At 71.3% G+C, this 55119-nt stretch carries 54 protein-coding genes, 2 tRNA genes and 1 other RNA gene (2 of these 57 cut by a window edge); 24 read left to right on the top strand and 33 right to left on the bottom strand.

What is annotated here, in order from left to right; genetic code table 11:
* The 6 genes from ilvC to otsA form a co-directional block, all read right to left on the bottom strand.
* A protein-coding gene (ilvC, locus tag AB0230_RS10975) for a ketol-acid reductoisomerase (RefSeq protein WP_315995465.1) crosses the window boundary here: on the bottom strand, positions 1–21 show its start. The gene continues 1005 nt to the left of window position 1, outside the view; 21 of the gene's 1026 nt are visible here — the first part of the coding sequence; its start codon is at positions 19–21; the stop codon falls past the left edge of the window.
* A 169-nt stretch (positions 22–190) separates the two neighbouring features.
* The gene (ilvN, locus tag AB0230_RS10970) at positions 191–700 is read right to left on the bottom strand and encodes an acetolactate synthase small subunit (protein WP_315995464.1); all 510 of its coding nucleotides are present in this window, start codon (positions 698–700) and stop codon (positions 191–193) included.
* 1 nt (position 701) lies between these two features.
* The gene (locus tag AB0230_RS10965; RefSeq protein ID WP_366375732.1) at positions 702–2510 is read right to left on the bottom strand and encodes an acetolactate synthase large subunit; all 1809 of its coding nucleotides are present in this window, start codon (positions 2508–2510) and stop codon (positions 702–704) included.
* A gap of 44 nt (positions 2511–2554) precedes the next feature.
* Entirely contained in the window at positions 2555–4273 is a 1719-nt protein-coding gene (gene ilvD / locus AB0230_RS10960) for a dihydroxy-acid dehydratase (RefSeq protein ID WP_315995462.1), read from the bottom strand.
* 88 nt (positions 4274–4361) lie between these two features.
* Positions 4362–5141 carry a trehalose-phosphatase gene (otsB, locus tag AB0230_RS10955; RefSeq protein ID WP_366375730.1) on the bottom strand — a complete coding sequence of 260 codons (780 nt, stop codon included), beginning with the start codon at positions 5139–5141 and terminating at the stop codon, positions 4362–4364.
* Positions 5142–5190: 49 nt separating this feature from the next.
* On the bottom strand, positions 5191–6678 hold the full coding sequence (gene otsA / locus AB0230_RS10950) for an alpha,alpha-trehalose-phosphate synthase (UDP-forming) (RefSeq protein ID WP_363392019.1): 1488 nt from the start codon (positions 6676–6678) through the stop codon (positions 5191–5193).
* Between the two features lie 150 nt (positions 6679–6828).
* Between otsA and AB0230_RS10945 the strand changes: the two genes are divergently transcribed.
* Positions 6829–7083, top strand: a complete 255-nt coding sequence (locus AB0230_RS10945) for a hypothetical protein (RefSeq protein WP_315995459.1) — start codon at positions 6829–6831, stop codon at positions 7081–7083.
* A 62-nt stretch (positions 7084–7145) separates the two neighbouring features.
* Here AB0230_RS10945 and AB0230_RS10940 read toward each other — a convergent pair whose 3' ends face one another.
* The 3 genes from AB0230_RS10940 to AB0230_RS10930 all read right to left on the bottom strand — a co-directional run bounded on the left by AB0230_RS10940 (position 7146) and on the right by AB0230_RS10930 (position 9901).
* Positions 7146–8333 carry an acetyl-CoA C-acetyltransferase gene (locus tag AB0230_RS10940; protein ID WP_366375727.1) on the bottom strand — a complete coding sequence of 396 codons (1188 nt, stop codon included), beginning with the start codon at positions 8331–8333 and terminating at the stop codon, positions 7146–7148.
* Positions 8330–9007, bottom strand: a complete 678-nt coding sequence (locus AB0230_RS10935; protein WP_366375725.1) for a CoA transferase subunit B — start codon at positions 9005–9007, stop codon at positions 8330–8332. The genes AB0230_RS10940 and AB0230_RS10935 overlap by 4 nt, the downstream gene beginning before the upstream one ends.
* 120 nt (positions 9008–9127) lie before the next feature.
* Complete coding sequence (locus AB0230_RS10930) at positions 9128–9901, bottom strand: CoA transferase subunit A (RefSeq protein ID WP_315995456.1); 774 nt, start codon at positions 9899–9901, stop codon at positions 9128–9130.
* 172 nt (positions 9902–10073) lie between these two features.
* On the opposite strand from AB0230_RS10930, the gene AB0230_RS10925 reads away from it, so the two are divergent.
* From AB0230_RS10925 to AB0230_RS10915, 3 genes are all read left to right on the top strand, one after another.
* Positions 10074–10856, top strand: a complete 783-nt coding sequence (locus AB0230_RS10925; RefSeq protein WP_363579308.1) for an IclR family transcriptional regulator — start codon at positions 10074–10076, stop codon at positions 10854–10856.
* Positions 10857–10967: 111 nt separating this feature from the next.
* Positions 10968–11486, top strand: coding sequence for a MarR family transcriptional regulator (locus AB0230_RS10920; protein WP_315995455.1), 519 nt, complete (start codon positions 10968–10970; stop codon positions 11484–11486).
* The gene (locus AB0230_RS10915; protein WP_363579310.1) at positions 11483–12730 is read left to right on the top strand and encodes an MFS transporter; all 1248 of its coding nucleotides are present in this window, start codon (positions 11483–11485) and stop codon (positions 12728–12730) included. Before AB0230_RS10920 ends, AB0230_RS10915 begins: the two co-directional genes overlap by 4 nt.
* A 5-nt stretch (positions 12731–12735) precedes the next feature.
* Here the strand turns inward: AB0230_RS10915 and AB0230_RS10910 are convergent, their stop codons facing one another.
* Positions 12736–13626 (bottom strand): alpha/beta hydrolase, encoded by an 891-nt coding sequence (locus tag AB0230_RS10910; protein ID WP_366375722.1) that lies wholly within the window; start codon positions 13624–13626, stop codon positions 12736–12738.
* A 213-nt stretch (positions 13627–13839) separates the two neighbouring features.
* On the opposite strand from AB0230_RS10910, the gene AB0230_RS10905 reads away from it, so the two are divergent.
* Positions 13840–14166 (top strand): hypothetical protein, encoded by a 327-nt coding sequence (locus tag AB0230_RS10905; RefSeq protein ID WP_363579314.1) that lies wholly within the window; start codon positions 13840–13842, stop codon positions 14164–14166.
* Positions 14167–14180: 14 nt separating this feature from the next.
* On the opposite strand, the gene AB0230_RS10900 is transcribed toward AB0230_RS10905, so the two are convergent.
* Together AB0230_RS10900 and AB0230_RS10895 are read right to left on the bottom strand one after the other, a co-directional pair.
* Positions 14181–14765 (bottom strand): NUDIX hydrolase, encoded by a 585-nt coding sequence (locus tag AB0230_RS10900; RefSeq protein ID WP_363579316.1) that lies wholly within the window; start codon positions 14763–14765, stop codon positions 14181–14183.
* A 111-nt stretch (positions 14766–14876) separates the two neighbouring features.
* Positions 14877–14952: transfer RNA gene (locus AB0230_RS10895), tRNA-Lys, on the bottom strand.
* A gap of 103 nt (positions 14953–15055) precedes the next feature.
* On the opposite strand from AB0230_RS10895, the gene AB0230_RS10890 reads away from it, so the two are divergent.
* Positions 15056–15883: an inositol monophosphatase family protein gene (locus AB0230_RS10890; RefSeq protein ID WP_366375720.1), complete on the top strand. Its 828-nt coding sequence runs from the start codon at positions 15056–15058 to the stop codon at positions 15881–15883.
* On the top strand, positions 15883–16497 hold the full coding sequence (locus tag AB0230_RS10885) for a hypothetical protein (protein WP_366375718.1): 615 nt from the start codon (positions 15883–15885) through the stop codon (positions 16495–16497). Before AB0230_RS10890 ends, AB0230_RS10885 begins: the two co-directional genes overlap by 1 nt.
* 37 nt (positions 16498–16534) lie before the next feature.
* Here AB0230_RS10885 and AB0230_RS10880 read toward each other — a convergent pair whose 3' ends face one another.
* Positions 16535–16831, bottom strand: a complete 297-nt coding sequence (locus tag AB0230_RS10880) for a hypothetical protein (protein WP_315995448.1) — start codon at positions 16829–16831, stop codon at positions 16535–16537.
* 100 nt (positions 16832–16931) lie between these two features.
* Here AB0230_RS10880 and AB0230_RS10875 point away from each other — a divergent pair, with 100 nt between their 5' ends.
* Entirely contained in the window at positions 16932–17471 is a 540-nt protein-coding gene (locus AB0230_RS10875) for a YaeQ family protein (RefSeq protein WP_366375716.1), read from the top strand.
* A gap of 166 nt (positions 17472–17637) precedes the next feature.
* On the opposite strand, the gene ssrA is transcribed toward AB0230_RS10875, so the two are convergent.
* Positions 17638–18007: a transfer-messenger RNA gene (gene ssrA / locus AB0230_RS10870) on the bottom strand.
* A gap of 249 nt (positions 18008–18256) precedes the next feature.
* On the opposite strand from ssrA, the gene AB0230_RS10865 reads away from it, so the two are divergent.
* Positions 18257–18913, top strand: a complete 657-nt coding sequence (locus AB0230_RS10865) for an SIMPL domain-containing protein (RefSeq protein ID WP_366375714.1) — start codon at positions 18257–18259, stop codon at positions 18911–18913.
* A 6-nt stretch (positions 18914–18919) separates the two neighbouring features.
* Here the strand turns inward: AB0230_RS10865 and smpB are convergent, their stop codons facing one another.
* From smpB to prfB, 4 genes are all read right to left on the bottom strand, one after another.
* The gene (smpB, locus tag AB0230_RS10860) at positions 18920–19396 is read right to left on the bottom strand and encodes an SsrA-binding protein SmpB (RefSeq protein WP_076676126.1); all 477 of its coding nucleotides are present in this window, start codon (positions 19394–19396) and stop codon (positions 18920–18922) included.
* Positions 19397–19472: 76 nt separating this feature from the next.
* Entirely contained in the window at positions 19473–20390 is a 918-nt protein-coding gene (gene ftsX, locus AB0230_RS10855; protein ID WP_315995445.1) for a permease-like cell division protein FtsX, read from the bottom strand.
* The gene (gene ftsE, locus AB0230_RS10850; RefSeq protein WP_363579324.1) at positions 20387–21412 is read right to left on the bottom strand and encodes a cell division ATP-binding protein FtsE; all 1026 of its coding nucleotides are present in this window, start codon (positions 21410–21412) and stop codon (positions 20387–20389) included. The genes ftsX and ftsE overlap by 4 nt, the downstream gene beginning before the upstream one ends.
* A gap of 124 nt (positions 21413–21536) precedes the next feature.
* Positions 21537–22649: a peptide chain release factor 2 gene (gene prfB / locus AB0230_RS10845; RefSeq protein ID WP_316004619.1), complete on the bottom strand. Its 1113-nt coding sequence runs from the start codon at positions 22647–22649 to the stop codon at positions 21537–21539.
* 71 nt (positions 22650–22720) lie between these two features.
* Between prfB and AB0230_RS10840 the strand changes: the two genes are divergently transcribed.
* The 3 genes from AB0230_RS10840 (at position 22721) to AB0230_RS10830 (ending at position 26682) form a co-directional block, all read left to right on the top strand.
* Entirely contained in the window at positions 22721–23953 is a 1233-nt protein-coding gene (locus tag AB0230_RS10840) for an MFS transporter (RefSeq protein WP_363579403.1), read from the top strand.
* A 117-nt stretch (positions 23954–24070) separates the two neighbouring features.
* Positions 24071–24709, top strand: a complete 639-nt coding sequence (locus tag AB0230_RS10835) for a DUF1275 family protein (protein ID WP_315995443.1) — start codon at positions 24071–24073, stop codon at positions 24707–24709.
* A 188-nt stretch (positions 24710–24897) separates the two neighbouring features.
* Positions 24898–26682: a M20/M25/M40 family metallo-hydrolase gene (locus AB0230_RS10830; protein WP_366375710.1), complete on the top strand. Its 1785-nt coding sequence runs from the start codon at positions 24898–24900 to the stop codon at positions 26680–26682.
* A gap of 61 nt (positions 26683–26743) precedes the next feature.
* On the opposite strand, the gene AB0230_RS10825 is transcribed toward AB0230_RS10830, so the two are convergent.
* On the bottom strand, positions 26744–27769 hold the full coding sequence (locus AB0230_RS10825; protein ID WP_315995441.1) for an NADPH:quinone reductase: 1026 nt from the start codon (positions 27767–27769) through the stop codon (positions 26744–26746).
* Between the two features lie 148 nt (positions 27770–27917).
* On the opposite strand from AB0230_RS10825, the gene AB0230_RS10820 reads away from it, so the two are divergent.
* A tRNA-Leu gene (locus AB0230_RS10820) sits at positions 27918–27999 on the top strand.
* A 51-nt stretch (positions 28000–28050) separates the two neighbouring features.
* Positions 28051–28797 carry a VTT domain-containing protein gene (locus AB0230_RS10815; RefSeq protein ID WP_366376231.1) on the top strand — a complete coding sequence of 249 codons (747 nt, stop codon included), beginning with the start codon at positions 28051–28053 and terminating at the stop codon, positions 28795–28797.
* Positions 28798–28853: 56 nt separating this feature from the next.
* Here AB0230_RS10815 and AB0230_RS10810 read toward each other — a convergent pair whose 3' ends face one another.
* The gene (locus AB0230_RS10810) at positions 28854–29705 is read right to left on the bottom strand and encodes a Ku protein (protein WP_315995440.1); all 852 of its coding nucleotides are present in this window, start codon (positions 29703–29705) and stop codon (positions 28854–28856) included.
* 185 nt (positions 29706–29890) lie between these two features.
* On the opposite strand from AB0230_RS10810, the gene AB0230_RS10805 reads away from it, so the two are divergent.
* Entirely contained in the window at positions 29891–32341 is a 2451-nt protein-coding gene (locus AB0230_RS10805) for an ATP-dependent DNA ligase (RefSeq protein WP_366375707.1), read from the top strand.
* Between the two features lie 56 nt (positions 32342–32397).
* Here AB0230_RS10805 and AB0230_RS10800 read toward each other — a convergent pair whose 3' ends face one another.
* The 4 genes from AB0230_RS10800 to murI form a co-directional block, all read right to left on the bottom strand.
* Positions 32398–33315: a cation diffusion facilitator family transporter gene (locus tag AB0230_RS10800; protein WP_366375705.1), complete on the bottom strand. Its 918-nt coding sequence runs from the start codon at positions 33313–33315 to the stop codon at positions 32398–32400.
* An 82-nt stretch (positions 33316–33397) separates the two neighbouring features.
* Positions 33398–33994, bottom strand: coding sequence for an RdgB/HAM1 family non-canonical purine NTP pyrophosphatase (rdgB, locus tag AB0230_RS10795; RefSeq protein WP_366375703.1), 597 nt, complete (start codon positions 33992–33994; stop codon positions 33398–33400).
* A 1-nt stretch (position 33995) separates the two neighbouring features.
* Positions 33996–34721, bottom strand: coding sequence for a ribonuclease PH (gene rph, locus AB0230_RS10790; RefSeq protein WP_363392057.1), 726 nt, complete (start codon positions 34719–34721; stop codon positions 33996–33998).
* Between the two features lie 34 nt (positions 34722–34755).
* Positions 34756–35574 (bottom strand): glutamate racemase, encoded by an 819-nt coding sequence (gene murI, locus AB0230_RS10785; protein ID WP_315995431.1) that lies wholly within the window; start codon positions 35572–35574, stop codon positions 34756–34758.
* A 121-nt stretch (positions 35575–35695) separates the two neighbouring features.
* Here murI and AB0230_RS10780 point away from each other — a divergent pair, with 121 nt between their 5' ends.
* A complete protein-coding gene (locus AB0230_RS10780) occupies positions 35696–37021 on the top strand; it encodes a nicotinate phosphoribosyltransferase (protein ID WP_315995430.1) in 1326 nt (441 codons plus the stop codon).
* An 835-nt stretch (positions 37022–37856) separates the two neighbouring features.
* Here AB0230_RS10780 and AB0230_RS10775 read toward each other — a convergent pair.
* From AB0230_RS10775 to AB0230_RS10765, 3 genes are read right to left on the bottom strand one after another with little or no spacing between them, the layout of a single operon-like run.
* Positions 37857–38123, bottom strand: coding sequence for a DUF3039 domain-containing protein (locus tag AB0230_RS10775; protein WP_136585370.1), 267 nt, complete (start codon positions 38121–38123; stop codon positions 37857–37859).
* A gap of 51 nt (positions 38124–38174) precedes the next feature.
* Positions 38175–39701, bottom strand: coding sequence for a hypothetical protein (locus AB0230_RS10770; RefSeq protein ID WP_366375700.1), 1527 nt, complete (start codon positions 39699–39701; stop codon positions 38175–38177).
* Positions 39702–39712: 11 nt separating this feature from the next.
* Positions 39713–41704 carry an ATP-binding cassette domain-containing protein gene (locus AB0230_RS10765; protein ID WP_366375698.1) on the bottom strand — a complete coding sequence of 664 codons (1992 nt, stop codon included), beginning with the start codon at positions 41702–41704 and terminating at the stop codon, positions 39713–39715.
* 19 nt (positions 41705–41723) lie between these two features.
* Here AB0230_RS10765 and AB0230_RS10760 point away from each other — a divergent pair, with 19 nt between their 5' ends.
* The 4 genes from AB0230_RS10760 (at position 41724) to AB0230_RS10745 (ending at position 45611) form a co-directional block, all read left to right on the top strand.
* Entirely contained in the window at positions 41724–42377 is a 654-nt protein-coding gene (locus AB0230_RS10760; RefSeq protein WP_366375696.1) for a hypothetical protein, read from the top strand.
* Between the two features lie 25 nt (positions 42378–42402).
* Positions 42403–43095: a phosphocholine cytidylyltransferase family protein gene (locus AB0230_RS10755; protein WP_366375694.1), complete on the top strand. Its 693-nt coding sequence runs from the start codon at positions 42403–42405 to the stop codon at positions 43093–43095.
* A gap of 99 nt (positions 43096–43194) precedes the next feature.
* Positions 43195–44142, top strand: coding sequence for a hypothetical protein (locus tag AB0230_RS10750; protein WP_366375692.1), 948 nt, complete (start codon positions 43195–43197; stop codon positions 44140–44142).
* Between the two features lie 104 nt (positions 44143–44246).
* The gene (locus tag AB0230_RS10745) at positions 44247–45611 is read left to right on the top strand and encodes an aminoglycoside phosphotransferase (protein ID WP_363392071.1); all 1365 of its coding nucleotides are present in this window, start codon (positions 44247–44249) and stop codon (positions 45609–45611) included.
* An 80-nt stretch (positions 45612–45691) separates the two neighbouring features.
* On the opposite strand, the gene AB0230_RS10740 is transcribed toward AB0230_RS10745, so the two are convergent.
* Complete coding sequence (locus tag AB0230_RS10740; RefSeq protein ID WP_363579355.1) at positions 45692–46921, bottom strand: CDP-glycerol glycerophosphotransferase family protein; 1230 nt, start codon at positions 46919–46921, stop codon at positions 45692–45694.
* 42 nt (positions 46922–46963) lie between these two features.
* Here AB0230_RS10740 and AB0230_RS10735 point away from each other — a divergent pair, with 42 nt between their 5' ends.
* The gene (locus tag AB0230_RS10735) at positions 46964–48046 is read left to right on the top strand and encodes a glycosyltransferase family 2 protein (RefSeq protein WP_366375690.1); all 1083 of its coding nucleotides are present in this window, start codon (positions 46964–46966) and stop codon (positions 48044–48046) included.
* Between the two features lie 75 nt (positions 48047–48121).
* On the opposite strand, the gene AB0230_RS10730 is transcribed toward AB0230_RS10735, so the two are convergent.
* Positions 48122–48628: a MarR family transcriptional regulator gene (locus AB0230_RS10730; protein WP_315995421.1), complete on the bottom strand. Its 507-nt coding sequence runs from the start codon at positions 48626–48628 to the stop codon at positions 48122–48124.
* A 151-nt stretch (positions 48629–48779) separates the two neighbouring features.
* Here AB0230_RS10730 and AB0230_RS10725 point away from each other — a divergent pair, with 151 nt between their 5' ends.
* Positions 48780–48941: a hypothetical protein gene (locus AB0230_RS10725; protein ID WP_363579357.1), complete on the top strand. Its 162-nt coding sequence runs from the start codon at positions 48780–48782 to the stop codon at positions 48939–48941.
* Between the two features lie 26 nt (positions 48942–48967).
* Positions 48968–49309: a hypothetical protein gene (locus AB0230_RS10720; RefSeq protein WP_363579359.1), complete on the top strand. Its 342-nt coding sequence runs from the start codon at positions 48968–48970 to the stop codon at positions 49307–49309.
* Between the two features lie 18 nt (positions 49310–49327).
* On the opposite strand, the gene AB0230_RS10715 is transcribed toward AB0230_RS10720, so the two are convergent.
* Genes AB0230_RS10715 through AB0230_RS10705 form a run of 3 tightly spaced genes read right to left on the bottom strand, consistent with a single transcriptional unit; the run spans position 49328 to position 53677 of the window.
* Positions 49328–50788 (bottom strand): CDP-glycerol glycerophosphotransferase family protein, encoded by a 1461-nt coding sequence (locus AB0230_RS10715; protein ID WP_366375687.1) that lies wholly within the window; start codon positions 50786–50788, stop codon positions 49328–49330.
* Positions 50785–52035, bottom strand: a complete 1251-nt coding sequence (locus AB0230_RS10710) for a CDP-glycerol glycerophosphotransferase family protein (RefSeq protein ID WP_315995417.1) — start codon at positions 52033–52035, stop codon at positions 50785–50787. Before AB0230_RS10710 ends, AB0230_RS10715 begins: the two co-directional genes overlap by 4 nt.
* Before the next feature lie 40 nt (positions 52036–52075).
* Positions 52076–53677, bottom strand: a complete 1602-nt coding sequence (locus AB0230_RS10705; protein WP_366375685.1) for a trypsin-like peptidase domain-containing protein — start codon at positions 53675–53677, stop codon at positions 52076–52078.
* Between the two features lie 200 nt (positions 53678–53877).
* On the opposite strand from AB0230_RS10705, the gene AB0230_RS10700 reads away from it, so the two are divergent.
* Positions 53878–55083 carry an aminotransferase class I/II-fold pyridoxal phosphate-dependent enzyme gene (locus tag AB0230_RS10700; RefSeq protein WP_366375683.1) on the top strand — a complete coding sequence of 402 codons (1206 nt, stop codon included), beginning with the start codon at positions 53878–53880 and terminating at the stop codon, positions 55081–55083.
* A 6-nt stretch (positions 55084–55089) separates the two neighbouring features.
* Here the strand turns inward: AB0230_RS10700 and AB0230_RS10695 are convergent, their stop codons facing one another.
* Positions 55090–55119: the 3' end of a nuclear transport factor 2 family protein gene (locus tag AB0230_RS10695; protein ID WP_363579369.1), read on the bottom strand. Its footprint extends 393 nt past the window's final position; 30 of the gene's 423 nt are visible here — the last part of the coding sequence; its start codon lies beyond the right edge, outside the window; the stop codon is at positions 55090–55092.

Genomic DNA, 55119 nt, shown 5'->3' with positions numbered 1-55119 from the left:
GTCGTAGAAGATCTCTGCCATGAGGATGTTTCTCCTTGAGTCAGGTCCCTGAGCTTGTCGAAGGGACCGGGGGTTGTGGGACGTATGAAGTTCGGATGTCGGACCCCTCGACAGGGTCGAGGACCGACGGGATTCGGAGAGTCGGACCCTTCGACAGGCTCAGGACCGCCCGGCTCGGGGACCGACGGGGTCAGCCGCGGAGGACGCGCTCGGTGATGCTCTTGCCGCCACGACCGACGGCGAGAAGGCCCGACTGTGCGAGCTCCTTCACGCCGAAGGGCTCGATGGCCTTGAGGAACGCACCGACCTTGCCCGAGTCGCCCGTGATCTCGATCACGATGGCATCGGGTGCGTAGTCGACGACCGAGGCGCGGAAGAGGTTCACGACCTCGAGCACGTTCGAGCGGCTGGCGTTGTCGGCGCGCACCTTGACGAGGACGTGCTCGCGCTGGACGGATGCCGCGGGGTCGAGCTCCACGATCTTGATGACGTTGATCAGCTTGTTGAGCTGCTTCGTCACCTGCTCGAGCGGCAGGCCCTCGACGTCGACCACGACCGTGATGCGCGAGAGACCCGGCACCTCGGTCACGCCGACGGCGAGCGATTCGATGTTGAAGCCGCGGCGGGCGAAGAGCCCGGCGACGCGGGTCAGCAGACCCGGCTTGTCCTCGACGAGGAGGCTCAGAACGTGACGAGACATCTCAGTCCTCCTGCTCGTTGAAGGCGGGCGAGTGATCGCGCGCGTACTGGACGTAGCTGTTGCTGACGCCCTGCGGGACCATCGGCCACACCATGGCATCCGCACTCACGACGAAGTCGATCACGACGGGGCGGTCGTTCGTGTCCAGCGCGAGCTGGATCGCGGCGTCGATCTCGTCTTCCTTCTCGACGCGGATCGCGAGGCACCCGTACGCCTCGGCGAGCTTGACGAAGTCGGGGATGCGACGCGTGCCGTGGCCCGTGTTGAGGTCGGTGTTGGAGTGGCGGCCGTCGAAGAACAGCGTCTGCCACTGGCGCACCATGCCGAGGGAGGAGTTGTTGATGATCGCGACCTTGATCGGGATGTCGTTGATGACGCAGGTCGCGAGCTCCTGGTTGGTCATCTGGAAGCAGCCGTCACCGTCGATCGCCCACACGGCGCGATCGGGCTGGGCCACCTTGGCGCCCATGGCCGCGGGGACCGCGTAGCCCATGGTGCCGGCGCCGCCGGAGTTGAGCCACGCGTTCGGACGCTCGTACTTGATGAACTGCGCCGCCCACATCTGGTGCTGGCCGACGCCCGAGGCGTAGACGCCCTCGGGTCCGGTCATCTCGCCGATGCGCTGGATGACATGCTGCGGCGACAGGAGGCCGTCGGTGGTGGGCGTGTAGCCCAGCGGGAACTCCTCGCGGAGGCCGTTCAGGTAGGTCCACCACTCGCTGTAGTCGTGCGGGTGCTCGGCGTCGGCGGCGCGGAACGCGGCGTCCAGGTCGACGAGGACCTCTTTCAGGTCACCCACGATCGGCACGTCGGCCGTGCGGATCTTGGAGATCTCGGCGGGGTCGATGTCGACGTGCACCACCTGGGCGTTCGGCGCGAACAGCGACGCCTTGCCCGTGACGCGGTCGTCGAAGCGGGCGCCGAGCGAGACGATGAGGTCGCTCTCCTGCAGGGCGAGGACGGCGGGGACGGTGCCGTGCATGCCGGGCATGCCCAGATGCTGCTCGTGGGAGTCGGGGAACGCGCCGCGCGCCATGAGCGTGGTGACGACGGGGGCGCCCGTCGCCTCGGCGAGCACCTTCAGCTCCGCCGCCGCGTTGGCGCGGATCGCACCGCCGCCCACGTACAGCACGGGCTTGTGCGCGGTGGCGAGCAGGTGGGCCGCGGCCTGGATCTGCTTGCCGTGCGCCTTGGTGACCGGGCGGTAGCCGGGCAGGTCGATCTTGGGCGGCCAGACGAACGGCGCCTCGGCCTGCTGGGCGTCCTTCGTGATGTCGACGAGCACCGGACCGGGACGACCGGTCGAGGCGATCTCGAAGGCCGCCGCGATCGCGCCGGGGATCTCCTCGGCGGTCTTCACCAGGAACGAGTGCTTCGTGATCGGCATCGTGATGCCCACGATGTCGGCCTCCTGGAAGGCATCCGTACCCATGAGGGTGGAGAACACCTGCCCGGTGATGCACACGAGCGGCACCGAGTCCATGTAGGCGTCGGCGATCGCGGTGACGAGGTTGGTCGCGCCGGGGCCCGACGTCGCGATCGCGACGCCGACCTTGCCCGAGGCCGCGGCGTAGCCCTCGGCCGCGTGACCGGCGCCCTGCTCGTGACGGACGAGGATGTGGCGGACGTGCTCGTCGTCCATGAGCGGGTCGTAGACGGGCATGATCGCTCCGCCCGGCAGGCCGAACACATCGGTGACGCCGAGCAGGTCGAGCGAGCGGACGACCGCCTGTGCACCCGTCATCACGGGCGCCGGGGCGGTGCGGGCGGGGGGCCGGGGCACGGCCACCGTAGGGGAATCGATGGACATGGGAGTACCTCGAGAACCGTAAGAAGGTGAGAAGGGGACGGCCGTCAGCCCGTGACCGCGCCCTCCGCGGCGGAGTGCACGAGCTTGGAGTACTTGGCCAGAACGCCACGGGTATAGCGCGGGGGAAGCGGTTCCCAGCCATCACGGCGGGAACTCAGCTCGGCGTCATCGACGATCAAGTCGAGAGTGCGAGCGGCGATATCGACCCGTATCAGATCACCATCGCGCACGAAGGCGATGGGACCTGCGTCCACCGCTTCGGGAGCTATGTGGCCGATGCACAGTCCGGTTGTGCCGCCTGAGAATCGACCGTCCGTCAAGAGTAGTACATCTTTTCCGAGCCCCGCGCCCTTGATGGCCGCCGTGATGGCGAGCATCTCACGCATGCCCGGGCCGCCCTTGGGGCCCTCGTAGCGGATGACGACCACGTCGCCGGCGGCGATCTCGCCGGCCTCGAGGGCGTCCATCGCGCCGCGCTCACGCTCGAACACGCGGGCGGGACCCTCGAACACGTTGCCGTCGAAGCCGGCCGACTTCACCACCGCGCCTTCGGGGGCCATCGAGCCGTGCAGGATCGTGATGCCGCCGGTGGCGTGGATCGGGTCGTCGAACGAGTGGATGACCTTGCCGTCGACCGGGTCGGGGTTCAGGTCGGCGAGGTTCTCGGCGAGCGTCTTGCCCGTGACGGTGAGCGCGTCGCCGTGCAGCAGACCCTCGTCGAGCATCGCCTTCATGATCACGGGGATGCCGCCGTGGCGGTCGACGTCGTTCATGACGTACTGCCCGAACGGCTTCATGTCGGCCACGTGCGGGGTGCGGTCGCCGATGCGGTTGAAGTCGTGGAGGTTCAGCTCGACCTCGGCCTCGTTCGCGATCGCGAGCAGGTGCAGCACGACGTTGGTCGAACCGCCGAGCGCCATGGCGAGGGCGATGGCGTTCTCGAACGCCTCCTTGGTGAGGATGTCGCGCGTGGTGATCCCCTGACGGAGCAGATTGACGACGGCCTCGCCCGAGCGGTGGGCGAAGTAGTCGCGGCGACGGTCGGCGGAGGGCGGGGCGGCCGAACCGGGGAGGCTCAGTCCGAGCGCCTCGGCGACGGAGGCCATGGTGTTGGCGGTGTACATGCCACCGCACGCACCCTCGCCCGGGGCGATCGCGCACTCGATGCGCTTGAGGTCGGCCTCGCTCATCTTGCCCGCGAGACACGCGCCCACGGCCTCGAACGAGTCGATGATCGTGACGTCCTTCTCGGTGCCGTCGCTGAGCTTCACCCAGCCCGGGGCGATGGAGCCGGCGTAGAGGAAGACGCTCGACAGGTCGAGACGGGCGGATGCCATGAGCATGCCCGGGATCGACTTGTCGCAGCCCGCGAGGAGCACGGAGCCGTCGAGGCGCTCGGCCATCATGACGGTCTCGACGCTGTCGGCGATGACCTCTCGCGAGACGAGCGAGAAGTGCATGCCCTCGTGGCCCATGGAGATGCCATCGGAGACGGAGATGGTGCCGAACTGCAGGGGGTAACCGCCGCCGGCGTGGACGCCTTCTTTGGCGCCCTGCGCGAGCCGGTCGAGGCTGAGGTTGCAGGGGGTGATCTCGTTCCAGCTCGACGCGATGCCGATCTGGGGCTTGTCCCAGTCCTCGTCGCCCATACCGACCGCGCGGAGCATTCCGCGCGACGTGGTGGCTTCGATGCCGTCGGTGACGACGCGACTGCGGGGCTTGATGTCGAACTCGCCGGTGTTCGGATTCTGCGGTGCGGGCATTCTCGAAGTCTATTGCGAGCGGCACGCGCGCGACGCCGCCCGGGCGGTGAACGGTGGATTCATCGTCGAGGGCCGCTGCCCCCGGCGCTCACCCCGCGTGCGCGCTCCGCAATCGGGCGATCCGCTCGAGGACCGCCACGAAGGCCGCGATGTCGTCGACCCGCAGCGTCGCCGCCGTCTCTCCCCCGCCGACGCGCACGCCGAGGTCGCCCGCCCCCAGCGATAGCAGGGCGTCCTCGTCGGTGACGTCGTCGCCGGCGAAGAGCACCGCCGTGGCGCTCACGCGCTCGCGCAGGTGCGCGACGGCCGAGTCCTTGCCCTCGTGCCGGAACGAGAACTCGAGAATGTCGTGTCCGGTGCGCCGTCGCCACGACGGCGCTCGGGCGGCCAGGACGGCGTCGGTCGCCTCCCGCGCGGCGCGGGCGGCATCGGCATCCGCCGTCCGGGTGTGCAGTCCGAGCCCGAACTGCTTGGGCTCGACCCGTGCTCCGGGGAACGCGGCGACGGCGTCGCGGACCTCGGCGGTGAGGCGGTCGCGCAGCGCGCGGTCGTCGGCGTCGTCGTCCGCTTCGACGGCACCGGAGCCCGGCTCCCAGGCCTCGGCCCCGTGCGAGCCCATCAGCCACCACGGAGAGGAGTCGTCGTGCTCCGCGATGACGCGGAGATCGGCGAGCGTGCGGCCGGAGACGAGGGCCACGGTCGTCGCCGGGAGGCCCGCGAGCTCCTCGAGCACCGCGCGGGCGTCCGGCGTCATGCGCGCCGACATCGGCTCGTCGACCAGCGGCGAGAGCGTGCCGTCGAAATCGAGGGCGATCAGCAGCGTCGCGGTCGTCGCGACGGCCTCGACGGAGGCGTCGGCGGCGGTCATCCGGCATCCATCCCTTCATCGATGCGGATCGGGTCGAGCTGCGACCCCGTCATCCGGCATCCGTCTCGTCGATGGGCTCGAGCTCGGGAGCGGAGCCGTCGTCGTCGCGGGTGACCTCGGCGGCGGCCGCAGCGCTGGAGGCCTTCTCGTGGAACACCGAGAGCGCCTCGAGGAAGTCCTGCGACCAGTCCTCGACGTCGTGGTCGCGCACGCGTTTGCGCAACGCCCGCATGCGGCGGCCCTGTTCGGCGGCGGGCATCTCGAGCGCGCGCACGATGGCATCCTTCATGCCGTCGATGTCGTGCGGGTTGATGAGCAGGGCGCTGCCCATCTCGTCGGCGGCGCCGGCGAACTCGCTGAGCAGGAGCACGCCGCGGTTGTCGACGCGGCTGGCCACGTACTCCTTCGCGACGAGGTTCATGCCGTCGCGCAGCGCCGTGACGAGCATGATGTCGGCGGCGAGGAACAGCGCCACCATCTCCTCCCGCGGGTACGACTGGTGGAGGTAGCGGATCGCCGTGTGCGTCGTGGTGTCGTGGTCGCCGTTGATGCGGCCGACGGTCATCTCGATCTCGTCGCGCAGTTGCACGTAGGCGTCGACGCGCTCGCGACTGGGGCTCGCGACCTGCACGAGGGTGGCGTCCTCGACCGTCGCGCGACCGTCTTCGAGCAGTTCGCCCCACGCCTTGAGACGGTGGCGGATGCCCTTGGTGTAGTCGAGGCGGTCGACGCCGAGGAGGATCTTGCGCGGATTGCCGAGACCCTCGCGGATCTCCTTGGCGCGCTGCTGGATCTCGGGCTTCTGCGCCAGCTCGATGTAGGAGTCGGCATCGATCGAGATGGGGAACGCCTTGGCGAGCGCGACGCGCGTCGTCTCGCCCTCGGGGACCAGGATGCCGCTGGCCTTGGTCTCGTACCGCAGCTGTCGGCGCACGGCGCGGGCGAAGTTGCCCGCGTCGGCCACGCGCTGGAAACCGATGACGTCGGCGCCGAGGAGTCCCTCGAGCACCTGCTTGCGCCAGGGGAGCTGAGCGTAGAGGCCGTAGGCGGGGAACGGGATGTGGTGGAAGTAGCCGATGGTGAGGTCGGGGCGCAGCTCGCGCAGCATCTTCGGCACGAGCTGCAGCTGGTAGTCCTGCACCCACACGATGCCGCCGTCGGCGACGACCTCGGCCGCGGCCTCGGCGAAGCGCCGGTTGACCTTGACGTAGGCGTCCCACCAGGCCCGCTTGTAGGTCGGCGCGGCGATGACGTCGTGGTAGAGCGGCCAGATGGTGTCGTTCGAGAAGCCCTCGTAGTAGAGCTCGACGTCGGAGGCCGACAGGGTCACGGGGACGAGGTGCGTGCCCTCGAAGTCGAACGGCTCCACGGTGGCGTCGGCCTGACCGGCCCACCCCACCCAGGCACCCTCGGCGCGGCGCATGACGGGTTCGAGAGCGGTGACGAGCCCGCCCGGCGATCGGCGCCAGCCCTCTCCGTCGGGGGTGCGGTCGACGGGCAAGCGGTTGGCGACGACGACGAAATCGGCCTGGGTCACAGGTCCTCCTCGGGGATCGTCCTCAGGCTAACAGCGGGCTCGGTCCGCGCACGGGGGTGGACGCGATGCGATAAGCGGTGCTCAGGGCGCCCCCGGGTCGAGCGCTGTCAAGGCGCGGCATACGATCGCCCTCCTCGATAGGTTGGGCGCATGCGGCAGTACATCTTCGGAACCGGTCTCCTCAGCGCCATCACCGGTGGCGTCACGCTCCTGCGCGGCCTCAAGAACGACGAGCCGTTCACCTGGCGCACGGCGCTGGCGTGGCTCAGCTGGGGCATCACCCTGGCGCTGGCGATCGGCGCCGTCGTCGACACCCGCCGCGCGCGCCGCGGCCGCGTCATCGCGGGCGACTCCCCCGTCTCGAAGAAGCAGGACAAGCTGTTCAAGAAGCGCCTGGGTCGCTGACCCCCTGACACCGACGGATGCCACGGCCGGAGGGTCGTGGCATCCGTCTTCCCGTCTGCGGGTCAGCGGGTGAGGATCAGCGCGTCGCCCTGGCCGCCGCCGCCGCAAAGGGCGACCGCCGCCGTGCCGCCCCCGCGGCGCACGAGCTCGTGGACGGCGTGAACGACGAGGCGGTTGCCCGAGGCGCCGATCGGGTGACCGATCGCGATGCCCCCGCCGTGCGGGTTGACGACGTCGTCGGAGAGCCCGAGTTCGGCCTGCGACCGCGCCACGACCGCGCCGAACGCCTCGTTGATCTCGACGAGGTCGAGATCGGAGGCCGAGAGTCCCTGCTTCTGCAGCGCCTTCTCGATCGCCCGCGCGGGCTGGGCGTGGAGGGAGTTGTCGGGGCCGGCGACCTGCCCCGCGGCGCCGACGACCGCGAGCACATCCCAGCCGTGTTCGGCGGCGACAGCGCGCGTGGTGACGACGACCGCCGAGGCACCGTCAGAGATCTGCGAGGCGTTGCCGGCGGTGATCGATCCCCCCTCGGCGAACGCCGGGCGCAGCTTCGCGAGCGTCTCGACCGTGGTGTCGGGGCGGATCCCCTCGTCAGCCGTGACGACGACCGGGTCTCCCTTGCGCTGCGGGATCGAGACGGGCACGATCTCGGCCTCGAACATCCCGTCGGCCTGGGCTGCGGCGGCTCGCTGGTGCGACCGCGCCGAGACGGCGTCCTGCGCCTCGCGCGTGACCTCGTAGCGGGCGTTCGCGCGCTCGGTGGACGCGCCCATGCTCTCGCTGTCGTACGCGTCGGTCAGCCCGTCGTGAGCCATGTGGTCGAGGACCTCGACGGAGCCGTAGGAGTACCCCTCGCGCGAGTTCATGAGCAGGTGCGGGGCGCGGGTCATCGATTCCATGCCTGCGGCGACCACGACGCTCGCGTCTCCGAGGCGGAGCATGCGCGCGGCGTCGATGACCGCGGTGAGCCCCGAGAGGCACACCTTGTTGATCGTGGCGCTGTGCACATCCCAGCCGATGCCCGCTGCGATCGCGGCCTGTCGCGCCGCGTTCTGCCCCGCCCCGGCCTGCAGCACCTGCCCGACGAGCACCGCGTCGACGGCGTCGGCGGGGATGCCGCCGCGCTCGAGCGCCCCGCGGATCGCCGCGGCGCCGAGCTGGACAGCCGTGAGCGGCGCGAGCTGCCCCTTCAGACGACCCTGCGGGGTGCGCGCGGCGGCGACGATGACGACGTCGTTGTCGGTGGTCATGCGTTCTGCTCCTCTGTGAGCTTCTCTGTGCGCTTCTCGGTGAGTCCCACGGTCAGCGGGGGCTGGGTGGCATCCCGCACCTCGTCGACGCTCACCCCGGGGGCGAGCTCGACGAGCACGAGTCCATCCTCCGTCACGTCGATGACGGCGAGGTCGGTGATGATCCGGTCGACCACGCCGCGACCGGTCAGCGGAAGCGAGCAGGAGTCGACGATCTTGGGCGAGCCGTCCTTCGCGACGTGCTCCATCAGCACGATCACGCGGGCGGCGCCGTGCACGAGGTCCATCGCGCCGCCGGGACCCTTGACCATCTTCCCGGGGATCATCCAGTTCGCCAGGTCTCCGGATGCCGAGACCTGCATCGCCCCGAGGATCGCGGCGTCGATCTTGCCGCCTCGGATCATGCCGAAGCTCAGGGCCGAGTCGAAGAACGCGGCTCCCGGCAACGTGGTCACCGTCTCCTTGCCGGCGTTGATGAGGTCGGCATCCACGGCGTCCTCGGTCGGGTAGGGACCCACGCCGAGGATGCCGTTCTCGGACTGCAGCACGACCGTCACCCCGTCGGGCACGTGGTTGGGGACGAGCGTGGGAAGCCCGATGCCGAGGTTGACGTACGCGCCGTCGGCGAGCTCCCGGGCGGCGCGGGCCGCCATCTCGATGCGGGACAGGGGCATGTCAGTTCTCCTCGGTGACGGTCGAGATCGGTGCGAAGCGGGGCCCCTGACCGCGAGGTCTCTCCGCCTGTCCAGGTCCCTGAGCCTGTCGAAGGGACCGGGGGCAGCATTTCGGCATGATCACCGGTTCCCCTCCCGGACGGTGCGCTTCTCGATGCGCTTGGGGATGTCGGGCCCGACCTCGACGATCCGATGCACGTAGACGCCGGGCAGATGCACGGCATCCGGATCGAGCTCGCCGGGTTCGACGAGGTGCTCGACCTGCACGATGCAGGTACGGCCGGCCATGGCGGCGAGGGGGTTGAAGGCCCGCGCGGCTTTGCGGAAGACGAGGTTGCCGTGGCGGTCGCCCTGGTAGGCGTGCACGAGCGAGAAATCGGTGGTGATCGCCTCTTCGAGCACGAACTCGCGCTGCTCGCCGTTCACGTCGAAGGTGCGCACGTCCTTGACCGGGGAGGCCACAGCGATACCGCCGGCCGCGTCGTAGCGGCGGGGCAGGCCGCCCTCGGCGACCTGGGTACCCACTCCGGTCTGCGTGTAGAAGGCCGCGATGCCCGAGCCGCCGGCCCGCAGCTTCTCGGCGAGCGTGCCCTGCGGAGTGAGCTCGAGTTCGAGCTCGCCCGAGAGGAACTGCCGCTCGAACTCCTTGTTCTCGCCGACGTACGACGAGGTCATCTTGCGGATGCGACCGGCGCCCAGCAAGATGCCGAGCCCCCAGTCGTCGACGCCGCAGTTGTTCGACACGACCGACAGGTCGCGGGTTCCCTGGGCGAGCAGAGCCTCGATCAGGGCGATGGGATTGCCCGAGAGACCGAAGCCGCCGACAGCGAGAGATGCTCCGTCGGGGATGTCGGCGACGGCCTCGGCAGCTGAGGCGACGGTCTTGTCGATCACGCGAACTCCTTCGTAGCGGCGTCCCTCCACCCTGCGGCGCGGGCCGGCGCCGCGGCCAGCCCGTTCTTGCCATGTGGATGCCGCCGGGCGTAGCGTCCACATCGTGGACTCCAGATCGCCCGGATCACCCGGGGAAGTCACTCCGAGGGAGCCGCGACCACATCGTGCCGCGGTGCGAGAGACCCCGGCCACCGTCCCCGGAGCCCAGGCCATCGCCCGCGCAGCGCACCTCCTGCGTCTGGTCACAGCCGCCGGCGAGGCGGGTGCCGCGGTGGCCGACCTCGCGCGCGACGCCGATCTGACACGTCCGACGACTCACCGACTGCTGAGTGCCCTGCGAGCCGAAGGTCTCGTCGACCGCGACGACGCGACCGGGCACTGGCTCCCGGGACCCGAGCTGTACCTGATGGGCAGCGTCGCGGCATCCCGCTTCGACATCACGGCGACCGCGCGCGACATCGTGCGCTCGCTGGCGGTCCGCACCGAGGAGAGCGCGTTCCTCTCGGTGCGGCGCGGCGACGAGACCGTCTGCCTCGTCCGCGAGGACGGGAGCTTCCCCATCCGCTCGTTCGTGCTGTCGGAGGGGGTGCGCTTCCCCCTGGGCGTCGCGTCGGCAGGGCTCGCGATCCTCGCGTTCCTGCCGCCCCAGGACGTGGACGCCTACCTCGAACGGCATCCGGAGCTCGTCGAACGCTGGGGAGCCTCCCACTCCCCCGCGCGGCTACGCGCGCGCGTCGCCGACACACAGGCGCGGGGCTACGCGGTCAACCCCGGCTTGATCGTCGAGGGCAGCTGGGGTGTGGGCGCCGCGGTCTTCACGCGGGCCGGCGACCCGCAATGGGCGCTGAGCCTGACGGGAGTCGAGTTCCGGTTCGGCGGCGAGCGACTCGCCGAACTCGGGCGGATCCTGCTGGCGCACGCGCACCAGTTGTCGACGCGGATCGCCGCGCGATAACAGGGCGCGCGCCGCCAGCGCTCGGCGCCCTGTCACGACGTGTGGCGCCGGCCGCGCGCGCGGAGCCCGCAATAGATACCTACGGTATATAACTGGGGTATACTTTCACCTATGACCCGGGACGACGACCTCCAGCGCCTGCTGCTCGCCGTGCATGCGCTCACGCGTGTAGCCGCCCTCGACACGAACTCCGACGCTCCCGCGGCGCAGTGGCGCACGCTGACGCTGCTGCGCGACCACGGCCCGCAGCGCCTCGGCGACCTTGCGACGCTCAGCCGCGTCACGCAGCCCGGTATGACCCGGCTGATCCGGCAGATGGATGCCGCTGGACTCGTGTCGCGTCGCAGTCACCCCGACGACTCCCGCGTGAGCGTGGTGGCGGCCACCGAGGACGGCCTCGACGCCCTCGAGCGCTGGTACGAGCTCTTCCGCGCTGCCCTCGCGCCGCACGTGGCCGACTTGTCCCCCGCGGAGTGGGAGGCCGTCAGCACGGCGGCCTCGGCTCTCTCGCGCCAGGTCGGGATGGCGCCCGTCGGGTCGAACGAACACACCGAGAAACCGAGCGACCAGGTACGCGCCTCGCGCGGTGCCGCACGTCGCTCCGAAGAAGAAAGAGAGGTGGTCCGGTGAGCGCCGGTACCGCAGCCGACCCGGTCGATAAGGCCCCGAGCGTCTGGAAACAGCCCGCACAAGTCTGGGCAGTCGCCTTCGCGTCGGTCGTGGCGTTCATGGGTATCGGGCTCGTCGATCCGATTCTTCCCGCGATCGCCGAGTCGTTGAAGGCGAGCCCGGTGCAGACCGAGCTGCTCTTCACGAGCTACCTCGTGGTGACCGGTCTCGCGATGCTCGTCACCAGCTGGATCTCCAGCCGCATCGGCGCCAAGTCCACCCTGCTGGTGGGTCTCGGGCTGATCGTGGTGTTCGCACTGTTCTGCGCCCTGAGCGGCAGCGTCGACGCCGTCATCGGCTTCCGCGCCGGGTGGGGTCTGGGCAACGCGCTCTTCATCTCCACCGCTCTCGCGACGATCGTCGGGGCCGCATCGGGCGGCACATCGTCGGCGATCATCCTGTACGAGGCGGCACTCGGCCTCGGCATCGCCGTCGGTCCGCTGCTGGGCGGCGTCCTCGGCGAGGTCAGCTGGCGCGGACCGTTCTTCGGCGTCGTCGCCCTGATGGCGATCGCGTTCATCGCGGTGGCGGTCCTTCTTCGCGGACCGAAGCCCGCGCGTACGCCCCTTCCCTTCAGCGCCCCGTTCCGCGCGCTGGGCCGCCCGGCGCTCGCGATCCTCGCGGCGACCGCCCTGTTCTACAACATCGGCTTCTTCACCCTCCTGGCGTTCTCGCCGTTCCCCCTCGGATTCGGTGCCATGGGTATCGGCCTCACCTTCTTCGGCTGGGGCGTGGGCCTCGCGATCACGAGTGTCTGGGTCGCTCCGCTGCTGCTGCGCAGGCTGCGCCTGACAAGCGTGCTGCTGATCGCGCTGCCCCTGCTGGCAATCGACCTGGTGGTCGCGGCCTTCACCGTGGCGTCGTCGACCGCCCTCGTCGTGTGCATCATCGTGGGTGGCCTCGTGCTGGGCGTGGTCAACACCGCGCTGACCGAGGCCGTGATGGAGGCCACCGACCTGCCGCGCTCGGTCGCCTCGTCGGCGTACTCCGCCGTCCGCTTCCTCGGCGGGGCCGTCGCTCCGCCGCTCGCGGCGTGGCTCTGGCACGCCTACGGCGCCGATGTGCCGTACTTCATGGCCGCCGCCTCGGTGTTCATCGCCGCTGCGTGCATCCTGTTCGGCCGTCGCCTGCTGGCCCACGTCGACGGCTCGCACCCCGACGCCGCCGATGAAGGCGCCGCCGTGCTGGTCGGAGACGCTGCGTAACACCGTCACTCCCCCGCAAGGACCTCCTGCACCACAGCCCGCGCGCCGGGTGCCGACATGACGATCGAATAGTGATCGACGGCCGGCACCCGGCGCGTCGCCGCAAGCCGGGGGAATCGGCTGCGGATGCCGTCGAGGTCGGGGTACAGCGGCGAAACCTCGCCGAGCAATCCCCGCTCAGCCGCGATCAGCCGCGTCGGGCGGCGCAGGCGTTCGAGCGCTCCCGCGATGGCCTCGCCGGCGTTCTGGTCGATGGAGTCGGCTTCGACCGTGGCGAACGTCGTCGCCGGCCGCAGCGCGGGTGATTCACCGACCAGGTCGTAGGCGAAGTAGGCGTCGAGCAGCGGGTCTTCGCGCCCTGTGAACGCGGGGTGCGCCCGCCAGAAATCACGGTACGCGCCCTCGCTCGGGAAGCGCATGTCGAGCCGCGCCGCGGTCGGTCCGAGCACGTGGCGCACCGCCTCGCGCGGTTCCATTCCACGCGGCAGGGTCAGGGGCAGCCCGCCGTCGACGAGGACGATCCGCTCGACCCGGTCGGGGTGCCGTTCGCCGAACACCAACGAGATGAACGCGCCCATCGAGTGCCCGACCACGATCGCCCGCTCGACCTCGAGGCCGTCGAGCACCTCTGCCAGGTCATCGGCGTGCTGCGCCAGCCCGATTCGCCGCGCCGACGCCGTGCTGCGCCCGCGCCCGCGCAGATCGGGGGCGATCAGCCGCGCCGAACTCTGTGCCGCGACCCACGCCCACGCCACGTGCGACGCGGTGACCCCGTGCACGAGCAGCCACGGGGTGCCCTCGGCATCCGGATGCCACTCACCGACGCGCAGGTCTCCCTCCGCGACCGCGAGGTCATGGGTGACGTACGTGGCTGGCGAGGCGCTCTCGTTCGGCATGGCGACATCGTGGCACGGGGGCCCGACACCGGGACCGAGGCACCGGCAATGCATGCGATGCCCGCAGCTGCCGACCGCGGACGGGCCGGTGACGACCTCGCGACCGGCGAGCAGTTTGCATAGGGTCGACATATGGGGGCACAACGTGAAGTCGACTTCTGAGGTCCTCACCTCGAGCGCGCTGCCCGCGTGGCCGAAGCCGGCGTTCGCCGGATGAGTACCCCGTCCCCCGTCGAACCGGGATGGTACGTCGTCGCGCCCCGCACCCAGCGATCGTGGGACGGCACCCGGTGGACGGACGACGTCATCCATCACGATCGTCCGATGACGGCGACCGCTCTCAGACAACGCACTACGCGGATGATGTGGGCGTGGGTGGCGATCGGGGTGGTGGCGTGGGTGACGTTCCTGGTGATGCTGGTCGCCTTCGGCCCCGGCGCCGCCGTCCCGCTCGCGGTACTGCCGCTGGCCGGGACCGCGGCCATCGTCGCCGTGTCGCTATCCGGCTCGCGATTGATCGCAGCTCTCCCCCCGGCGTAGCCGCTGCATTCGGATCAGCGAGCGATCTCCGCCCCCATATCCGCCACGCGCTCCTGGAGCGTGTCCCACAGCTGGTCGAACCGCGCGTTCCACGGCGTCGCGAACAGGCCCTCCTCCCACCGACGGCGCACCACGTCGAGGCCGACCCACTCCGACTCGAGCACTTCTTCCGGATCCGGCACGGGCACAGGCTCGCCGTCGACGCGCGCGACCCACAGGTCGAAGAGCGCCCGCTTCTCGATCACCCGCCCGACCAGCACGAGGTCGTCGCCGGTGACCCTCATCCCGGTCTCCTCGGCGAGCTCGCGCACCGCACCGGTGCGGCTCGTCTCGCCGCGCAGCGCGCTCCCGGCCGGGAACTCCCACGCGAGGGGGTAGTCCTTCCCCTCGGCGCGGCGGCTCATCAGCACGCGGCCGGACGATGACACGAGGCAGACAGATGCCACGACATGGAATGACCCGGCCGGCACCGGGCCGTCACCGCGTCGGTGGAGGGTGCCCGTGGGCGTGCCCTGAATGTCGGTCACGTCCCACATCTCGTCGTCGGCCATGTGTCCTCCCGCCTTCGCGCCGCTGCCCAGCGGCCAGGATTCCATCATGCCGAGAGCATTCCCTCGCGCAACGGGATTGCGACCGAACCTGACCTGACCTCCCCCGCAGACGCCGAAATCCCCTCCGCAACCGCGAGGCTGCGAAGGGGATTCCGGTGGTGGTGCACCCCCTGGGACTTGAACCCAGAACCCACTGATTAAGAGTCAGTTGCTCTGCCGATTGAGCTAGAGGTGCGTTCCGTTCGGCGGGAGATTCGCTCTCCGCGCCGAGGAATGACATTACCAGGGGTGACGCGACCACACCAAATCGAGCCAGGAGCGCCGGTTATCCTGGAGCCGTGTCCCGCATCGAAGAGCCCGCCGCGACCCTCGCGGACCTGACCGAGGATCTCGCACTCGCCCTCCGCCTGGCCGACGCCGCCGACGCGGTCGCGATGCAGCGTTTCGACGCCGCCGACCTGCGCATCGACACCAAGCCCGACCGCACGCACGTCACCGAGGCCGACCTCGCCACCGAGCGCGCCATCCGGGAGATCCTGGATGCCGAGCGCCCCGCCGACGCGATCCTGGGCGAGGAGTACGGCAGCTCCGGCGACACCTCGCGGCGCTGGGTGATCGATCCGATCGACGGCACCCACAACTACATGCGCGGCATCCCCGTGTGGGCCACGCTCATCGCCCTCACCGTCGACGGCGTCCCGACCGTCGGCGTCGTCAGCCAGCCCGCGATCGGGCGCCGCTGGTGGGCGGCGACCGGCCAGGGCGCGTGGACGACCACCGCCACCGGGGAGACCCGCCGCATCCACGTCTCCGGTATCGACGACGTCGCGGCCTCGAGCATCAGCTTCCAGAGCATCGAGCAGTGGGATGACGTCGACCTCGTGCCGACGCTCGAGCGCCTCGCCCGTGCCGTGTGGCGCGACCGCGCCTACGGCGACGCCTTGCCGTACATGTGGCTCGCTGAGGGGAGGCTCGAGCTCGTCGCCGAGTTCGGCGTGAAGGAGTACGACATCGCCGCGATCGCCCCCATCGTGCGCGAAGCCGGCGGACGCTTCACCGCGTTCGACGGAGCCGACCGACTCGACGCCGAATCGTCGCTCGCGACGAACGGCGTGCTGCACGACGCTTTCCTCACCCTGCTGCACGAAGGCGACGGTTCACGATGATGCGCGCGACCACCCTCGCGCGGCGGCGCTCCGCCCGTGCTCGTGTGTCCGCTCTCGTCGCAGGCGGCGCCTTCGCGGCCCTCGTCCTCGCGGGGTGCGCGGCCCCCGCACCCGAGCCCGCGCCGGCCGCAGAGGCACCCTCCTCGGCCGCGCCCGCCGCCGGTGTCGAGACGCCTGCGCCGGCCGCATCGCCATCCGGTTCGGCGACCCCGCCCGCAGACCCCACGTGCGAGAACATCATCCCCCAAGCCACCGCCGACGACTTCAAGAGCCTCGGCTGGACGTCGCAGGAGGACCAGTTCCGCATGGGCGCCACGGCTCTCGACGACGGCATCCAGTGCAAGTGGGGCGACACGAAGATCGCCTCCGACCGTGTGCAGATCTTCGGCTGGGCACCCATCGACGACGCCACCGCGAAGACGGCGCAGAAAGACCTCGTCGCAGCGGGATGGAAGGTCGAGAAAGATGCCGACGGCGTCTACGTGACCGAGAACCCCGACTGGCTGAACGGACGCGGTGCCGACGGCTACGGCCTGACCTACTTCTTCGGCGACGGCTTCGTGAAGCTCGCCGACACCCGACAGAGCCTGATCCTCGTCCAGAGCCCCCGGTAGCCGACGGCGCCGACGGTCGCCGGCTCGGCGTCGCCCGTCACCGGTACGGGTTGCGCGCCTCCACGTCGCGAGCCGCCGAGAACCCCTCGTCCCACGCGTCGCCCCGCGCCTCGACATCGCGCCACAGGGCATCGGCCTGCAGCACCCGCTGCGCGAACGCGACCCAGTCGGTCCACCCGGCCGTGATCCGTCCCGCGTCATTCCCGTCGGCGTCGATCCCGGATGCGGCGCCGCGTCCGCCGCGCTCCTGCTCGGCGGTCCACGTGGACGCGTCGGGCGTCGGGGCGAGGTGGAACGGACCGACGTCGATGCGGAGGGCGCGGGGATCTGGCATCCTTCGACGCTAGGCGGCACGGAGTCATCCGGGCAACGTCCCTCCGCGGTCGGAGTCCGGAGGCACGAGGATCCCCGCTCCTCACGTAGGCTCGACCCTCGTGGCTATCGGCGCGACCATTCACACGTTCACCGTGCAGCTCTCCGATGTCGACCGCGGCGTCTACGACGAGCTGCAGCTGCGCGTCGCGCGGCATCCGTCCGAGACCGCGCCCTACATGCTCACCCGCGTGCTCGCCTACTGCCTCGAGTTCGAAGAGGGCATCGCCTTCAGCGAGGGAGTCGCCGCGACCGACGAACCCGCCGTCCTGGTGCGCGACCTCACCGGCGCGCTCGTCGCCTGGGTGGAGGTGGGAGCCCCGGATGCCGCCCGCCTGCACACCGGGAGCATGAAGGCCGAACGCGTCGCGGTCTACACCCACCGCGACCCCGAGAAGGTCGCCGCCGCGTGGGCGGGCAAGCGCATCCACCGCGGTGACGAGGTGCTGCTGCACAGTTTCGACCCCGGGTTCGTCGAGCGTCTCGCGGAGGCGATCGAGCGACGGAACACGGCCACCCTGACGCGCACCGAGGGACGCATCTACCTCGAGCTGAACGGCGGCTCGGGCGAGAGCGACATCCACACGCGCAGCGCGAGCTGAGCGGCGCCGGCAGGCGGGCCGAGCGCACGGCCGGGTACGTCGCGCCCACCGGTGACGCTCACGCCGCGCAGAGGCCCGCGCGGCGCTCATCGGCGTACGAGAAAGCCCCCGCCCCACCGAAACGGGCGGGAGCGAGGGCTTTCTGACGACTCATCGTGACAACGGCTCGTGGAGCTGGGGGGAATCGAACCCCCGTCCAACGCTGGGTCTCCGCGTTTTCTCCGGGCGCAGTCTGTGCAGACGTTCTGCTCGGCTCCGACCTTTGTCACAGACACCTAAGTCGACGAGCCCAGCCTGGGAAAAGTCCCGCGTGACGTCCAGACGCCGTCACGCAGCAAGACCCCTAAATGACGCCAGGATCCGTGGCGGGGTCACACACGGTCTGACGGACTATCGGGCTCGCTTACGCAGCGAGGGCGAAGTCAGTGCGCTTAGCATTGGCACTTATTGTTTTGCAGGGAGCGTTTACGAGATAACCCCACATCCTCGGCCCGCTTCTCGCGGGTTCGCAGGCGCTGTCGAAACCGATCAGCCCCGGGAACTCCGTGAAGGAGCGGCCGTTGTCACGCTGTTGAGTTGCCAAGCCGGGAGCAGAAAGCACCCGAGCGTCACAGTCTACAACGCATCGGGGGCTCGTGAATTCCCGGTGTCGACGACTCTCGCATCGGACCGCCCCGCGCCCGTCGCCCCGTCGCGTCGGCCCGCGAATTCCCCGCGTCGACGACTCGCGCATCGGACCGTCGCACGCCCGTCGCCCCGTCGACGCCGTCGCGTAGGCTCACCGCATGAGCGACGTCGTCATCACCGTCCGAGGCGAGAGCAACGCCCGCGTCCGTGCCGAAGAAGCGGCGGTCCGTGTCACGGTCTCGGTCGACGGGCCGTCTCGCGGCCCCGTCGTGGAGCAGGCGCAGGAGCGCGCATCGTCGGTGCAGGACGGCCTCGTCGCCCACCTGCGTTCGGGCGAGGTCTCGGAATGGTCGAGCGCCCGTGTCTCGGTCTGGTCGGACCGGCCGTGGAACGCCGAGGGGGCGCAACTCCCCCTCGTCCACCACGCGAGCGTCGAGCTCTCGGCCACGTTCATCGACGCCGGCGCCTTGTCGTGGTGGCTCGGCGACGTCACCGAGTCCGACGACGTGCAGGTCACCGCTGTCGACTGGCGCCTCTCCCCCGACACGCGCGCACGCACCGAGCGCGAGGTCGCCGCCGAGGCCGTGCACGTGGCCGTGGAGCGCGCGACCGCCTACGCCGACGCCCTGGGGCTGGCATCCGTCGCCGCCGTCGAGGTGGCGGATGCCGGGCTGCTCGCGACCCGCCCCGAGTCCCCCGCGCCGATGGGCGCCCGCATGATGGCGGCTGCGTCGGCCGGAGGGTCGTCGTTCAGCCTGCAGCCGCCGGAGATCGTCGTGACCTCGGTCGTCGAGGGGCGCTTCCGCGCCGAGTGACGGGTCCTACTCGCCCAGGCGGTTCTTGGTGCGCATCGCACGCTCGGCCTCGCGCTTGTCCTCGCGCTCGCGGATGGTCTGACGCTTCTCGAACTCGCGCTTGCCCTTCGCGACCGCGATCTCGACCTTCGCGCGCCCGTCGAGGAAGTACAGGCGCAGCGGGACGAGGGTGTAGCCGCCCGCGGCGACCGCGTGCGAGAGCTTGACGATCTCCTCCTTGTGCAGCAGCAGCTTGCGCGTGCGCTTGGCGGAGTGGTTCGTCCAGTGTCCCTGCGAGTACTCGGGGATGTGCACGGCATCGAGGAACGCCTGACCGCCGTCGATGTACGCGTAGCCGTCGGTGAGGTTCGCCCGCCCCTGGCGCAGCGACTTCACCTCGGTGCCGGTCAGGACGAGACCGGCCTCGTAGGTCTTCTCGATGGCGTAGTCGTGACGCGCCTTCTTGTTCGACGCGATGAGCTTCTCACCCTGCTCACGAGGCATGGTGCCACCTCCTCATGATCATGGGCACACAGAGCCCCTCAGCCTACAGGACGCCGGAGCCCGCCGTCGCGAACGGTCAGGCGCGCAACCAGCGACGGATCGCGAAGCTCGCGCTGAGGGCGGCGAGGATCACGCCGATCACGACGATGACCGGGATGACGAACGCGACGTCGCCGATACCCACCCACGACGTGATGAAGCCGATGCGGTCGCGCAGGTACTGGTTGACACCCACGCCCACGATCGCCCACACCGCCACGCTCGCCAGCGCCGAGCCGATCAGCGCCGCCAGCACGCCCTCGACGATGAACGGCGTCTGGATGAAGCGGTTCGAGGCACCGACGAGACGCATGATCCCGAGCTCCCGGCGTCGCGCGAAGGCCGAGAGGCGGATCGTGGTGGCGATCAGCAGCACCGCCGCGATCAGCATGAGCCCGGCGATGCCGACCGCGACGTAGGTCGCGACCGTGAGCGCCTGGAACAGGGGCTCGAGGTACTGCATCTGGTTCGTGACCTCTTCGACGCCCGCCTGGCCGCTGAAGGCCTCGATGATGACGTCGGACTGGTTCTGGTCGACGAGGTTGATGCTGAAGGTCGCATTGAACTGATCCGCGGTGACGACGCCGATGATGTCGTCGGGCAGCAGGCCCTTGGCGTTCTCGAACACCTGCTCGCTGGTGGCGTAGGTGTAGTCGCGGATGAGCGGGGCGAGGGCGTCGCCGTCGAGCTTCGCCGTCACCGCGTCGATCTGCTCCTGCGTGGCGGCCTGACCGGTGGTGCAGGTGTCGACGTCCGACACGGTCGCGCACATCGACACCGCCACCTGGGCGCGGTCGGCCCAGTACGACTGCATCTTGCCGATCTGCATCTGCATGAGCATCGCCGCGCCGACGAAGGTGAGCGACACGAAGGTCACGAGGATGACCGAGATCACCATCGAGGCGTTGCGTCGCAGGCCCGTGAAGGCCTCCGAGAGGATGAGCCCGAACCTCATGACGTGGGTCCCACTTCGTCGTTGCGATCCGTCTTCGCGCCCAGACCGAGGCGGTCGGCGACGCCGAGGGCCTCGACGTCGGGGGTCGTGACGGGGATGGAGCGCGTGTTGGTGCCCGGCTCGCGCGTCTGCTCGGCGGCCGGCGTGGTCACCGCGGGGGCGGGGGTCGTGGTATCCGGGTCGGATGCGGCCGCGGGGCGGGTGACGGCCGCCGACGGCAGCGGCTCCACGGGGCTGGTCACGCTCGTCACCTCGCGCTGGACCTCGAGCACCGCGGTGAGGGCGGCCACCGCGGCGGCGCCCTTCTCGACCTCGGGCGCGAGTCGCGGGAGGCTGGAGGTGTCGCCGTAGCCGCCGTGGCGTTCGTCGCGCACCATCTCGCCGCCGCGCAGTTCGATCACGCGGCGCTGCATCTGGTCGACGAAACCGGCCTCGTGCGTGGCCATCACGACGGTCGTCCCGCCGGCGTTGATGCGCGCGAGAAGGCGCATGATGTCGATCGAGGTGCCGGGGTCGAGGTTTCCGGTCGGCTCGTCGGCGAGGAGCACCTGCGGGCGGTTGACCAACGCTCGCGCGATCGCGACGCGCTGCTGCTCGCCACCCGACAGCTCATGCGGCAGGCGCTTCTCCTTGCCGTCGAGGCCGACGAGCGCGAGCACCTCCGGCACGGCCTGCTGGATGAACCCACGCGAGGCGCCCGTGACCTGCAGCGTAAAAGCGACGTTCTGGTGCACGGTCTTGTTCGGCAGCAGGCGGAAGTCCTGGAACACCGACCCGATGTGGCGGCGGAAGTAGGGGACCTTGCGGTTCGACAGGGTGCGCAGGTCGCGGCCGAGCACGACGACGCGCCCCTCGGTGGGGGTCTCCGCCCTCAGGATGAGCTGCAGGCACGACGACTTGCCCGAACCCGAGGCTCCGACGAGGAAGACGAACTCCCCGCGCTGCACCTCGAAGTCGACGGCGTTGAGGGCGGGCTTCGCGGTGCCGCGATACCTCTTGGTGACGTTCTCGAACCGGATCATGGCTCGACGAGCCTAAGCGCGGGCGCGAAACAGCCCGTCAGGACGCGCCGTGTCGCCAAACCGAGAGAGTCCTATGGATGCCGGGGGTACCGGCATCCATAGGACTCTCGTCGAAAGGGGATGATCAGTCGTCGTCGTCCTTGCGCTTGCGCCAACGGATTCCGGCGGCGATCAGACCGTCGAGATCGCCGTCGAAGACGACGGCGGGGTTGCCGACCTCGTAGCCGGTGCGCAGGTCTTTCACGAGCTGCTGGCCGTAAAGGAAGTAGGAGCGCATCTGGTCGCCCCAGCTCGCGGTGATCGTGCCGGCGAGCTCCTTCTTCTTGGCGGCCTCTTCTTCGCGCTTGAGCAGAAGCAGGCGCGTCTGCAGCACGCGCATAGCGGCGGCGCGGTTCTGGATCTGCGACTTCTCGTTCTGCATCGACACCACGAGGCCGGTCGGGAGGTGCGTGATGCGCACGGCGGAGTCGGTGGTGTTGACCGACTGCCCGCCGGGGCCGGAGGAACGGAAGACGTCGACGCGGATGTCACCCTCGGGGACGTCGACCTCGACGGCCTCTTCCATCACGGGGATGACCTCGACCGCGGCGAAGCTCGTCTGACGCTTGTCGGCGCCGCCGAACGGGCTGATGCGCGCGAGGCGGTGGGTGCCGGCCTCGACCGACAGCGTGCCGTAGGCGTAGGGGACGTCGACCTCGAAGGTGGCCGACTTGATGCCGGCGCCCTCGGCGTAGGAGGTGTCCATGACCTTGACGGGGTACTTGTGGCGCTCGGCCCAGCGCAGGTACATGCGCAGGAGCATCTCGGCGAAGTCGGTCGCGTCGTCGCCGCCCGCTCCCGAACGGATCGTGACGACCGCGGAGCGCGGGTCGTACTCCCCGTCGAGGAGCGTCTGCACCTCGAGCTGGCCGATCACGTCTTTCAGTGCCGCGAGCTCGCGACGGGCCTCGTCGGCGGAGTCCTCGTCGTCCATCTCGATCGCGAGCTCGACGAGCACCTCGAGGTCGTCGAGACGCTGCTCGATCTCCGAGACTCGCTTGAGTTCGGCCTGACGGTGGCTCAGACGGCTGGTGACCTTCTGGGCGTTCTCGACGTCGTCCCACAGGTCGGGGGCACCGGCCTCTTCGCTGAGGCGATCGATGTCGGCTTTGAGTGCGTCGACGTCGACCACGGCCTGGATATCGGCGAAGGTCGAGCGCAGCGCCTGGATGTCGGCGGTCAAATCGAGTTCGAGCATGAGACATCAAGCCTATCGTGGAGACGGTGACAGCCGACTCTCCCCGGAACGTGCTGGTGCGCTTCGCACCGATGATCTACGGCCCCACCCTTCTGTTCGCGCTCGGCGAGGGCGCGGTGATCCCCCTCATCCCCGTGATCGCCAACCGCCTCGGCGCCGACGTCGCCGTGGCCGCCCTCGTCGCCGCCGCCCTCGTCGTGGGCCAGCTGTGCGGCAACATCCCGGCGGGATGGGCCGTCGCCCGCTTCGGCGAGCGCCTCACGATGGGCGTGGCCGGGATCATCGTGCTCGCGGGCCTGACCGGGATCGTGTTCGCGCAGTCGCTGGCGTTCTTCGCCGCGGCCGTCTTCCTCATCGGGTTCTGCGCCGCGTCGTTCGCGCTCGCGCGCCACTCGTTCATGACGACCCGCGTGCCGCTGCACTTCCGGGCGCGGGCCCTGTCGCTGCTCGGCGGGACGTTCCGCCTCGGGATGTTCGTCGGCCCGTTCATCTCGGCGGCACTGCTCGGGATCTTCGGCGACGAGACGGCATCCGTTGTCTTCTTCGCGGTGTGCCAGGTCGCCACCGTCCTCCTCGTGTTCTTCGGCCCCGATCCCGAGAAGGCGGTGCCGGTGGGCGCGGGGGCGCGCCGCGTCGACGGCGACTCGCGCGACGCGGAGGACACCGGAGAACCCGTGACGGGAGCGATCCCGACAGTCGAGCGCGCCGGGGTGTTCCGCACGATGTGGCGGTTCCGCGGAGTGCTCGCGCGGCTGGGGCTCGCCGCGGCCTCGCTGTCGGCGGTGCGGTCGGCGCGGCAGGTCGTGCTGCCCCTGTGGGGCGTGTCGCTCGGACTGGATGCGGGGACGATCGCGGTGGTCGTCGGGGTGTCGGGCGCGATCGACTTCGCCCTGTTCTACGCCAGCGGCCAGGTCATGGACCGCTTCGGACGCCTGTGGGCGGCACTGCCCGCGATGATCCTGATGGGAGCGGGGTTCTTCGCCCTGTCGTTCACGCACGACCTGGACTCGGCGGCCATGTGGTACGCCATGTTCGCCGCGGTGCTCGGGGTCGGCAACGGTCTGTCCAGCGGCATCCTGCTCACCCTCGGGGCCGACATCGCACCGCCGAACGAGCCCGCGGCGTTCCTCGGCTCGTGGCGGACGCTCACGGATGCCGGCGGTGCCGTCGCCCCGCTGATCGTGTCGGCGCTCACCGCGGTGGCGACGCTGTCGATCGGCGTGGGGGCCATGGGCGTCATCGCGGTCCTCGGCGCAGCGGGGTTCATCCGCTGGGTGCCGCGATACGTGCCCCGCGTGCGCTGACGGCGGGGCCCGGAACCCCGGCGGCGGTGGATGCCGCGGATGGACCGATTTGCCGGGTACGCCGTGCCGGGACGACGATGGAGCGCCTCGATCCCTCGACCGAGGCGAGGAGGCACGGTGCAGAACGTCGGACGGGGAGCCCTCGCGCTGTCGGCCGCACTGGCGGCGGTCGCCGGCTTCGTCGACGCCGTCGGGTACCTCGACACCGGCGGACTGTTCGTGTCGTTCATGAGCGGCAACTCCACGCAGGGCGCGGTCGACGTGCCGAGCTCGCTCGCCCTGGCCCTCGTGCCGCTGGGCCTCATCGCGGCGTTCGTCGTGGGTGTCGCGGTCGGCGGCGCGGTGCGCCCGCGGTCGCGGCGCGCGCAGGCCTCGCTCATCGCGGGATCGGCCCTCGTGGTGGGGCTCGCCGCGGTGCTCGCGACCGCCGGTCCGTCCACACTGTGGCGCGCGGGCCTGCTCGCCGCGGCGATGGGAGCCCTCAACACGCTGTTCCTCGCCGAGGATCGGGCGCGCGTCGCCATCACCTACTCCACCGGCACGCTCGTGAGCCTCGGCCTGGGTCTCGCCGCCCTGGTGACCGGTCGTTCTCGCACCGCGTGGCGCCGCCCCCTGCTGCTGTGGGCGGCGCTCGTCGCGGGTGCCGTCCTGGGCGCCCTCGCGCACGACCTCGGCAGTTCCGCGGCGCTCGCGACGGCCGCTGCGACGATGCTCGTGGCAGCGGCGATCGTCGGGCGGAATCCGCGGCGCGGCTGATCGCGCCGCCGGTCGCTCGGGGTCCTCGGCCGTGTGACCCCCAGGTTTCAACCCTGTGAAGAATGCGGCCACCATTGCGTTTTTTACGAATCCCCTATGAGAATCGTCTCGCGATCGCCTTCTCTGGGCGTCGCGTCATTCCCCCTGGATGATGCGGGCATCGATGCCCGCGGAGAGGCGCATTCATCGTGCTCCGAAACACCCTGCATTCCCCTCCCTCTCGCGCTCGACGGGCGTCGGCTTTGCTGGCGACCGCCGCCCTGGTGGGCGGCGGCCTGCTGATCGCCCCGGCCGCGTTCGCCGCCCCGGCCACCCCGCCCGATGACCTCGGGGTCACGGGCGCCGACGTCATGACGCACTTGACCGAGTTGTCGGACATCAGCGAGTCATTCGCCGCCGACGGCTACCGCGTCTGGAACGGACCCGGGTACGAGGCCGCCGCCCGCTACGCCGAGCAGGTCCTCGAGGGAACCGGCGCCTTCACCGTCTCGCGTCAGACGTTCGAGGTCCCCACCCCGGAGTTCGGCGAGGCCTCGCTCACGGTGGACGGCACCACCTACACCGGGTCGCACTTCGACCTCAGCGAGGGCATCGAGGGCGACTACACCGCGCAGCTGTCCCTGCCCTCCGACGCCGACGGCGCGCACCTCGGCTGCGAGCCCGGTGACTTCGCCGCCGTCCCGGCGGGCGCGATCGTGCTCATCCAGCGCGGCATCTGCACCTTCGAGGCGAAGATCGACAACGCCACCGCGGCCGGGGCGGGAGCGGTGTTCGTCTACAACAACGAGCGTCCCGCCGAGGAGGGCGTTTCCCCGGACGACCAGCTGACCAACGTCGCCTCGGGACCGCGCAACGAAGACGACTCCCCCGCCGCCACGCTGCCCCAGGCCAGCGGTGACGCCATCGCGGCGCTCGTCGCCGCGGCCCCTGCCGACGTTCCAGTCGAAGGGACGGCGGTCATCGAGAAGCAGTTCCTCGTGACCGAGTCCTTCAACGTCATCGCCGACAGCATCGCGGGCGACCCCGACGACACCGTCGTGATCGGCGCGCACCTCGACGGTGTGGCCGAGGGCCCCGGCGTCAACGACAACGCCTCGGGTTCGGCGGCCATCCTCGCCCTGGCCGAGAGGATCGCGGCATCCGAGACGCCCAACGACAAGCGGATCCGCCTCGCGCTCTGGAGCGCCGAGGAGGTCGGCCTGGTCGGCTCGACCGCGTACGTCGACGATCTGATCGCCAACGACCCCGCCGAGCTCGAGCGCATCTCGTCCTACCTCAACTACGACATGATCGGGTCGGAGAACTTCACCGTCGGCGTCTACGACGCGAACGAGTCGACGTACGAGGCGCCCGTCGAGATCCCCGCGGGTTCGGCGGAGATCGAGCAGATCTACACCGATTACTTCGACGCGATCGATCAGCCGTGGATCGACACCGAGTACTCGGGCCGCAGCGACTACCAGGCCTTCATCGACAACGGCATCCCCGCGGGCGGTCTGTTCTCGGGTGCCGACGACATCAAGACCGAGGAGCAGGCGCGCCTGTTCGGCGGAACGGCCGGGGTGTTCATGGACCGCAACTACCACACGATCGACGACACCCTGGCGAACGTCAATCGCGACGCGATCGACATCTTCGCGCCCGCGATCGGCCACGCCGCGTTCGCCCTCGCGTGGGACGCCACGGTGGAGCCCTCCCCCGAGCCCACGCCGGGTGAGCCGTCGCCCGAGCCGACCACCGAGCCCACCGTCGCCCCGACGGCTGAGCCCACGGCGGCGCCGACCACGGCACCGAGCCCCGCGCCCAGCGCCACCGGGGGCCCGGCCGGAAGCGGCCCGCGCGGCGGCGACCTGGCGAACACCGGTAGCGACGTCGACGGCTCGCCGCTGCCCGCGGTCGGCGCCGGCATGCTGGCCCTGGGGCTGATCGTCGCAGCCGGCACCGTGATCGCCCGCCGTCGCACTCAGCAGTAAGCAGGCGAACGCGAACCGCCGGGGCCCGTTCGGGTCCCGGCGGTTCGTCGATGAGGGGGGCTCACTCCGCGTCGGTCACCCGGATGAGGACCTTGCCCGTGGCGCCTCCCGCGACGGCGTCATGAGCGGCGGCGGTGTCGGACAGGTCGAACCACGTCAGCGGCAGGCCGTGCGCCTCGCCCACCGGGAGGGCACCGTCGGCCACCGCGGCCGCGACGTCCTCGGCCGCTGCGGCCAGCGCGCGCTCCCCCACGGTGTACAGCAGCAGTCCCTGCCAGCGCACGTTCTTCGCGAAGCTGGGGCGGACGGGGGCGGCGAAGGTGTCACCGCCGTTGTCGGCGTAGTAGCCGATCGTGCCGTGGTTGGCGACGACCTCGACGTCGAGGGCGGCGTTGTCGGCGATGGCGACCTCGACGATGTGCTCGACCCCGTCGGGGGCGATCTCACGGATGCCGTCGGCCAGCGACGCGCTCGGGTACTGCAGCACGTGGTGCGCGCCGGCCGCGCGGGCGAGCTTCGCCTTCTCGTCGTTGCTGACGGTGGCGATGACCTTCGCGCCGGCCCAGGCGGCGAGCTGGATCGCCGCGTGCCCCACGGCGCCGGCACCGCCCTGGACGAGCACGGTACGGCCGGTGAGAGCACCGGGCGCGAGGCGCGAGGGGCCGTCCTCGTGCACGGTGAGCGCGCGATGGGCGGTCATCGCGGGCACGCCGAGGCTCGCGCCGAGTTCGAACGACGCTCCGTCGGCCAGGGGCACCGCCCGCTCGGCCGGGAGGACCGCGTACTCGGCGGCGGTGCCGGTCGGACGCTGGTGGGCGGCCAGGTAGACCCAGACCCGCTGGCCCGCCGAGAGGGTCGAGACGCCGGGGCCGACGGCATCCACGATGCCCGCTCCGTCCTGGTTCGGGGTGATCTCGTCGAACGGGAGGGGGCGGCCGGCGCTTTCACGCGCCTTCCAGTCGGTGGGGTTCACCCCCGACACCGTGATGCGCACGCGCACCTCGCCGGGGCCCGGCTCGGGCAGTGGTCGCTCGACGAGCGACAGGACGGAGGAGTCACCGGGCTGGGTATACGTGATCGCCTTCATACGGAGTCAAACCGCCTCGGCGCAGGGGCATTCCCGTGGGCGTGTCGGCGGGCCCCCGCCCCCGCGGCGGCCGCGGGTGAGATCGCGGGGGTTTGACGGCTCGTTCACATCGAGCGCGCGCGTGCGCGCGCTTAGACTGATCCCACTCGCGGGAGTGGTGAAATCGGCAGACACGCAGGATTTAGGTTCCTGTGCCTTCGGGCGTGGGGGTTCAAGTCCCCCCTTCCGCACGTTCACCGTTTCGCCAGCACCGCCTCTCCGACCCGAACGGGACCGATGTGATCCACACCACCGCCTCACTGCTCCCGTGGCTCGACCCCGCGACGATCATCGACTCGGCCGGCCCGTGGGCCCTGGCCATCGTCTGCCTCATCATCTTCGCCGAGACGGGCCTGCTCATCGGCTTCCTCCTTCCCGGCGACACGCTGCTGGTGATGGCCGGCATCCTGTCGAACCCGGTCACGCACCCCCCGCACGGCGTCTTCGGCGTCAACGTGTGGGTCACCGGGCTGCTCATCGGTCTCGCCGCGTTCCTCGGCGGTGAGGTGGGCTACGTCATCGGCCACAAGGCCGGTCCGGCGATCTTCGAGCGCAAGGACTCCGGCCTGTTCAGCCGCAAGAACGTCGAGCGCACCAACGCGTTCTTCGTGCGCTTCGGTGGTCTGACCGTCATCCTGGCGCGCTTCGTGCCGATCGTGCGCACCTTCGCCCCCATCGCCGCGGGCGTCGGCCACATGAACAAGTGGAAGTACACCCTCTACAACTTCATCGGAGCCGTGCTGTGGGGCTTCGGCCTGACGGTGTTCGGGTACGTGCTGAGCCTCATCCCCGGCGTGGGCGAGTTCGTCGCCGAGTACATCGACGTCATCCTCCTCGCGGTCGTCGTCGGCACGGTGGGCTTCGTCGTCGTCCACTACTTCCGCGAGCGCGCCGCCGCCAAGCGCGAGGGCGCGGTCACCCCCGCCGAGGCAGAGTCACTCTCCTTCGACCCGAAGACCCTCGAAGACGGAGACCAGCCGACGCGCTGATGCCGTGGGCGCCGCCGGCGCTCTGCTGCCGCCGACGCCTCGGGCACCCGACCCCGTCACGACGCCTTCGACGTCTTCTTCTTCGCCGGAGCCTTCTTCGCGGGCGCATCCTTCTCGCCCCGCGCGGCGCGCGACCGCTCGACGCTCGCCCGCAGCGCCTCCATGAGGTCGATCACCTCGCCGCCGTCGTCGTCCTCGGCCTTGCCGAAGGTGGCATCCGTGTCGAGGGCGTCGCCCTGCTCGAGCTTGGCGTCGATGAGGGTGCGCAGCTCCTCCTGGTACTCGTCGGTGAACTCCTCGGGGTCGAAGTCCTTCGAGAAGCTGTCGACCAGGGATGCCGACATCTCGAGCTCCTTCGCCGAGATGCGCACGCTCTCCTCCAGCGCCGGGAACGCGGCCTCGCGCACCTCGTCGGCCCACAGGAGCGTCTGCAGCACCAGCACATCGCCACGGACGCGCAGGGCGGCGAGCCGCGTCTTCTGCCGCAGGGAGAACCGGACGATCGCCGTGCGGTCGGTCTGCTCGAGCGTCTTGCGCAGCAGCACGTACGCCTTCGGCGACGAGGAGTCGGGCTCGAGGTAGTAGGCCTTGTCGAGGGTGAGCAGGTCGACCTGCTCGCTGGGCACGAACTCGACGACCTCGATCTCGCGGCTGCGCTCGCTCGGCAGTGACGCCAGATCGTCCTTGGTGAGGACGACCGTCTGCTCGCCGTCGTCGTACGCCTTGTCGATGTCGCTGTAGGGCACGACCTCGCCGTCGATCTCGCAGATGCGCTGGTACCGGATGCGTCCGCCGTCGGCGTTGTGCACCTGGTGCAGCGAGACGTCGTGGTCTTCGGTGGCCGAGTACACCTTGACGGGCACGTTGACGAGGCCGAACGTCAGGGCGCCCTTCCAGATCGATCGCATGACCCCAGTGAACACCCGGAGGGGGACGGATGCCGAGCCCCTTGCGCCGGGGGGAGAGCCCCGGTCCCTTCGTCACGCTCAGGGACCTTCCCGCGGAGGTGGCTGAGCCCGTCGACGCCATCGGGAGGGCCGACGGGGCGCAACCCCCTCGGCATCCGGAGCCTCCCCCGCCCTACGCTGGGGCGATGACGGAGCAGACAGTGCGGATCGACGGCCGCCGCCTGCGCCTCTCGAACCTCGACAAAGTGCTCTACCCCGAGACCGGGACCACCAAGGGCGAGGTCATCGACTACTACTCACGCATCGCCCCGCTGCTGCTGCCCCACGTGGCCGATCGGCCTCTCACCCGCAAGCGCTGGCCCGACGGCGTCGGCACGGCGTCCGCACCGGGCGAGCCGTTCTTCGCCAAGGCCCTCGAGCCCGGGGCGCCGGCGTGGGTGCGGCGCTTCCCGATCGACCACTCCTCGGGCGCCAAGGACTACCCGCTGGTCGACGACCTCCCCACCCTCGTCTACCTGGCGCAGGTGGCGAGCCTCGAGCTGCACGTGCCGCAATGGCGCTTCTCGAGCGAGGGAGAGCGTCAGAACCCCGACCGGCTGGTGCTCGATCTCGACCCGGGTCCGGGCACAGGGCTCGCGGAGTGCGCCGAGGTCGCACGGTGGGCGCGCGCCATCCTGACCGACATGGGACTGGATCCCCTGCCGGTCACGAGCGGGAGCAAGGGTATCCACCTGTACGCGCGCCTCGACGGGCGGCAGTCGAGCGACGCGGCGAGTGCGGTGGCGAAGGAGCTCGCGCGCGCGATCGAGGCGGATCACCCGGAGCTCGTGGTCAGCCAGATGTCCAAGGCCGCGCGGCCCGGGAAGGTCTTCATCGACTGGAGCCAGAACAACGGCTCGAAGACGACGATCGCTCCGTACTCGTTGCGCGGGCGCACGCAGCCGTTCGTCGCGGCTCCCCGCACGTGGGCCGAGCTCGACGATCCCGAGCTGCGGCATCTGCTGTTCACCGAGGTGCTCGACAGGCCCGAGGACCCCCTGGCCCCGGTCGACGAGGTCCATGGACCCCTCCGCGCGTACATCGCGAAACGATCCGCCGATCGGACGCCCGAGCCGGTGCCCCAGCATCCTCACGGCGCTCCCCGTGGCGAAGGCGCGCCCCGCTTCGTCATCCAGGAGCACCACGCCTCGCGGCTGCACTGGGACCTCCGGCTCGAACGCGACGGCGTGCTCGTCAGCTGGGCGGTGCCGAAAGGCGTCCCGCCGACCACGGCGAAGAACAGCCTCGCCGTGATGACGGAGGACCATCCGATGCAATACCTCGACTTCGCGGGCGAGATCCCGCGCGGAGAGTACGGCGCCGGAACCATGACGGTGTGGGACACCGGCACCTACGCCCTCGAGAAGTGGCGCGACGACGAGGTGATCGCCACCCTCACCGGTCGAGAGGGTGGTCCGCTCGGGCGCGTGCGTCTCGCGCTGATCCGCACCGAGGGGCGGGGCGAGAAGTCGCAGTGGCTGCTGCACCGCATGAAGACGGATGCCGACGGCCACCCGCAGAACGAGGGAGCCCCGGTCGTGGCGCGCGACCGGGCGGCGCCCGTGCCCTCCCCCGTCGCCGCGGACGCCGTGGTCGGCCGGTCGGCGAGCGACACCCCCGTCGCCGCGGACCTTCGACCCATGCTCGCCACCTCCGCCACGCCGGGAATCGCGCGCGCGGCGGCGGCGCGCTGGGGTGGCACCCCGTGGGTGGAGATGAAGTGGGACGGCATCCGGGGTCTGGGGGTCTGGGACGGCGACCGCTTGCGACTGCGCTCGCGCAACGGCAACGACCTCACCGCCGCCTACCCGGAGCTGACCGCCGTCGATCTGCACCTCGGCCCCCAGCCCGCCGTGTTCGACGGCGAGATCGTGGCCCTCGACGACACGGGACGACCGAGCTTCCCGCTCCTGCAGAAGCGCATGAACCTGACGCAGCCCCGCGAGATCGAGCGGGAAGCGGCCCGGACGCCCGTGCACCTCTACCTCTTCGACGTGCTGTCGGTGGGAGTGCGCGATGTGGCATCCCTCCCCCTCGCTCAGCGTCGTGAGCTGCTCGAGGACCTCGCCGCCGCGGCCGGTGCGCCGATCGTCGTGCCGCCCGTTTTCGACGACGTGGATGCCGCCGTGTCCACCAGCGAGCGGTTCGGCCTCGAAGGGGTCGTGGTCAAGGACCCGGGCTCGACCTACCGCCGAGGGGCGCGGTCGGAGCAGTGGCTCAAGGTCAAGCATTCGCGGACGCAGGAGGTGGTGATCGGGGGGATCCGTCCGGGCAAGGGGAACCGCGCGGGCACGATCGGCTCGTTGTTGGTGGGTGTCCCGTCGACGGACGGGCTGCGGTACGCGGGACGCGTGGGGTCGGGGTTCAGCGAGCAGACACTCGTCCGCCTCCGCGGTCTTCTCGAGCCGCTCCGGTCGGAGACCGACCCGTTCGTCGGGGTTCCGGCGGCAGACGCCCGCGACGCGCTGTGGGTGCGGCCGGAGCTCGTGGGAGAGGTGGAGTTCGCGGAGTTCACGCCGGGCGGCATCCTGCGCCAGGCGCGGTGGCGCGGCCTGCGGCCGGACAAGAGCCCCGACGAGGTCGTGCGGGAGGTCTAGCCCCCGGCCCGCGGCGCGAGGTGGCTGAGCGCGTCGACGCCGCCGGGTCCGGCGACCTAGGCGTGGCGCGAATCGTGCTCGACGTGACCGGCGGGTTCGAGCTGGAACGTCGAGTGCTCCACATCGAAATGATCTGCCAGACACGTCTGCAGCGACGCGAGGATGGCCGCGGCGCGACCGTCCGCGAGAGCCGCGTCCTCGACGATGACGTGCGCGCTGAACACGGGCGCGCCGCGGGTGAGCTGCCACACGTGTACGTCGTGCACGTCGACCACTCCGTCCGCTCCGCGCAGGTGCTCGCGGATCTCGGCGACGTGCATCCCGACCGGCGCCGACTCGGTCAGCACCACGACGACCTCGCGCAGTAGCCCGATGGCCCGCGGCACGATGAGCACCGCGATGAGCAGGGAGGCGATGGCATCCGCCTGCACGAAACCCGTCGTGACGATCACGATCGCGGCCATGATCACCGCGATCGACCCCACCAGGTCGCCCAGCACCTCGAGGTAGGCGCCGCGGACGTTGATGCTGCGCTTCTGCGCGCGGCTGAGCAGCCACATCGACACCGCATTCGCGACCATGCCGACAACGGCGACGACGAGCATGAGCCCGCCCTGCACCTCGGCCTCGGCGGGAGCGAGCAGCCGCTGCACGGCCTCGACCCCCACCCAGGCGCACAGGACGATCAGGATGACGCCGTTGACCAGTGCTCCGAGCACCTCGGCGCGCTGGTACCCGAACGTGCGGCGGTCGTCGGCGGGGCGCGCGGCGATCGCGGTCGCCACGAGCGCGACGACGAGCGCCGCCGCGTCGGTGAACATGTGCGCCGCGTCGGCCAGCAGCGCCAGGGAGCCCGACAGGATCGCCCCGACGATCTGCACGAGCATCACCGTCGCGGTGAGCGCGAGTGCGGTGGCGAGCAGGCGCCGGTGGCCGGCATCGCGGATGCCACCGGACGGGGCGTGGTCGTGCATCGGTCCAGGCTAGGCGCGGTGCGGCGACATCCGCGTGATTCCGGGGAAGTCGGGAATGAGAACCGGTGTCAACGGGGCCCGACTACAGCGTCGCGAGCAGCGGCACCAGCTCGACGAAGGCCCGGGCGCGGTGCGAGGCAACGTTCTTCTCCTCGGCGGTCCACTCCCCCACCGTGCGCTCTGCGCCCTCGGGCTGACCGTCGGGGATGAAGATCGGGTCGTACCCGAAACCGCCCGGGCCGGCGGGCGCGGTCGCCAGGCGACCGGGCCAGCGGCCCTCGACAACGTTCTCCGTCCCGTCAGGACGCACGAGCGCGATCACCGACACGAACTGCGCCGCGCGATGCGGGTCGGCGACGTCGGACAGCTGATCGAGCAGCAGCTCGAGATTGGCTGTGGCGTCTTTCCGGTGGCCGGCCCAGTACGCGGAGAACACGCCGGGGGACCCGCCGAGCACGTCGACCGCGACGCCGGAGTCATCCGCCAACGCCGGCAGTCCCGTGTGGGCCGCCGCCGCCCGCGCCTTGATCAGCGCGTTCGCCGCGAAGGTGACGCCGTCCTCGACCGGCTCGGGCCCGTCGTATCCGACGACCTCGAGGTCGGGGCGGACGGCGGCGACGATCGCCTGGAACTCCTCGACCTTGTGCGGGTTGTGCGTGGCGAGGACGACGCGCGCCATCTCAGGCCTCGAGAGTCGCGGACTGGATGCCGCGCAGGTCGGCGCAGCCGTTCACCGCGAGGTCGAGCAGCCGGTCCAGCTCCGCCTTGTCGAAGGGCGCCCCCTCGGCGGTGCCCTGCACCTCGACGAACAGACCGCGCCCGGTGACGACGACGTTCATGTCGGTCTCGGCCCGCACATCCTCGACGTAAGCGAGGTCGAGCATCGGCTCACCGTCGATGATGCCCACCGACACCGCGGCGACGGAGTCGCGCAGCACCTCGGAGCGCTGGGCGATGAACTTCTTCTCGCGGCCCCAGGCGATGGCATCCGCCAGGGCGACGTACGCACCCGTGATGGCCGCCGTCCGCGTGCCGCCATCGGCCTGCAGCACGTCGCAGTCGATCACGATGGTGTTCTCGCCCAGCGCCTTCGTGTCGACGACGGCGCGCAGGGCACGGCCGATCAGGCGCGAGATCTCGTGCGTGCGACCGCCGACCTTGCCCTTGATGCTCTCGCGGTCGTTGCGACTGTTCGTCGCGCGCGGCAGCATCGCGTACTCGGCGGTGACCCAGCCCTTGCCCTTGCCGGTCAGCCAACGCGGGACGCCGTTGGTGAACGACGCGGTGCACAGCACCTTCGTGCCGCCGACGGTGATGAGCGCGGAGCCCTCGGCGTGCGCCGACCATCCGCGTTCGATGGTCACGGGACGGAGCTGGTCGTTCTCGCGACCGTCTTTGCGGGTCATGGGTCCTCCTCAGGACGAAGATGGATGCCACGCCTCAGCGCGGCAGGTCGATGGCACCGGTCTGCACGAGCTGCACCTCGCGCACCTCCCGGCCCATGAGGCGGTGCGCCAGGCGCAGGAAATCGTCGGCCGACGAGCCGGTGGCCTCGTAGCGGTGGTGGGGAACGGCATCCGGGCTCGCGAGCAGGTCACGTGAGACGAGCTGACGGAACACGTCCTTCGCGGTCTCGCTGTCGCTCGAGACAAGGCTCACGTCGGGACCCATCACGTAGCTGATGGCGCCTTCGAGGAACGGGTAGTGCGTGCAGCCGAGCACGAGGGTGTCGACGCCCGCGTGCCGGAGCGGCGCCAGATACTGCTCCGCCGTGGCGAGCACCTCGGGCGAGTCGGTGACGCCCGCCTCGACGAACTCCACGAACCGCGGGCAGGCTTCCGCGAACACCGTGAGGCGCTCGTTGACCTCGAGCATGTCCTGGTACGCGCGGGAGCCGATCGTGCCGGTCGTGCCGATGACGCCGATGCGGCCGTTACGCGTGGTCGACATCGCGGTGCGCACCGCGGGGCCGATGACCTCGACCACGGGGACGTCGTAGCGCTCGCGCGCATCGCGCAGCATGGCGGCGGATGCCGTGTTGCACGCGATCACGAGCATCTTCACGCCCTGCTCGACCAGGGTGTCGAGCACCTCGAGCGAGTACTTGCGGACGTCGGCGATGGGCTTGGGGCCGTAGGGCGAGCGGGCGGTGTCGCCGATGTAGAGGATCGACTCGCGCGGCAGCTGCGCCGACACGGCCCGGGCGACGGTGAGACCGCCGACTCCCGAGTCGAAGATCCCGATCGGCGCGTCATTCATAGGGGTCCAGCCTACCCGGCGGGCAAGGACGAGCTCGGTGGGCCGGGGCGAACCGTCGCGCCCGTGTCAACCGCCGACGGGACGGGCGGGCTCCGCGCGGCTGCCGCAATAGGCTGGCGCGATGAGCCGCAGCACCGCCCTGCACACCGACCGCTACGAACTCACGATGCTCGACGCGGCCCTCCGCGACGGCACGGCGCAGCGCCGATGCGTCTTCGAGGTGTTCGGGCGGCGCCTGTCGGGCGGACGCCGCTTCGGCGTGGTCGCCGGCACGGGCCGCCTGCTCCATGCCATCCAGGACTTCCGCTTCGGCGACGACGAGCTGCGCTATCTGCATGATGAGAAGGTCGTGGATGCCGCGACCCTCGACTTCCTCGCGGACTACCGCTTCACGGGATCCGTGACCGGCTATCGCGAGGGCGAGGTGTACTTCCCCGGTTCTCCCCTTCTCACCATCGAGGGCACGTTCGCCGAGGCCGTGATCCTGGAGACGCTGGCGCTCAGCATCCTGAACTACGACTCGGCGGTCGCGACCGCCGCCGCGCGCATGAGCGTCGCCGCCGGCGACCGCCCCCTCGCCGAGATGGGCTCGCGTCGCGCGAGCGAGGAGGCGGCGGTCGCCGCGGCCCGCGCCGCCTACATCGCCGGGTTCTCGGCGACCAGCAACCTCGAGGCCGGCCGACGCTGGGGCGTGCCGACGATGGGCACCGCCGCGCACGCGTGGACGCTCCTGCACGACAGCGAGGAGGACGCGTTCCGCTCGCAGGTCGACGCGCTCGGCAGCGCCACGACCCTGCTCGTCGACACCTACGACATCACCGAGGGCGTGCGCACCGCCGTGCGCGTCGCCGGCACGGGGCTCGGGGGCGTGCGCATCGACTCCGGCGACCTGCCGATCGTCGCCGGCGAAGTGCGGGAGCTGCTCGACGAGCTCGGCGCCACCGGAACCCGCATCACCGTGACGAGCGATCTCGACGAGTACGCCCTCGCCGCGCTTGCGGCGTCGCCCGTGGACGCGTACGGCGTGGGCACGTCGGTCGCGACCGGGTCGGGCGTTCCCACGGCGGGGCTGGTCTTCAAGCTCGTGGCGCGCGAGGCGGCCGACGGCTCGTGGGTCGGCGTGGCGAAGGCCTCGGCGCAGAAGGCGTCGCACGGCGGCCGCAAGGCGGCGTTCCGCACGCTCGACGCGGGCACCGCCACCTCGGAGCTCGTCGTCGTCAGCGACGGCTTCGAGGAGCTGTCGACGGCGGCCGAGCACCCCGATGCCCGCCCCCTGCAGACGACCCTCATGCACCACGGCGAAGCGGATGCCGCGGCCCTCGGTGCCGCGGGCGTGCAGGCCGCACGGGCCCACCACGCGCGCGTGCGGGAGGAGCTCCCCGTGCGGGCGCTCGCGCTGAGCAAGGCCGACCCCGCGCTGCCCACGGAATATCGCGAGGCGCAGTGAGGCACGGGGCGCTCACCGTCTGACACAGGGCTTCGGCCATGGCGCGATCCGGGCGCCGCGCGCGGAGGACCGCGCGCTCACGGGTCGGATGCACGTGCGGCCCGGCCGTGGCCCTGCACGGTGCTCACGGGCCGGATGCACGTACGGCACGGCCGTGGCCCTGCACGGTGCTCACGTGATCGGGGTGGTGTGCCGGTCGGAAGCGCTGAGGACCCTTCCCGCCCTCACGCGGGGTCGCGGGTCCCGGCGGCGTGAACGGCTGAGGGTTCTCCCCCGGCCGGCCGCTGCGCGGCGATGTGCGGCGAACACGATCCGAGAGGCGACCTCGCCCCGCCGCGACCGGGCCCCGCACGGCTTCGATCGCCCCACAAGGCCGCCCCCACGCCCCCTGCGCGACCAGGAGCGGCAAACACAACCGCAGAAACGACCTCGCCCCGCCGCGAGCCGGGCCCCGCGCGGCCTCGATCGCCCCACAAGGCCGCCCCCATGCCCCCTTTGCGGCCAACTACGGCAAACACGACCGCAGAAACGACCTCGCCCCGCCGCGAGCCGGGGCCCCCGCGCGGCCTCGATTGCCCCGCAAGGCCGCCCGCACGCCCCCGGCGCGACCAGGAGCGGCAAACACAACCGCAGAAACAACCTCGCCCCGCCGCGACCGAGCCCCGGCCGCGTCAGGTGCGGGGGATCGTCGCCGGCGCGGCCACGCGGAGACGAGCCCGAGCAGTTTCGCAGGGAGGGGAGCGCGCGAGACGCCGGAGACGCACGTGAGGGGTCAAGAAGTGTCGCCGGGCGGACGCACGGGCGACATCTCTTGACCCCTCACGGGGGAGAGTCCTCAGTTGACGAGCGACTCGTAGATCTCTTTGCACTGGGGGCAGACGGGGAACTTCTCGGGGTCGCGCCCGGGTGTCCACTTCTTGCCGCAGAGGGCGCGCACGGGCTTGCCGGTGATCGCCGACTCGAGGATCTTGTCCTTCTTCACGTAGTGCGAGAAGCGCTCATGATCGCCGGGCTCGATGTTCTCTTCGCGGATGAGCTCTTCGAGCTCGCGATCGAGGGTCGCGAGACCCCCGCTGTCCGGACTGTCGAGAGGCGTGCTCATGGAGAGCCAGTGTAGCCGCGACCCCGGCCCCGGGCTCGGTCGGGTTCGCGCTCAGGTCGCCTCGGCGAACTCCATGAGTCGTGTCGCCCGCTGCTCGAAGAGCACCGCGCCGACCGTGATGCCGACGATCAGGACGACGCCTCCGGCTCCGATACCGACCCACATCGCGAACATCGCATCGATGGTGTCTCCCCCGACGGCTCGCCAGGTCAGCAGGATCGACGGCAGGGCCGCGAGGATGGCTCCCACCATCACGAGGCCCTGCGCGATGACACCGCCCGAGCCGGTGCGCTGCGGCTGCTGGAACGGGCTGTCGCCCGGGCGCGACACCGCGTAGGGGGCGAGCACCGACGACACGCTGGACAGCCCCAGACCGGCGAGGAAGAGAGCAGCGCAGACGCCGATCATGGCGGGCAGGATCGCCCACCGCCCGTGGGCGACGACGGCGAGCGGAAGAGTGACGGCGAGCACCGGGATGCCGATGAGCAGCACCGGCACGAGACGGCCGATGCGGTCGGGGGCGCCACGCATGCCGCTGGCGATGTGCATCCACAGGGCGGTCGAGTCGTACGCGAGATCGTTGTGCGGGAGCCAGCCGAAGAACAGCGCCATGATCGGTACGGGCAGCAGCACCGCGAGCTCGAAGGGCACACCCGCCACGAGCAGGGGCACCGTCGACACGACGGCCGCGATCGGCACGACGACCACGTTGACGATGTACCGACGGTCGCGCAGCCAGTACGACAGGCTGCGGGCGGCGACAGCTCCCCCGGGCGTGCCCGGGAGGATCGCGAACCACCCCAGCCCCCCGCGCTCGCGCGCCGCCGCCGGACGGCGCGTGGTCGTCAGGAGCAGAGTCACGAGAGCGAACCACGCCAGCCCGAGCACGGCGATGGTCACGAGGGCCACGACGAGACTGCCGATGGCGGCGCCCGCGGTCGGTGCCAGCGCGATGCCCCACGCGGCACCGATCGGCGTCCACGCCAGGATCTCGGCCGCCGAGGCCAACTGCGAGGGGACGGCGCCGCGCCACTCGAGCGAGCCGAGGAACACCCCGACGGGCACGACGACCACCAGCACGGCGACGAGGTACACGCCCATCAACTCGCGGGACTGCCGCGGTCGCTGCACGAGCGCGCCGAGGGCCATGCTGACGCGGGCGAGCAGCACGCACGTGGTGAGCCCGAGGATGACGGATGCCACGGTCGCCACCGCCGGAGCACCGTGGGCGCTCCAGGCGACGGCGAGGCTGATGCCGAGCACGAGGACGACGAGGACCGGGACGCTGAAGAAACCCGCGAGCAGGAGGGCACCCGCCAGCGGACGCGGCTCGGGTCCGACGACGGCGAAGCGGCGCGGGTCGAGCGGATCGACCGAGGCGGTCACCGGGGGCCCCACTGCGAAGCCGAGGGTGACGGCGGAACCCGCGAGAACCGTCACGACGGCCGTGGTCAGACGGTCGGCGTCGGCGAGGCCGGCGGCGCTGACCGCGGCGACTCCCGTCGCGGCGATCAGCAGTACCACGCCGATCGCGCGGCGCACCACCTCGCGCGGGTCGCCCCGCAGGGCGCCCACCATCATCGCCAGTCTCAGGCGGAGAACGTGTGCAACCACTCGAGGCCCTCCACGTCGCCCAGGCCGCCGGCCAGCTCGAGGTAGCGCTCTTCCAGGCTCGCCTCGCCGCGCACCTCGTCGACGGTGCCCTCGGCGAGCACCTGACCCGACACGATCACGGCCACCCGTGAGCAGACGCGTTCGACGAGCTCCATGCCGTGGCTGGAGAGGATCACCGTTCCGCCGTGATCGACGTACGACCCGAGGATGTCGAGGATGACGCCGCTCGACACGGGATCGACGGCCTCGAAGGGCTCGTCGAGCACGAGCAGGCGCGGCGAATGGATCATCGCTCCGGCCAGCATGACCTTCTTGGTCATACCGGCCGAGTAGTCCGACACGGGACGGGTCAGCGCGTCGACGAGGTCGAACGCACGGGCCAGATCGGTCGTGCGACTCTCGACGAGGGGGGCGGGCAGCCCGCGGAGGGCGCCGTAGTACGACAGCAGCTGGCGCCCCGTGAGGCGGTCGAAGGTGCGCAGACGATCGGGCAGGACCCCGATGAGCTTCTTCGCCTCGCGCGAGCGCTTCGTCGCGTCGACGCCGTTGATCGAGACCGCGCCGGAGTCGGCGCGCAGGAGTCCGGCGATGATCGACAGCGTGGTGGTCTTCCCCGCGCCGTTGGGGCCGACCAGGCCGTAGAACGAGCCGGCGGGCACCGTCAGGTCGATGGCGTCGACCGCGCGGAGCTCCCCGAACGACTTCGTCACGTTGCGCAGGCTCAGCACGGGAACGGCATCGGGGTCGACCTCGGCGGCGGGGCGGTCGGCGATCACGGCGGTGTCGGCGGCGAGCGCGAGGTCGGGGTCGTCCGTCGCGGGGACGTCGGCGGCGGAGACGTCGGTCACGGAGACTCCGGCGGCGGAGACGTCCGTCGCGGAGACGTCCGTCGCGGAGACGTCCGTCGCGGAGACGTCCGTCGCCGAGACGTCGGCGGCGGAGACGTCCGTCGCGGAGACGTCGGTCCCCGAAACGTCGGACGCGGGGTCGTGGGTCGCCGCGTCGTCGGCGCCCTGGTCGTCGGTCGCGGGTTCGTCGGTTGCGGGCCGGGTGTCTCCGGACTCGTCGACGCCGGGCTCGTCCGCATCGAGGATCCGCTCCTCGGCACTCGGGGCGTGCACGGGGGCGTCCGGCGTCTCGTCGACGGTCAGCTCCTCGACACGGACCTCGGGAGGCGTGGGATCCTCGCCCTCGGCGGCCTCTTCCGCGGGAACCTGCGGGGTGTCGAGGAGGCGGGTGGGCGCGTCGGTCGAGGCGGTGTCGTCCGCCTCTTCCGCGGGCGTGTCCGCACTGATGAGCTCACCGGCGGCGGCTGTGCCGTCGCCGGATGACGTCGGGGCAGCGGGGTCGGCGGGCAGTCCTGCCCTACCCGGCTCCGCGCCGCCGAGCTCGGCGTCGACGGCTTCGTCACCGGCGGGCTCACCGTCGACGGCCTCGGTCGCGGCGGGCTCAGCGCTGATGGGTTCCGCATCGACCGGCTGCTCGACGACGGGCTCCTCCACGGCGACGTCGGCCGGAGTGGGGTCGACGGGCGCGGCGGCATCCGCGACGACATCCGCATCCATGGGCGCGGCCTCATCGGTATCGGCGGCGGGTGCGTCCGCCGACGCCGCGTCGTCGGAGTTCGGTGCGATATCGACGCCCGCAGGTGCCGACGAGTCGTCGTCTGCTGAACCCTCCGCGGGTGTAGATGATCCGGCATCCGCGTCCGCCGACGGGTCCGCGTCGGCGGACGCGGCGAGGGGGGCTGCCGGGTCGGCGATCACGTCACCGGAGACGGTGCTCGCGGCGGGAGCGGGCAGCGGCGGACGCGGGGGCACCACGATGTCATCGGGGAACGCGACCGGCGTCACGGTCTCGCTGGCGGCGGCCGGGGCGGCGACGCCCTCTTCCGGCGTCCGCGCAGCGGCATCCGCCGCCGTGTTGGGCTGCTCGGCCGGATCGGTGGGCGCGTGCGTCGGCGCCACGGAGGCCGATCCTCGAGGCGTGGCGGGCTTCTTGGCGGCCGGACGCTTCGCCGCGGGCTTCGCGGCTGAGGACTTCGCCGCAGAGGTCTTCGCGGTGGTGGTCTTCGCGGTAGTGGTCTTCGCTGCGGTGGTCTTGGCCGCGGTGGTCTTCGCCGCGGTGGTCTTGGACGCGGCGGACTTCTTCGCGGCGGGCGTGCGCGGCGACGAACCGGTCGTCGCGGAACCGCTCGCGCGCGGCGCGCGCGGCTTCGGCGCGGGGGACGCGGACTCGTCGGCACTCTCGACGGCGTCGCCCGCCGTCGCGGACGCGGCGGAGCCCGGCGCCCGCCGGGGCGTCCGCGGCGTCGTGGTCCGAGGCGTGGTCGTGCGCGGGGTGGAGGTGCGCGGAGCCCGCGGCGTCCGCGGCTTCGCCGGCGTCGACGCAGAAGGTTCGACGCTCTCCGAACCACCCTCGGCGGAGGAAGAGGAGGGTTCAGGCGATTCCGGCAGCGAGGCTGTCATCGCACCAAACTATCAACGTCCTCCGACACCGCCCGCAGGCTGGTCGCGCGGCGCAGCGATCCACCGGCATCACGAAACCACAACGACCGGCGCGAATCATGCCACCTTCCAGGCCCCCCTCGCTACTGTTGATCGAACACGAAGGCGTGACATTCCGGTGAACCGGACATGACGACTCATCCCCCCAGGAGCCAGCCTTGACAGTCCAGATCGTGATCCTCGCCGCGGGCATGGGCTCGCGCCTCGGCCGCAGCCTGCCGAAACCGCTGACGCCCCTCGCCGACGGACGCAGCATCATGCAGCAGCAGCACGACAACATCCACGCGGCCTTCGGCGCCGACGCGCGCATCACCACGGTGGTCGGATACCGCGCAGAGACCATCGTCGATGCCTTCCCCCGGGTCGACTACGTCTACAACGACCGCTACGACCAGACCAACACGTCGAAGAGCCTGCTCCGCGCCCTCGCCAAGACGGGCCGCGGCGGCGTTCTCTGGATGAACGGCGACGTCGTGTTCGACCCCCTCGTCCTCCGTCGCGCCGCGCGCCTGGTCGCCGACGACCGCTCGTTCGTCACGGTCGACACCGCCAAGGTGAGCGACGAAGAGGTCAAATACACGGTGGATGCCGAGGGCTTCATCCACCAGCTGTCGAAGGTCGTCGTCGGCGGCATCGGCGAGGCCGTGGGCATCAACTACATCTCGTCGGGCGACAAGAAGACGCTGCAGCGCCACCTGCAGCGGGTCGACGACCAGGACTACTTCGAGCGCGGCCTCGAACTGGCCATCGCCGAGGACGGCGTGCGCGTGGAGCCCCTCGACATCTCCGACCTGTATGCGGTCGAGGTCGACTTCGCCGAGGATCTCGAGCGCGCGAACCTCTTCGTCTGAACCCGCCGCGAGCCGGGCGCACCGCAGGTCGGCCCCGATCTCCCCGGCGCACGCGAGAGCTTTCGCCCACCGCTCAGCCCAGCGGGAGAGGATGAGCGCATGGCCGAGAAGGTGCACCGCATCCACTCCCTCCCGTCGGACGCCCCCTGGCAGGGGGGACTGCCTCCCGCGGGGTCGGAGGAGCACCCGCAGGCCATCCGCCTGCTCGACCGCGTGCTGTCGGTGCAGCGACCCGTCGTGCTCGCGCACCTGCGGAGCATCCGCCTGCGGCATCCGGATGCCGCGGTGGGCGAGATCCTGAGGATCCTCGAGCGTCGCTACCTGGCCGCGGTCACGGCGGGCGGCGCAGCGGTGGGGGCGACCGCTGTCGTCCCGGGTATCGGAACCGGGGTGACCCTCGCCCTCAGCGGCGTCGAGACCCTCGGATTCCCCGAGGCGACGGCGCTCTATGCGCAGTCGGTCGCCGAGGTGCACGGCGTCGCCGTCGACGACCCCGACCGCGCCCGCGCCCTCGTGCTCGCCCTCCTGCTCGGCAAGGAGGGCGTCGACCTCGTCGCGCAGCTCGCCCGGCAGGGTGACGGTCGCGGAACGACCCGCTCCGGCTCGTGGGGCGAGACGATCACGAAGACCCTGCCGCGCGCGGCCGTCGGACCGCTCGTCGACCGGCTCAAGACGATGTTCGTCCGCCAGTTCGCCACTCGGGGCGGCGCGTCCTGGGTCGGCAAGGCCCTCCCCTTCGGCGTGGGCGCCGTCGTCGGCGGAGCCGGCAACCACGTCCTCGGACGCCGGGTGCTCGTCACCGCCCGCCGCGCGTTCGGCGCCCCGCCGCTCGTCCTGCCGACCGACCTCGAACCGCGCCCGGGAACCGAGCGCCCCGAGAGGACCGCGGTCGGAGGCGTGCGCCGCGTGGGAGATGCGCTCTCTGCCGCGGTCGCCGGCGCCGGACGCAGGACCGGATCCGCCGCTCGCGGGGCGCTCCCGCGGCGCCGGAGAGCCGCAACAGCCCAGACCCACGCCGACACCGGTGGCGATACGGCGCTCGACTGACGGCATCGCCGCCCGACCGCCACCGGATTCCCCTCTCATCTCATCGACACCCGCACCGGCGCAAGGCCCGCGTGTCGCGGCGGCGGGCGCGTTAGCCTCGCCGCATGGGCGACCTCCTCGATCTCCTCGCGGTCTGGATGCCGCGTCAGCGCTGGTACGGCACGAAGGGCCGCGATCCTCGGCTCACCGTCGTCGCCGACTGGACGCTCGACGCCGACACGCGACTCCTCCTCGTCCGCGACGAGGCGGTGCAGCCCGCGATCGTCTACCAAGTACCGGTCGCGCGGCGCCCCGAGGGATCGGTGCCTCCCGGCAGCCTGATCGGCTCCGCCTCCGATGACGACGTGTGGGCCGATGCCACCACCGACCCCGGCTTCACCGATCAGCTGTACTCCTGGGTGACCGTCGGCGGGGAGGTCGGAACACCCGAGAACGGATTCCTCGGCATCGCCCTCGCCTCCCCCGGCCCCCGGGTCCCGGCCCCGCGCGCGACGGCGAAGGTCCTCAGCGGGGAGCAGTCGAACACGTCGCTCATCTTCCGTCCCGCCACGGCGGACGGCGCGGAAGCGGACGCGCAGGATGCCGGCATCCCGGTCATCTGCAAGCTCTTCCGCCAGGTGAACCCCGGCATCAACCCCGACGTGGAGCTGCAGTCGGCGCTGGCCGCGGGCGGTGCGGCCTTCGTCCCCGCCGCGATCGGCGAGGTCCGCGGATCGTGGGTGACCCCCGAGGGCGTGCCCGTCAGCGGATCGCTGGCGTTCGCGCAGGAGTTCTTCGCCGGCGTCGAGGACGCGTGGCGGGTGGCGCTGGACGCCGCGGCCGCCGATGAGGACTTCGCCGCTCGGGCGCACGCGCTCGGCGCGAGCGTCGCCGGGATGCACGTGGCCCTCGCCGCGCAGTTCCCGACGCGGGAGCCCGACGACGCCGACCGAGCGGCCGTGGCCGGCGCATGGGAGCGACGGCTGTCGATCGCCCTCGCCGAGGTCCCCGCGCTCGCCCCCTACGCCGACCGCATCCGGGAGGTCTACGCCGTGGCGGCCGCCGCCCCCTGGCCCGCGCTGCAGCGCGTGCACGGCGACCTGCACCTCGGGCAGGTGCTCGACACGGCCGCGAACGGATGGGTGCTGCTCGACTTCGAGGGCGAGCCGTTGCGGCCCATCGCCGAGCGCCTGCAGCCCGACGTCGCCGTCCGCGACGTCGCGGGCATGCTGCGCTCGTTCGACTACGTCTCGGGTGCGGTCGCCGACGACGACGGTGCCGCGGTGCGCGCGTGGGTCATCGCCGCCCAGCAGGCGTTCCTCGCGGGATACGCCGAGACGGCGGGCCCAGACCGGGCGGTCGACGACGCCCTGCTCGCGGCGTTCGAACTCGACAAGGCCGTGTACGAGGCGATCTACGAGACGCGCAACCGCCCCGACTGGGTCGGCATCCCGCTCGCCGCGATCGGACGCCTGGCTCCCCTCACCTGACGGTGGCGCGAGGGGGCTGAGCCCGTCGACGCAGCGGGTCCCGGACCTTCGACAGGCTCAGCGATGTTCGCCGCGTGCGCTCAGCCGGCCGAGTCGGCGTGCCACTGCTCCCACCGCTGCATCAGCTCGCCGATCGCGGCCTCGAAGCGGGCGGTGGCGGCGCCGGGGCCGGTGTCGCCGAAGTAGTGGCGCACCCAGTGCTCGAGCCGCCCGACCGCGTCGGGATCCCCCAGCACCCGGTCGGCCTCGGCCACGATTGACCCGGATGCCGACGCATCCAGCCATTCGCAGTCCGACAGGTAACCGCTGTCATCGACGAGGGCCTCGGGGTCGAGGGGTCGCGTGATCATCAGGGGCCTGCCGACCGCGAGCCGGTCGTACACCATCGCCGAGATGTCGACGATCGCCAGGTCGGCCGCGGCGAGCTGCCAGCCGAGCTCGGCGCCCGTGTCATGGACGTGGTGCGCGTCGGGGTCGGCGGCGTTCGCCGCGGCGAGCGCGGACACGATCCGCGCGTTGGCCGCGCCGTAGGCGGCATCCACCACTCCCGACCGCGGGTGGGGGCGGTAGACGACGCGGTGGCGCCCCGTGGCGAGCAGGGCCCTCACGAGGGTCTCCCCGTGCGTGACGACGGACCCGTAGTGCGCGGAGGGACGGTCGCCCTCCCAGGTGGGCGCGTACAGCACGACCGTGCGGTCGTCGGGCTCGTACGGCACGTCGCCGGAGTAGTGGTCGGCCTGCGGGCGGCCGATCGAGAACGTGCGGCGGTCGAGGTCGTAGTCCCACAGCACGCGCGAGAGGCGGGCGCGAGCCGCATCTCCCGCGACGAAGGCGTAGTCGTAGGCCTTGTACTGGTTCGTCGACATGTACATCTTGTCGCTCTCACCGTGGTTGATGAAGACGTGCCATCGATGCCCGTACCGGAACATCTGGAAGTTGCGGGTGTTCTGGTTGACGTAGAGCACGACGCGGATGTCCTGCTCCGCGAGCACCTCCTCCACCGCGCCGACGGTGGGGGCGTAGGCGATGGGGAGCGCGTCATCCTTCAGCAGGGCGTCCGCGCCGCGGATCGCTCGGCTGATGACCACGACCGGCCAGGTCTTCGCCAGTTCCTGCAGGGGCGCGTACCACTGGCGCATCTGATACATGTTCACCGCGCCGTCGGCGAAGTAGACCGCGATCGTGAAGCGCCCGGCGGGCAGCGGACCGCGCGCGTCGAGGGCGCGGCGCAGGTCGCGGCGGGCGTTGCGGGTGGCGAGGGCTTTGCGCAGCAGCCCCACGGCCAGCTGGGCGTCGCGGGCGAGAGGCATCGTTCCAGGGTACCGGCCAGGCACGCATGACAGGATCGACGGATGCCCCTCCCGACCCCCGGCGGAAGAGACGCGCCCGTTCCCCCCGACGATGCCGGCGTGAGCTTCGTCATGCCCGTGCTGAACGAGCAGAGGTATCTGCGCCGGGCCGTGGCATCCACTCTTTCCCAGGACGTCCCGGGACCGGTGGAGCTGGTGCTCGCGCTCGGGCCCTCCACCGACGGCACCGACGCGATCGCGAAGGAGCTGGCGGATGCCGACGAGCGCATCGTCCTCGTCGACAATCCCGCGGCCGACATCCCGGTGGGACTGAACCTCGCCATCCGCACGAGCCGGTACCCGACGATCGTGCGGGTCGATGCGCACTCGGAGTTGTCACCGGGATACACCCGCCGCGCCCTCGACACCCTGCGCCGCGTGCGAGCCGCGAATGTCGGCGGGGTGATGCGCGCCGACGGCCGGTCGCCGTTCCAGCGAGCGGTCGCCCGCGCCTACAACTCCCGCGTCGGACTCGGTGGCGGGGCTTACCACAGCGGCGGCGCCGAAGGGCCGGCCGAGTCCGCGTACCTCGGGGTCATGCGCCGCAGCGTGCTCGAGGAGGTCGGGCTGTTCGACGAGAGCATCCGTCGCGGGGAGGACTGGGAGCTGAACCTCCGGATCCGTCGCGCGGGCTATCGCGTGTGGTTCGATCCGGCCCTGTCGGTCGTCTACTGGCCGCGTGAGAGCTGGACCCGCCTGATCCGGCAGTTCCGTGCGACCGGCGCCTGGCGCGGCGAGCTCGTGCGGCGCTACCCGCGGCGCACGCCGCTGCGCTTCTTCGCTCCCCCGGCGCTGCTGGTCGCGACGCTGGTCTCACTGGTGGCGGGGGTCGCCCAGGTCGCCCGACGTCGCCCCGGACGACTCACGGTGCTGCATCTGCCCGTGGCGGCGTACGCGGCGCTCGTCGCGACCGGCGCGCTCGGCCGCGCCGGAGGCCGCGGTTGGCGCGACAAGGCGTGGACAGCCGCCGTGCTCCCGTCGATGCACGTCTCGTGGGGAGCGGGCTTCCTGTGGGCGCTCGTCCGCGGCGCCCGCGACACGGTCGACACCTCGCGTCTCGACGGTCGCAACACCCCCCTGCCCTGACGCCCGATCGTCACGGACGCGAGGACGCGGCGCCCTCGACCCACGTCGACCGGACGCGCCGCCCCTCGGAGGAGGTCAGGCCGCAGCGGACGCGTCGGCCTCGGCGTCGACGCGCTCCACTTCCTCGGTCGCCGCGGCCGTGGTCTTCGTCAGGAAATCGGCCAGGTCGCGTTCGATCTGCGCGTCGAGACTGCCGATGATGCGTCGGCAGGCGTCGTCGAAGCGCGCGAGCTGCGACCACGGCTCCTTCTCGAGATCGACCGCGAGATGGATGTGGTTCACGCGACGGTCGCTGTCATCCGCCTCGCGCCGGAGGATGCCCCGCCGCACGAGGCGTTCGACCATCGTGGTGATACCGGCCGAGGTGACGCCGAGGGTGGCGGCGAGTTCCGACGGACGCATCCCCGGGCGAGCCCCGACGATCGCGAGGGCCTTCGCGTCGAGCTCGTTCACGCCGAGCTGCTTGCGGGCCTTGGCGGCCGCCGCTTCGCGCTCGCGGGAGTAGGCGGTGAGCGCCTCCATCAGGGGCGAGGAGTCGTCGATTCGCGGTGTCACCGGCTCCTCCTCCTCGACTCGATGCATCCCGTCACTATAGCCAACAGGAGAAGGTTTCTCGAATGACTGTCATCCTTGGTGAATGTTCGTCCACATGATGTTTAACGCGCTTAATTAGATGCTAGGCTACTGATCACCGGGGTTGACCACCCCACCCCACGAAGAAGGGAACGTACCGATGACCACCACCGCCCTCACCACCGCACCGCTGCGGCACCGTTCCACCTTCGTCCCCAGCCCGAGCGCCGTGTCGACCGCGCGGCTGACGACGATCGTCGTCTGGGCCAGCATCGCGACCTCGGGCCTCAGCGCCGCCGTCGTGTTGTCACTCTTCCTCTGACGCACCCGCTCCCCGAAAGCACTCCCATGGGCACCCTCTTCTACAGCGCCGACACGCAGCCGATCCAGATCGACGACCGCCTGCTGCAATATCTGCAGGTCGTCCTGACGACCAAGCTGCGTCGCGGCGAATCCTTCACGATCACGTGGACCGACACCGCCGGCGGGCACGCCCGCACGACGTTGTGGATCCAGCCGTCGATCTCGATGCGCTTCCAGTTCGCATCCGCTGCCTCCGCTCCCCTGTCGGGCGGCTACCTCCGCCAGCTCGCCGACCACGCGTCGATGTCGTCGGGTCTCCTGCTCGACGCCGAGACCTGGCAGCAGCAGGAGGACTCGCACCGGGTGCAGCTGCTCGCGGCCGCCTGACCGCGCGCGGAGCGCACGTCAGCCGCGGTCGACGAATCCCTGATCGAGGATCCTCGCCACGACGCGCTCGGCGGCGCGACCGTCATCGCGCGGCACGAAGAGGGTTTTCCACCGGGCGTACCGCTCGGCGAAGATCGACGGATCCACGTCGATCAACGCCCTCTCCAGCTCGTGCTGCGTGCGCACCACCGGTCCCGGAGCCAGATCGAGCAGGTCGAAGAAGAAGCCGCGCATCTCGCCCCGGTAGCGCTCGAGGTCGGGGACGAGGAAGTACAGGGGCTTGCCCGTGACGGCGAAATCGAACATCACCGACGAGTAATCCGTGACGAGGGCGTCCGCGGCGGCGAGCAGGCGCGACGTATCGGGGTAGCCGGTGACGTCGATGACCCGGGGGCCGTGGAGGTCGGCACCCGGCTGCAGCGTGCGGGTGTGCCCGCGCACGAGCACGACGGCGTCGGCCGCCCGCGCGAGAGCGGACGGATCGACGAAGTCGACGATCCGCTCTCGATCGTCGCGCCAGGTCGGGGCGTACAGCAGCACGCGCTCCTCGGGATGGATGCCGAGGCGTCGACGCGTCTCGCGCCCGTCGTCGTGCTGCAGGGCGTCGTCGCGCGGGTAGCCCTCGACCCAGACCGGCCGGCCCAGGAACGCGTAGGCCTTGCTCAGCACCCGCGCGGCATACGGGCTCTGCGCCAGCAGGACGTTCCAACGCCGACTCTCCCGCACCACGGCGAGCGCGCGACGCGGATCGAAGCCCGGGCGATACAGGGCGAGTCGCTTGAGCGGGGTCCCGTGCCATGTCTGCAGCACGCGCTGTCCGCGACGACGCACGAACCGCCGACGGAGCCAGTCGTTCACCACGAGCAGACGCGCGACTCCACGGGCCCGCCACCAGTCGGGACTGCCCTCGACGACCGCGATCGCCCCGTCGGGGACCTCGACCGACAGATCGACGACGCTCCAGTACCGCGTCACCCCCGGGGCGACGCGCGCGAGCTCGCGGTCGATCGCGAGCGGGTTGCACCCGGCGGTACGGCCGTAGAAGCTCTCGAAGAACACGGCGTTCTCGAGCGGCTCCCGCCGCCCCGTGGCGTAGCGCCGTTCGATCGCGGCGCGCCCCTCCCCCGACCGGTACACCGGGTCGACGGGGGCCGAGATGGTCACCACCCCGGCGTCGAGCGCGGCACGCAGGCCCACGAGGCCGGTCTCGGCGATCGACGCCGCCGACGGATCGGCATCCGTCGCCTCCCCCGGCTCGACGCGCAGACGGTAGCGTCCGGAGGGCAGAGGCAGATCGGCACCGCCCCATCGCGAGACGTGCAGCGGGACGACGGCACGCCAGGTGCGTCCGCGGCCGTGCAGGCGGCCGTACGAGCGCGCCCGCGCCCCCTCGAGCACGACGGATGCCGGGCGGGCGCCCTCTCCGCTGAGCTCGAGCGCGGGCATCCCGGCGTCGTCGAACAGGCGAGCGTCGGTCATGGGCGGTCGTCCTTCCGGGAGGGAGCGGAGCGCAGCCGTGCACGGACGGCCCGGTACACGCGCTCGGCGTTGCGGCCGTCGCGGTGGGCGTGCACGCGCGCGCTGCGCTCGCGTGAGGCGGCGAGCGCCGCCGTCGGGTCGGCGAGCACGGCGTCGAGCTGCGTGAGGGCCTCACCCCACGAGCGGGCCGGATCCGTTCCGGCCACGTCGGCGTAGCGGCCGTAGAGACCGCGCCGCGCGGTGTACGCCTCGAGGTCGGGGGCGAAGAAGACCACCGGCAGCGGGACGAGCGAGGCGTCGAAGGCGAGCGAGGAGTAGTCGGTGATGAGGGCGTCGAGTCCGGGCAGCAGCGGCGTGACGTCGGCGACGCGGTCGCTGCCGAGGTCGGCGATGCGGTCCGTGTCCCGCGGAGGGCGGTAATCGCCCGCGCCGAGGGGGTGAGAGCGGACCAGGAGCAGAGCGTCGGCGGCATCGAGCGTCGCGCCGATGCGCTCCCACTCCCCCGCGTCGGGCACCGCCGGGTCGGGCTCTCCATCGCGCCACGTGGGCGCGTACAGCACCACGCGGCGCTCGCCCAGCGGCATCCCGAGCAGGTGCGCGAGCCGCTCGCGCGCCACCCGGCGTCGCGACTCGGCATCGCCGGCCGACAGCACGTCGACACGCGGCTCACCGGTGACCGGCACTCGCTCGTCGGTGAGCGAGAAGGCGCTCTCGAGACGCCCGCGCACCAGGTGCGAGGCCGCCGGCAGGAGCGAGATGCGCCGGGTGGCACGCCGGTACAGCGTCCGCAGCACCGGGGAGAGCACCCCGGGAAGCACGGGGCTGCGGGTGGTCTCCGCCGAGTCGAGGCCGATGCGCTTGAGCGGGATCCCGTGCCACAGCTGCACGATCACGGCCCCCGTGGTGGCGTAGCGCTGCACGTCGCCGAAGCCGTGCGTCACGACGATCACGCGGGCCCGCGCGGTGCGCCAGAATCCCGCCGCGCTGTCGCGCCGCACCCACCGGATGCCGAGGCGCTCCGCCTCGCGGGCCTGATCGGCGTCGGCGACGAGCCAGGTCGTGTGCTCCCCGTGGGCGGCGGCGACGGCGTGGAGGGCGAGCGCTCCGTCGGCGAGTCCGACCGCGCACCCGAACACCCACTCGCCGCGGGAGCGCGGCACGACGGCGGTGACGAGACGACCGGCGACGTACAGGGGGATGCGGCGGAGTTTCCGGGCGTTCCCCGCACCGAACGAGAAAGACGCCACCCCGCGAGCCTATCGCGGGGTGGCGTCTCGTCTTCCGGGCTCAGCCCTGGGTCATCGTCCCCAGGGTGACCTCGGCGGTCTTCTCCTGACCGTTGCGGAGGTAGGTGACCTCCGCCTTCGCGCCGGACGCGAGAGCGCGCACCTGGGCGGTGAGGTCGATCGAGTTCGTCACCGGGATGCCGTCGAACTTCGTGATGATGTCGCCCTTCGTCAGGCCCGCGGCCTGCGCCGCACCGCCCGAGACGGCCTCTGCCACGTACGCGCCGGTCGTCGTCGCACCCTGGATGCCACTGGCATCCTGCACCGACGCGCCCAGCAGACCGTGGGTCGCCGAACCGGTGTCGATGATCTCCTCCGAGATGCGCTTGGCGATGTCGGAGGGGATCGAGAAGCCCACGCCGATGTTGCCCGACTGGCTGCCCGACGCCGACGATCCGCCGGCGCTCGCGATGGCGACGTTGATGCCGATCAGCTTGCCCTCGTCGTCGACCAGCGCACCGCCGGAGTTGCCGGGGTTGATGGCCGCGTCGGTCTGGATCACGGCGATCTTGATCGTCGAGGTGGCCGACTGCGACTGCTGCCCCTGGCCGAAGTCGAAGCGGAAGGGGCTCTCCTGTCCCGGCTCGCTCTGCTGCGAGTCGGATCCGTCGGAGGGGGCGGCCGACGACGCGACCTGGATCGACCGGTTCAGCGCGCTGACGATGCCGGTGGTCACCGTGTTCGACAGTCCCAGCGGAGCACCGATCGCGGTGGTCGAGTCGCCCACGTTGAGCTTCGAGGAGTCGCCCCACTCGACGGGGGTGAGACCCGAGGCGTCGGTCAGCTTGATGACCGCGAGGTCGTAGGTGGGGTCGGTGCCGACCACGGTGGCCGCGTAGACGCGTCCGTCGGAGGTGGTCACCGAGAGCTTCGCGTCGCCGGTCTGACCGTCGAGCGTGACGACGTGCGTGTTGGTGAGCACGTAGCCGTCGGCGCTCAGGATGACGCCCGAGCCCGTCCCGCCGGCCGAGGTACCGGTCGCGCTGATGGTGACGACGCTCGGCACGACCTTGGAGGCCACGGCGGCGGTATCGTTGACGTTGTTGGGATCGTTCACCGTGATCGCGGTGGGCCCCGACACGGTGGAGGCGTCGGAGCCGCCCCAGAGGTTGACGCCGGCGTACGCGCCTCCCAGCCCCGCACCACCGCCGACGAGGGCGGCGGCGACGAGGAGGGCCGCGATGCGCGGAGCCGAGCTCTTCTTGCGGGGGGCGGCGGGGGCCGGGTCGTGCAGCGTCAGCGTGGGGTGGGCGTCGGTGGCGGCGGGGCCGAAGGCCTGGCCGGTGGGGGCCGTGGCGCCCGAGGGGGCGGAGGCATATCCGCCGTGCGCGGGCTGCGCTCCGGGCTGGGCGGGGAGGCCGGGCTGGGCGCTGCCCGCGCCGGGCGGAGGCCACGCGGCCGCAGCGGCGGCGGGCGAGCGCGTCGGCATCGGGGGCACGTCGGCGCGCGGCGCGGCGGCCGGGACGTCGGCGGCGGGCGCTGCCGGGGTCTGCGCGGCGTCGGCGCCGGCGGGGGTCGGGGTGTGGTGCTGCGACGACGTGGGCGCCTCAGCGTTGTGGCTGTTGTCGTTACCCTCGGGACGGTTGTCCGTGGTGTCGCTCATGGGATGCTCCTTCTTCCAGGCGCTTCTACGATGACCGCGGATCCTGTGGGCCACCTATGACGAGCGTGAGTCGCCTCTATGGGTCTCGCAGCAAGCCACCGCGAGAGGTCGGGGGCGCCGAACGCCCCTCTCGAGGTGTAGCACGTCGCCCCGTGACGGCATTCCCGCTTGCGCTGCGCGCCGTGCGGCATCCTGGGAGGATGCAGCACATTCCCGGCGCCTGGCAGCGCACCGCCCGCGGCGCGGGACTCCTCGCCGCCGACGGCTCCTCGGTCCCCACGATCTTCGCCGAGATGAGCGCGCTCGCCGCCTCCACCGGAGCCCTCAACCTGGGCCAGGGCTTCCCCGACGAAGACGGCCCCGAGGCCGTGCTCGACGCGGCCCGGAAGGCCATCGCCGACGGAGTGAACCAGTACGCTCCCGGACGCGGCTACCCCGACCTGCTCGCCGCGGTCGCCGAGCATCAGCGGCGTTTCTACGGCATTGAGCTCGACCCCGCCCGCGAGGTCCTCGTGACGGTGGGAGCCACCGAGGCGCTCGCCGCCACACTGCTGGCGCTCGTCGACGGGCCCGACGACGAGGTCGTGGTGTTCGAGCCCTACTACGACTCCTACGCCGCGTGCGTCGCCCTCGCGGGTGCGAAGCTCGTCACGGTGCCTCTGCAGTGGCCCGACTTCCAGCCCGACCTCGCGCAGCTGACATCCGCGGTCACCGACCGCACGCGCGTGATCCTCGTCAACGATCCGCACAACCCCACCGGCACCGTGTTCACGCGCGAGGTGCTCGACGAGATCGTGCGCCTCGCGCACCGTCACGACGCGATCATCGTCACCGACGAGGTCTACGAGCACCTCGTCTTCGACGGCCCCCATGTGCCCCTCACGACCCTGCCGGGGGCCGCCGAGCGCACCGTGTCGATCTCGTCGGCGGGCAAGACCTTCTCGCTCACGGGATGGAAGACCGGGTGGGTGACCGGGCCCGCCGACCTGGTGTCGGCGGTGCTGGCGGTCAAGCAGTTCCTCACCTACGTCGGCGGGTCGCCGTTCCAGCCCGCGATCGCGGTGGGCCTGCGCCTGCCCGACGCCTTCTTCGCCTCCGTCGCCTCCGAGATGGCCGCCAAGGCCGCCCTGCTGGGCACCGGCCTGCGCGCGGCGGGGTTCGAGGTGTCCGCTCCGGGCGGCTCCTACTTCACGGTGGTGGATGCCGCCCCGCTCGGCGCCACCGACGCCGACACGTTCTGCCGCGAGCTGCCCGCCCGCGCGGGTGTCGTCGGCATCCCGCTCACGGCCTTCGTCTCGCCCGCACACCGCGATCGCTACGCCACGCTCGTGCGGTTCGCGGCGTGCAAACGGGTGGAGGTGCTCGCCGACGCGGCGGAACGGCTCGCCGGGATGCGGCGCGACTGACCTCCCTCAGACGCGCGCGATGGGGCGACCCGCCCC

Origin of the sequence: Microbacterium sp. NPDC089190 (assembly GCF_040701795.1) — a bacterium.
Lineage (GTDB): Bacteria > Actinomycetota > Actinomycetes > Actinomycetales > Microbacteriaceae > Microbacterium > Microbacterium galbum.
This window is presented reverse-complemented; position numbering and strand designations above follow the sequence as displayed.

Excerpts from the sequence above, each read along its gene's own strand:
- ilvN (WP_315995464.1), bottom strand. The coding sequence starts at position 700 with ATGTCTCGTCACGTTCTGAGCCTCCTCGTCGAGGACAAGCCGGGTCTG.
- AB0230_RS10965 (WP_366375732.1), bottom strand. The coding sequence starts at position 2,510 with ATGTCCATCGATTCCCCTACGGTGGCCGTGCCCCGGCCCCCCGCCCGC.
- ilvD (WP_315995462.1), bottom strand. The coding sequence starts at position 4,273 with ATGCCCGCACCGCAGAATCCGAACACCGGCGAGTTCGACATCAAGCCC.
- otsB (WP_366375730.1), bottom strand. The coding sequence starts at position 5,141 with ATGACCGCCGCCGACGCCTCCGTCGAGGCCGTCGCGACGACCGCGACG.
- AB0230_RS10945 (WP_315995459.1), top strand. The coding sequence starts at position 6,829 with ATGCGGCAGTACATCTTCGGAACCGGTCTCCTCAGCGCCATCACCGGT.
- AB0230_RS10940 (WP_366375727.1), bottom strand. The coding sequence starts at position 8,333 with ATGACCACCGACAACGACGTCGTCATCGTCGCCGCCGCGCGCACCCCG.
- AB0230_RS10935 (WP_366375725.1), bottom strand. The coding sequence starts at position 9,007 with ATGCCCCTGTCCCGCATCGAGATGGCGGCCCGCGCCGCCCGGGAGCTC.
- AB0230_RS10920 (WP_315995455.1), top strand. The coding sequence starts at position 10,968 with ATGACCCGGGACGACGACCTCCAGCGCCTGCTGCTCGCCGTGCATGCG.
- AB0230_RS10910 (WP_366375722.1), bottom strand. The coding sequence starts at position 13,626 with ATGCCGAACGAGAGCGCCTCGCCAGCCACGTACGTCACCCATGACCTC.
- AB0230_RS10905 (WP_363579314.1), top strand. The coding sequence starts at position 13,840 with ATGAGTACCCCGTCCCCCGTCGAACCGGGATGGTACGTCGTCGCGCCC.
- AB0230_RS10900 (WP_363579316.1), bottom strand. The coding sequence starts at position 14,765 with ATGATGGAATCCTGGCCGCTGGGCAGCGGCGCGAAGGCGGGAGGACAC.
- AB0230_RS10885 (WP_366375718.1), top strand. The coding sequence starts at position 15,883 with ATGCGCGCGACCACCCTCGCGCGGCGGCGCTCCGCCCGTGCTCGTGTG.
- AB0230_RS10880 (WP_315995448.1), bottom strand. The coding sequence starts at position 16,831 with ATGCCAGATCCCCGCGCCCTCCGCATCGACGTCGGTCCGTTCCACCTC.
- AB0230_RS10865 (WP_366375714.1), top strand. The coding sequence starts at position 18,257 with ATGAGCGACGTCGTCATCACCGTCCGAGGCGAGAGCAACGCCCGCGTC.
- smpB (WP_076676126.1), bottom strand. The coding sequence starts at position 19,396 with ATGCCTCGTGAGCAGGGTGAGAAGCTCATCGCGTCGAACAAGAAGGCG.
- ftsX (WP_315995445.1), bottom strand. The coding sequence starts at position 20,390 with ATGAGGTTCGGGCTCATCCTCTCGGAGGCCTTCACGGGCCTGCGACGC.
- ftsE (WP_363579324.1), bottom strand. The coding sequence starts at position 21,412 with ATGATCCGGTTCGAGAACGTCACCAAGAGGTATCGCGGCACCGCGAAG.
- prfB (WP_316004619.1), bottom strand. The coding sequence starts at position 22,649 with ATGCTCGAACTCGATTTGACCGCCGACATCCAGGCGCTGCGCTCGACC.
- AB0230_RS10840 (WP_363579403.1), top strand. The coding sequence starts at position 22,721 with ATGATCTACGGCCCCACCCTTCTGTTCGCGCTCGGCGAGGGCGCGGTG.
- AB0230_RS10825 (WP_315995441.1), bottom strand. The coding sequence starts at position 27,769 with ATGAAGGCGATCACGTATACCCAGCCCGGTGACTCCTCCGTCCTGTCG.
- AB0230_RS10810 (WP_315995440.1), bottom strand. The coding sequence starts at position 29,705 with ATGCGATCGATCTGGAAGGGCGCCCTGACGTTCGGCCTCGTCAACGTG.
- AB0230_RS10805 (WP_366375707.1), top strand. The coding sequence starts at position 29,891 with ATGACGGAGCAGACAGTGCGGATCGACGGCCGCCGCCTGCGCCTCTCG.
- AB0230_RS10800 (WP_366375705.1), bottom strand. The coding sequence starts at position 33,315 with ATGCACGACCACGCCCCGTCCGGTGGCATCCGCGATGCCGGCCACCGG.
- rdgB (WP_366375703.1), bottom strand. The coding sequence starts at position 33,994 with ATGGCGCGCGTCGTCCTCGCCACGCACAACCCGCACAAGGTCGAGGAG.
- rph (WP_363392057.1), bottom strand. The coding sequence starts at position 34,721 with ATGACCCGCAAAGACGGTCGCGAGAACGACCAGCTCCGTCCCGTGACC.
- murI (WP_315995431.1), bottom strand. The coding sequence starts at position 35,574 with ATGAATGACGCGCCGATCGGGATCTTCGACTCGGGAGTCGGCGGTCTC.
- AB0230_RS10780 (WP_315995430.1), top strand. The coding sequence starts at position 35,696 with ATGAGCCGCAGCACCGCCCTGCACACCGACCGCTACGAACTCACGATG.
- AB0230_RS10775 (WP_136585370.1), bottom strand. The coding sequence starts at position 38,123 with ATGAGCACGCCTCTCGACAGTCCGGACAGCGGGGGTCTCGCGACCCTC.
- AB0230_RS10770 (WP_366375700.1), bottom strand. The coding sequence starts at position 39,701 with ATGGTGGGCGCCCTGCGGGGCGACCCGCGCGAGGTGGTGCGCCGCGCG.
- AB0230_RS10750 (WP_366375692.1), top strand. The coding sequence starts at position 43,195 with ATGGCCGAGAAGGTGCACCGCATCCACTCCCTCCCGTCGGACGCCCCC.
- AB0230_RS10745 (WP_363392071.1), top strand. The coding sequence starts at position 44,247 with ATGGGCGACCTCCTCGATCTCCTCGCGGTCTGGATGCCGCGTCAGCGC.
- AB0230_RS10740 (WP_363579355.1), bottom strand. The coding sequence starts at position 46,921 with ATGCCTCTCGCCCGCGACGCCCAGCTGGCCGTGGGGCTGCTGCGCAAA.
- AB0230_RS10735 (WP_366375690.1), top strand. The coding sequence starts at position 46,964 with ATGCCCCTCCCGACCCCCGGCGGAAGAGACGCGCCCGTTCCCCCCGAC.
- AB0230_RS10730 (WP_315995421.1), bottom strand. The coding sequence starts at position 48,628 with ATGCATCGAGTCGAGGAGGAGGAGCCGGTGACACCGCGAATCGACGAC.
- AB0230_RS10725 (WP_363579357.1), top strand. The coding sequence starts at position 48,780 with ATGACCACCACCGCCCTCACCACCGCACCGCTGCGGCACCGTTCCACC.
- AB0230_RS10720 (WP_363579359.1), top strand. The coding sequence starts at position 48,968 with ATGGGCACCCTCTTCTACAGCGCCGACACGCAGCCGATCCAGATCGAC.
- AB0230_RS10715 (WP_366375687.1), bottom strand. The coding sequence starts at position 50,788 with ATGACCGACGCTCGCCTGTTCGACGACGCCGGGATGCCCGCGCTCGAG.
- AB0230_RS10705 (WP_366375685.1), bottom strand. The coding sequence starts at position 53,677 with ATGAGCGACACCACGGACAACCGTCCCGAGGGTAACGACAACAGCCAC.
- AB0230_RS10700 (WP_366375683.1), top strand. The coding sequence starts at position 53,878 with ATGCAGCACATTCCCGGCGCCTGGCAGCGCACCGCCCGCGGCGCGGGA.